Below are 40,581 nucleotides of genomic sequence, written 5' to 3'. Positions count from 1 at the left end.
TTTCGCTGCATTCGTCGCCTTGCCCTGAACAACGGCAACACTCGCGCAGAGCCGTGCAGGATTAAATAGATGCCCCCATAAGCCATGGCATGGTGGCCGCTGCTGACTGGCATTCTATTCTTCTGCTGCATGGGAGAAGAGTACACTGACGGTATTAAGGCTGCTGAGAATAAGGTGCGGCTTGTCGATTGAATCAATCGAAAGAAATAACGCCGCAGTGACTCATTAAACCGCGGTTTGTACCTGCACCTGGTCATCCAGCCCTTTGACAATCGCGCGCTGCAGTTGCTGGCACAGGGCGGGATCGGAAAACGGTTCACCGCTTTGATCCAGAATGTAGAAAATATCCGATACCCGTTCCCCTTCCGTCAGAATCTTGGCTCCCTGCATCTGGGCGCCAAATTCCGAGAGAATGGCTCCAACGCGGGCAAGTAACCCTGGCCGGTCAGCCGCGACCACTTCCAGTATTGTGCGCTGCATATGCGGGTCGTTACTCATGGTCACCTGGGTTTCTACCGGAAACTGCTTCAGCAGTCGTGGGGTACGACGCTGGATAATGGTGGAGTATTCTTCCGGGTTGGCGAGGGCGGTGATCAGTGCCTGGCGAATATCGTCAAGGCGTTGTGGGTCGTCGATCAGCCGGTTGTTTTCATCCAGTACAATATAGGTGTCGACCGCCTTGTCGTCTGACTCTGAAGTCATGATACGGGCGTCCTGGATGTTGAGATTAAGCTGATCCAGGGTTGCGGTCGTGACGGCAAACAGGTCGATATGATCTTTCATGTAAATAAAGATCTGGGTGGCACCTTCGCGATCCTGGTCCGAGGTCTGGTGGATGGATACCAGCGGCGCGCTGCTATTGCCATGACCGGCTATGGAGAGGGTATGCCAAATGATGTTGTCGACGCTTTCGCGAAGAAAATAATCATCCCCGGGTTCTCCCCAGATCGATAACGTCGTTTCCCGGCTCAAACCCAGTGCTTCCAGTTGTAACAGCGATTCTTGCTGGATTTCGCGAATATATTCTTCTTTGTTGAGCGGGTTGGCCAGGCCGCGGCGCAGGGCTTGCTGGGTATTGAAATACAAGGCCCGCATCTGTTCTGCTCGCCAGCTGGTCCAGAGTTTCGGATTGGTGCTGATCATATCGGCGACGGTGATAAGGTACAGCATGTCGAGGTGGTATTGATCGCCGATTTCACGGGCAAACTGATGAATATCATCGGGGTTGTTCAGGTCCAGCCGTTGTGCCGCATGGGACATGGTGAGGTGGTTGGCGACCAGCCAGCAGACCATGTGGGTATCGGTTGGGCGCAGGTTGTGCTGGCTGCAAAACTGCAGGGCAATTACTTCGCCGTTACTGGAATGATCACCTTCCTGTGCCTTGCCGGTGTCGTGTAACAGTGCGGCCAGGTACAGCACTTCGCGGCGCTGGATACGATGAATCAGCTTGGAAGCCAGTGGGTACTGGTTACGCAGGCTGGAAAAACGCAGCTGGCGTAACATCCGAATCATCCGAAAGCTGTGATCGTCGACAGTATGGATATGCAGCAGGTCGTGTTCCATCATGCCGATGATATGGCCAAACTCAGGGATATAACGTCCCAGAATGCCGTAGCGCATCATGCGGGACAGCTCGCGTACTACGTGGTTCTTGTGGCAGATCAGTTCGATAAAGCAGGCATTGTTGTCGGGATGGGTGCGGAATTCATAGTCGATCAGATGTCGATGATCCCGTAATGCCCGAATGGTATCGGAGTGAACGCCTTTCAGATCGGGGGTGTTGGCACACAAGACGAAGACTTTCAGGAGCCAGGCTGGTTCACGCGCAAACAGTTGTGGGTCGGTGAGCTGTAAATAGCCGTTAAACAAAACAAAATGTTCATTGACCGGGACGGGTTTGACCCCTTCGTGGCTTTTCATGAAATCTTCGTTGAAGTGCAGCAACAGCAGGTCGCACAACTCGGTGGTGGAGAGCTGGTTGCGATAAAAGCGGGTCATGAAGCGTTCGACACCGAGGTGCTCGTTGTCGTCTTCAAAACCAAGCAGACTAGCTATTTGCCGTTGCAGGTTAAACAGCAGGCGATCCTCTTCGCGACCAGCCAGCATATGCAGGGCGTAACGTACCTGCCAGAGGAATTTCATGCTGCCTGCCAGGCGTGTGAATTCAAACTTGGTCAGAAATCCCCGGCTCTCCAGTGACTGGAGGCTGCCATCACCAAAATGGCGGGTGGTCACCCAGCTGACGGTCTGGATGTCTCTCAGGGCACCCGGTGAGTTTTTGACATTGGGTTCGAGGTTGTATTCGGAGTCGTTGTGCTTGTCGTGGCGTGCTTCCAGTTCTTGCCATTTTTCTTTGAAAAATGTTGCCGCTGGCCACATATCCGGGCTGTCGACAATGGCTTTCAGATCGGCGAACAGAGAGGGAGCGCCAGAGATGATCCGGCTCTCCAGCATATTGGTAATAATCGTGAGATCATTGGCGGCTTCGTTGCGACAATCTTCCAGTGTTCTGACGCTGTGGCCGACTTCCAGCTTCAGGTCCCAAAGCAGGGTAATAAACCCTTGTAACTGTTCCGAGCTGGTGGTGATGGCGGCTTCATCGCGACAGAGCAACAGCAGGTCGATATCCGAGTAGGGGTGCAGTTCACCACGGCCATAACCACCGACGGCTACCAGAGCCAGGTCGTCATTCTGCAGGCCTGTGTGTTGCCACAGGCAGTCTAGCAGGGCATCCATTTGTGCTGAACGAAACCGTACCGGGGTTTCGGCATCCAGAGTGGCGCGGAAATAGTCATCCGCGTGTTGCTGGGTCTGTTTCAGGATGTTGCGAATAACCGGAATCGGGCTGGGGCTGTCTGCCAGTTGGGCCAGCAGGGCGGGATGGTCTGCGAGCTTCAGCTCAGGTAACTCCGGGCTCATGCGTCAGCCCGGTATTTTTCACCTGTACGTGCCGTCAATACTTCCACTCCGGTAGCGGTGACCAATAATGTGTGCTCCCACTGGGCGGAAGGTTTGCGGTCCTTGGTGACGACTGTCCAGCCATCTTTTAGCTGTTTGTTGAAACGAGTGCCAAGGTTGATCATGGGCTCAATGGTAAAGGTCATGCCTTCCTCCAGTGCCATGCCGGTGCCGGGTTTGCCGTAGTGTAAGACCTGTGGGTCTTCGTGGAAGGTTTGGCCAATGCCGTGGCCGCAGTATTCACGGACAACCGAATAATGATTGGCCTCGGCGTGTTTCTGGATTGCGGCGCCAATATCTCCCAGTTGGACGCCAGGGCGTACCATATCAATACCAAGATAAAGGCATTCCTGGGTGATTTCGACCAGACGCTTGAGGGCCGGTGTTGGCTCACCCACAAAAAACATCTGGCTGGTATCGCCGTGATAGCCGTCTTTGATAACGGTGATATCGAGATTGATGATATCGCCTTTTTTCAGGATTTTGTCATCGGAAGGAATGCCATGACAAATCACCTGGTTGATAGACGTACAGATCGACTTGGGAAAACCATGGTAGTTCAGCGGCGCAGGAATGGCTTGTTGTTCATTGACAATATAGTCATGACAGAGGGTGTCCAGTTTGCCGGTCGAGACGCCGGGGACAACGTGAGGCGCAATCATTTCCAGAACGTCAGCTGCCAGGCGTCCGGCAACACGCATTTTTTCTATTTCTTCAGTCGTTTTAATGGTAACAGTCATGTAGAGGCACAGAATTCCGCTTGTAGATGCTGCCATTGTATCGGTTGTGGCGGCAGTGTTGAACAATCATTAAATGTAATTGTTCGTGACGGAGGACGCCATGGCTCTGGCTTCACAGGTCGCAAAGTGGTATAAAGCGCGCGCTGTAAGCACCGTTGAACAAAGCAAGCAATTGACTTTGGATCAACAACTAAATCACACACGTGCCGCAACGATGTGTCGGGGTGCTGCAAACTTCGGTTATGCAGTCGACTCATTGGGTACGTGGAGGCTTAACCCAACGATATATATAAGGTATTTGAAATGGCACAAGTAAATATGCGTGACCTGCTGAAAGCAGGTGTTCACTTTGGTCACCAGACTCGTTACTGGAATCCAAAAATGGGTCGTTACATTTTTGGTGCACGTAACAAGATTCATATCATCAACCTGGAGCACACGGTTCCGGCGATGAATGCGGCTCTGGCCAAAATCGAAGGCATTGCTGCCCGTAACAACAAGATTCTGTTTGTTGGTACCAAGCGCGCTGCAGGTAAAATCATCAAGGAACAGGCCGAACGCGCCAGCATGCCATTTGTGGCACATCGCTGGTTGGGTGGCATGTTGACCAACTACAAAACCATTCGTCAGTCGATCCGTCGTTTGCGTGACCTCGAAACGCAACAAGCCGATGGTACCTTTGAGCAGCTGACCAAAAAAGAAGCTCTGATGCGTAGCCGTGAAATGGACAAGCTGGAACGTTCCATTGGTGGTATCAAGGAAATGGGCGGCCTGCCTGATATGGTATTTGTGATCGACGTGGATCACGAGCGTATTGCGATTCAAGAAGCCAATAAACTGGGTATCCCGGTTGTTGGTATTGTTGATACCAACTCTAACCCGGACGGTATCGACTTCGTAATCCCTGGCAATGACGATGCTATTCGTGCCATCCAGATTTACGCTTCTGCTGTTGCAGACGCAGTACTGGAAGGCAAGCAGCAAAATAGCCCGGCTGCCAATGAGTTTGTTGAAGTGGCGTCTGAAGAAGCGCCTGCAGCAGAAATACCTGCTGAATAACTGACAGCTCTGGTCGGTAAAAAAGGGGGCGTGCCCCCTTTTTTTTAAGCAAAAAAATTGAAGACAAGTTAACAAAAGAGGATTGGGATTATGGCGAACGTATCGGCCGCTCTGGTTAAAGAACTGCGTGAACGTACTGGTTTGGGCATGATGGAGTGCAAAAAAGCGCTGACTGCCAATGACGGTGATATTGATAAAGCAATTGAAGACCTGCGTAAAAACTCTGGTCTGAAAGCGGCCAAGAAAGCTGACCGTACCGCTGCCGAAGGCAAATTGCGTATTCAGGTTCAAGACGGTGTTGCGTTTGTTGTAGAAGTGAACTCTGAAACTGACTTCGCTGCTGGCGATGCCAATTTTAATGCATTTGCTGATCTGGTTCTTGCCAAGCTGGCAGACACTCGTGAAACCGATGTGGCCAAACTGATGGAAGGCGATCTGGAAGAAGCGCGTATGGCGCTGGTTCAGAAAATCGGTGAAAACATCACTGTTCGTCGCCCGGTCGTGATTGAATCCGGTGTTGTCGGTGCCTACCTGCACTCCAATGGTAAAGTGGGCTGTGTTGTTGCCTTGACCGGTGGTAGCGAAGAAGTCGCCAAAGATATCGCCATGCACGTTACCGCTTCCAACCCACGCGTTATCCGTGGTGACGATATGCCGGCAGACGTATTGGCAAAAGAAGAAGAAATTATCAAGGCTCAGCCAGATATGGCTGGCAAGCCAGACGCAATCGTCGAAAAAATGATGGTTGGTCGTATCAAGAAATTCCTGAAAGAAAACAGCTTGCTGGATCAGCCATTCGTCAAGAACCCTGATCAGACTGTTGGTCAGCTGGCTAAAGAAGCTGGCGCTGAAGTCACCTCTTTCATCCGTATGGAAGTTGGTGAAGGTATCGAAGTCGAAAAAGTAGACTTTGCTGCAGAGGTTGCTGCACAGCTGAAAGGCTGATACAAAACCGGGGCAACACATCAGGGATTGTCCCAACCTGAATATGCCGGGGTCGCCCGGCATATTTGTGTCCAATACACGCTAATGGAGTCGGTCATGGCTAAGCAGCAGAGTCCTAAATACAAACGTATCTTGTTAAAGCTGAGCGGCGAGGCCCTGATGGGTGAGCTAGATTTCGGCATTGATCCCAAAGTGCTTGATCGTATGGCGCTGGAAATAGGGCAGCTGAAAGGTATTGGTGTTCAGGTTGGTCTGGTTATTGGTGGTGGCAACCTGTTCCGTGGCAAGAAGTTGAGCGAATCCGGTCTGGATCGTGTTGCCGGTGATCATATGGGCATGCTGGCGACGGTGATGAATGCACTGGCCATGCGCGATGCACTGGAACGCGCCAATATTACAACACGTGTTATGTCTGCAATCCCGATGAGTGGTGTGGTTGATCATTACGATCGACGCAGTGCTATCCGGGCGCTGGATATCGGCGATGTGGTTATTTTTGCCGCCGGTACAGGCAACCCGTTTTTTACTACGGATTCCGCTGCCTGCTTGCGCGGCATTGAAATCAACGCCGACGTGGTAATGAAAGCCACCAACGTGGATGGCGTGTATACTGCTGATCCGAAGAAAGACCCGAGTGCGGTCAAGTACGATACCCTGACCTATCAGGAAGTGCTTGAGAAACAACTGGGCGTGATGGATCTGACTGCTATATGCCTGGCGCGTGATCACGCGATGCCGCTACGGGTATACGATATGAATGAAGTTGGTGTGCTTGCCCGTCTGGTCACTGGCGGTGATGATGGCACATTGATTGTAAGCGAGGAAAAGTGAACATGATCGAAGAGATTAAGAAAGACGCTGAAGAACGCATGGGTAAAAGTGTGTCTTCGTTGCTGGATGCTTTCAAGCGCGTACGGACTGGCCGTGCCAATCCATCCATTCTCGATAACATTACCGTAGACTATTACGGCACTGATACGCCCATTGCCCAGGCAGCCAACGTCATTGTTGAAGATGGCCGTACCCTGGCGATCAATCCGTGGGAAAAGAACATGGTCAGTGTTATTGAACGGGCCATTCTCAAGTCGGATCTGGGCCTGAACCCCAATACTTCAGGCGACACCATTCGCCTGGCGATGCCAATGCTGACGGAAGAAACCCGTCGGGACTTTATCAAGCAGGCTCGCTCCGAAGCCGAAAAAGGCCGCGTCTCTGTTCGTAATATCCGACGTGATGCCAACGGCAGTATCAAAGAACTGCTGAAAGAAAAAATGATTTCTGAAGACGAAGAGCGCGGCGGCGAAGATCAGATCCAAAAACTGACCGACAAGTATATCGCCGAAGTTGACGCGCATCTGGCGCAGAAAGAAAAAGATCTGATGCAGGTCTGATTACTCTTCATGTCTACCAGTATCGATGATAAAAGCGCGGCCGTTGGCCGCGTTCCCCGTCATGTTGCCATGATTATGGATGGCAATAATCGCTGGGCCAAAGCACGTTATTTACCCGGTATCGCTGGTCACAAGGCGGGGGTTGATGCTGTGCGCCAGGCCGTTGAAGTGTCTGCACGGGCTGGTGTTGAGGTGTTGACTCTATTTGCCTTTTCCAGTGAAAACTGGCGTCGCCCGGCGGTTGAAGTGTCGGCTCTGATGCAGCTTTTTACCGTTGCCCTGGAACGGGAAGTCAAACGCCTGCATCGTAACAAGTTGCGGCTGGTGGTGATGGGGGACAAAAGTGCTTTCTCGGAGCGTATCCAGACCCTGATTGCCAATGCCGAAGCGCTGACCGCTAACAATACCGGCATGGTGGTGGTGATTGCTGCCAACTATGGCGGCCAGTGGGATATTGCCCAGGCCTGCCAGAAAATCGCGATTGAAGTTCAGCAAGGGCGTCTGGACCCGGCGGACATCAACGAAGATACCGTCCACCAGTACACCTGGCTGAGTGACTATCCTGCTCCGGATTTATTGATCCGTACCGGGGGCGAACAACGTATCAGCAATTTTATGTTATGGCAGTGTGCGTACAGCGAACTGTATTTCTCACCGGTGTATTGGCCGGATTTCAAAGAACAAGAATATCGCCAGGCGCTTGCATCCTTTGCAGATCGCACCCGTCGCTTTGGCCGAACCGATGACCAGCTGAAGGAAACCGCCAGCCGTGTTTAAACAGCGTGTAATCACCGCGATGGTGCTTGCTCCCCTGATGATCATCGGCATATTTTTCCTGCCGCTGAAGCAATTCGCCATTTTTATTGCCGCAATTGCGACTCTGGGAGCCTGGGAATGGGCCAATATTGCAGGTTATGAACGCCGTTGGGGGCGGGTCGCTTACGCCTTGATGGTGTTTGTCTGCTTGTACGCCAGTGCTCGTTTGCTCCGGATTCATCCCGATTTGCTGGTGTATTACCTCGCGGTGGGGGCCTTGTGGTGGACGGTTGCCTTTGCTCTGGTGCGTCGCTACCCCGGTGGTACCAGTTGGTGGACATCACGCCCGATACGGGGCGCACTGGGATTGTGTGTACTGGTGCCCATGTGGGTCGGCTTTATGCACCTCAAAGTGCAACCCCACAGCTCGTTATTGATTGTGTTTGTGATGCTGATTGTCTGGGGAGCTGATACCGGTGCCTATTTCTCTGGCAAACGCTGGGGTAACTCCAAGCTGGCGCCTAATGTCAGCCCGGGGAAATCCTGGGCCGGGTTCTGGGGGGGATTGGCGACCTCTGCGATGGTCGCGATTCTGTTTGGTCTGGGGCTGGATTACTGGCTTCGGCCGATGTCCCAGGATGATTACTGGCAACTGATGCTGATCGCCGTGATCACCACCGTTGTCTCGGTACTCGGTGATCTGGTGGAAAGCATGATGAAACGCCACCGGGGAATCAAGGATAGCTCGTCATTACTCCCCGGACACGGCGGTGTACTGGACCGGATCGACAGTATGGCAGCGGCCGTTCCTGTGTTTGCCTTATGCCTCCATGTACTTGATTGGGGATTTGCCTGATGACCCATGCAGTGACGGTATTGGGCGCAACGGGATCAATTGGCTGCAGCACCCTGGACGTAATTGCTCGTCACCCGGAACGTTACCGGGTATTTGCTTTGACGGCCGCCACGCGTGCCGAAAAACTGGCCGAGCAAGTATTACAGCACGTGCCGCAATACGCCGTGATGAAAGATGATGCTGGCGCTGACGCGGTGCGTTGTCTGTTACCGCAAGATCACCCGACAACCGTATTGTCTGGTGCCGAAGCCCTGTCCTGGGTGGCGGCTCACGAAGAGACCGATATGGTGATGGCTGCGATTGTAGGGGCTGCGGGTTTATTGCCATCCCTGGCTGCGGCACAGGCTGGCAAACGGGTACTGTTGGCCAACAAGGAAGCACTGGTCATGGCTGGCCCGCTGTTTATGGACGCTATTCGTGACGGTGGTGCCGAATTACTGCCGATTGATAGTGAACACAATGCGATATTTCAGTCGATGCCGGAACGCTACGACGGCCATTTTGCCCCGCATGGGATCAGCAAAATCCTGTTAACAGCATCCGGCGGCCCGTTCCGGGGCTGGCAGGCGGATCAGCTGGCGGATGTTACACCTGCCGAAGCCGTAGCCCATCCCAACTGGACGATGGGACAAAAAATTTCGGTTGATTCTGCTACCCTGATGAACAAGGGGCTGGAGTTGATTGAGGCCTGTTTCCTGTTTAACTGCCAGCCGGAACAGATACAGGTTGTTGTACATCCCCAAAGCGTGATTCACAGCCTGGTGCAATATTGTGACGGTTCGGTGATCGCGCAGCTCGGCGAACCGGATATGCGCACTCCGATTGCTTACGCTCTGGCCTGGCCTGAACGTATGACATCCGGAGTGGCGCCACTGGATCTGGTCACTATCGGTCGCTTTGATTTTGAAGCCGCCGATGAACACACCTTCCCTTGTTTATCCTTGGCCCGGCGGGCATTTATGGCAGGTGGCACGATGCCGGCTGTCTTGAATGCTGCCAACGAAATAGCGGTTGAGGCCTTCCTTGGGGAACGAATTCCGTTTAATACCATTCCAATGCTCGTACAACAGGTGATGGACGCTCATAAGGTCGAAGCAATGACCAGCCTGGAGAATGTGCTGTTGGCTGATCAATGGGCCCGGTGCCAGGCACACCAGTTGCTGCAAGGTTCTGTAAACGAGGTAGATGCGTGACAATTCTCTGGTTTATTGTCGCTATCAGTTTATTGGTGGTGATTCACGAATATGGACATTTCTGGGCGGCTCGTCGCTGCGGCGTCCGGGTATTGCGGTTTTCAGTCGGTTTTGGAAATCCGTTGTTTTCCGTGCGAGACAAGCAGGGTACCGAATATTCTGTCGCGCCTCTGCCGTTGGGTGGCTACGTCAAAATGCTGGATGAGCGGGAAGGCGATGTTCCCGAGCATTTGAGAGAGCAGAGTTTTAATGCCAAATCGGTCGCCCAGCGCAATTTTATTGCCGCTGCGGGGCCGTTTGCCAATTTCCTGTTTGCCATTCTGGCGTACTGGGTGCTGTTTATGGTGGGCACTACCGGAGTGATTGCTGAGATCGGTCAAGTACAGTCGGCATCGCCAGCGGCGATCGCGGGTATCGAGCCCCGTGACCGGATTGTCGCGGTGGATGGCCACGAAACCACCACCTGGGAAGATGTTAACTGGCGCCTGATCAGTCATCTGGGTGAAAGCGGTCATATTGATCTGACGCTGGAAGACCATAATCGTATCCAGCGCCCGGTACAGATCACTATTGATAACTGGCTCTCCGACAGTGAACAGCCGGACCCGATGGGATCGCTGGGGCTTCAGCCGCGGCAGCTGGATGTGCCGGCCATGATTGGCTCTGTGGTTGAAGGCAGTGCCGCAGAGCAGGCGGGTTTCTTGCCGGGGGATCAGGTAATGACGGTGGACGGTCAGAAGGTTGAAGACTGGTTTGCCTGGGTGGATCTGGTACAGCGACATGCCGGTGTGGCCTTGCAGGTCGATGTGTTGCGTGATGGCAATATGACATTACTGACCCTGGTGCCGGGCAGTCGTACTCTGGATGATGGTCGGACAATGGGTTTTGCCGGAGTTGGTACCATTCAACCGGAAGTGCCGCCGGAATGGCTCAGTACCAGCTCGGCTGACCCGTTGAGTGCGATGGTAAGAGCGGCTGGCAAGACCTGGGATCTGATTACCTTTACCCTCGATTCCATGTGGAAAATGCTGGCAGGGGATCTCTCGGTAAAGAACTTGAGCGGCCCAATTACCATTGCTAAAGTAGCCGGCACTTCGGCTTCGGGAGGGCTGGAATCTTTCGTACAGTTCCTGGCACTGCTCAGTGTGTCATTGGGTGTATTGAATTTATTGCCGGTACCCATGCTGGATGGTGGTCATATTCTGTTTAATAGCGCAGAAAGTGTGATTGGTAAACCATTGCCAGAACGGGTACAGACAGTGGCGATGCAAGTGGGCATTGTGATGCTGTTCAGCCTCATGGCAGTTGCCTTTTATAACGATATCGGTCGACTTTAACTTTGAAAGTCGCGCAATTTTGGATTACTTTTTTCATGCGTTCGCTGCTGTTTTCCCTGTTTGTCGGGCTGTTTTCTTCATTTGCCTATGCTGATGATTCCTTTGTCATTGAAGATATTCGTCTCGAGGGACTGCAACGTGTATCCGCGGGTACCGTGTTTGAGCGGTTGCCGATCAATGCTGGCGACCAGGTTGACAGTAATCGCCTGGCTGAAGTATCGCGTCGCTTGTTTGCGACGGGTTTTTTTAATGACATCCGGGTTTATCGGGACAATCAGGTACTGATTTTCCAACTGGTTGAATTGCCTACCATTACCCAGATCGAGTTGGACGGCAACTCGGCGATTCCGGATGAAATCCTGCTGGATAACCTCAAATTGGCCGGGCTGGCAGAAGGCATGGTGTTCAAGCGTTCCACGCTGGAGCGCATTGCACTCGAACTCGAGCGCCAGTATGTCATGCAAGGTCGCTACGATGCACATATCGAGACCGTGGTGGAAGCGTTGCCACGTAACCGGGTGGCACTGAAAATCAATGTTGAAGAAGGTAATGTCGCCTCGATTGCCCATATCAATATTGTGGGTAATGAGTCCTTTCCGGATGAAGAATTACTGAAACGTTTCAGCCTGCAGGAATCCAATTTCTGGTCCTGGTACGCGGGTGACAATAAATATTCCCGTGAAAAGCTGGCAGCCGATCAGGAAACCCTCAGATCATATTATTACGATCGGGGTTATCTGCGTTTTAACATTGAGTCGACCCAGGTGGCACTGGCGCCGGAGAAAGACGGTGTTTACATCACGGTCAACGTGACGGAAGGCGAGGTCTATACCATCCGGGATATTCGTCTGGCGGGCAATCTGGTGCTGGATGAAGAAGAATTCACCCGTTTTTATAATATTGCCCCCGGAGATGTCTTCTCCCGCAGCAAGGTGCTGGCCAGCAGCGAAGGCATGATTCGTCGTCTGGGTAATGATGGCTATACCTTTGCCAAAGTGGATGGCAGCCCCAAACCGGATGACGAAACACTGGAAGTGGATCTGACCTTTTTTGTCGAGCCAGGACGACGCACCTATGTCCGCAGCGTTAACTTCTCCGGTAATGACAGCACCATGGATGAAGTATTACGCCGTGAAATGTTGCAGATGGAAGGTGGCTGGGCTTCGACTGAAAAAATTGAAGCCGGTAAAAACCGTCTGAACCAACTGGGCTTTTTCAAGACTGTGACGGTGGAAACCCCGGCGGTACCCGGTACTGATGATCTGATCGATGTTGAATACAACGTCGAAGAGCAGATGAACGGCAGTCTGAACTTCAACATCGGTTACGCCGGTGGCAGCGGTATGATTCTGGGTGCCAGTATCAGTCAGAATAACTTTATGGGATCCGGTAACCGTATGAGTCTGGGTCTGCAAAAAACCAATACCGTCAAATCGTACAACTTCTCTTTTTCCGACCCTTACTACACCATTGATGGTGTCAGTCGCGGGTTTAACCTTTATTACCGGGAAACTGACTACGACAGCCTGAGCTCTGTCAGTGATTATCAGACCAATAGTCGAGGGGGCAGCGTTACCTTTGGCTATCCCATCTCCCGCCGTCAACGTTTGTCGATGAGTGCTGGCTACAACAACACCGAGATGTTTGAAGGCTCGACTGTGCCGGCAGAAATTCTGGAATTCCTGGAAGTCAAGGGAGACAACTTCGATGAATATACCCTGGGGTTGAACTGGCGTTACAACGGTCTGAACCGAGGCATGTTCCCGACGGCTGGTATTGAGCAAAAACTGTCGCTTGATGTGGGTGTGCCTGGCAGTGATCTGACGACCTATAAACTGGGTTACACCGCCAACTATTATTTCCCGCTGTTTGAGGACTGGTCGTTCCGGATTCGAACAGAATTGGGCTACGGTAACGGTTACGGCGATGAAGACAGTTTGCCGTTCTACAAAAATTTCCGTTCTGGTGGTCTGGGATCCGTTCGGGGTTATAGCAGCAACAGCCTGGGGCCACGGGGCTTGCCGGAATACACCGCAGTTCCCGTGGTACAAACTGACAGCGATGATAACGTGCTGTATGAACTGGATGAACTGGGCCAGCCTGTGGTGGATTCCTCAGCGCCAACCGTGGTGTATAAAACCGATGATGATGGCGCTGCGGTTGCGGTCAGTAACTCCAGTCAGTACAAACCGATTTATGAAACCGACTCGGATGGCTCGGTTGTGACGGCTCCGGCTTATTCTGAGTCCCCCAGCTCGCTGGGTGGTAATATGCTGGCCGAGGCGTCATTGGAACTGATTTTCCCATTCCCGTTTGTTGAAGATCGCAGCTCATTGCGTAGTGTGCTCTTCCTGGATAGCGGTAACACCTTTACCGATAACTGTTATGTTCCGAATGATGCGGATATTCCAACGTTAACAACGCACCCGTATTGTACTGAGGGCTTTAGTTTTTCCGATTTCCGTATGAGTACCGGTGTTGGCTTGACCTGGGTTACCGCCATTGGCCCGCTGACGTTTGTGTACTCAATCCCACTGAATGACCAGGATGGTGATGATACAGAAGGCTTTGAATTTTCACTTGGTCAGGTTTTTTAATGCTGACATCCAGCACAACTGCAATTTAAAGGAGCATTTGGATGCGTGTTTTTCTGTTTTTGGTCGTTGCCTTACTGTCACCACTGGCGGCTGCGGAGCTGAAGGTTGGTGTCGTGGATATGGAGCGAGCCCTGTTTTTGTCTGACGAAGCCAAGTCTGCGGCGAAAAAGTTTGAACAAGAAAATAGTGATTCCATCGGCAAGGTGCGCGACATTGAAAAATCCATGCTGGCGCTGAAGGAAAAACGCGAAACCGATGGTGCGATCATGAGCCAGGCGGAACTGGCCAAGCTGGTGACTGAATACGAAGCCAAAGCCAAAGAACGCCAGTTCTATCTGGAAAAGCTGCAGCAGCAAGATCAACAGTGGCGTCAGTCGTTTTTCCGTTCAAAACTGCCAGAACTGGAAGAGTTGCTGAAAGCGTTGATTGATGATGGCAAGTACGATCTGGTCTTGCAGGCAGGGGCAGCAGTATACAGCTCACCAGCCATTGACCTGACCAAACCATTACTGGAACGGTTAAACGGTAAGTAATACTTTATCAATACACTAGTAAGGGCATATCGATGGATCTGAGTTTATCCGAGCTGGCCACATATCTTGGTGCAGAGATTCGTGGCGACGGTTCGGCACGAGTTGACGGTGTGGCACCACTGTCGTCGGCAGGCAGCAGCGATGTAACTTTTATTGCAGATCCGGCTTATCGCAAGCAACTTGATTCTACTGCGGCTGCGGCTGTGATTGTTGGTACCAACCTGGCCGATGACGTTGCCAGCGCGGCATTGGTGGTGGAGGATGCCTATCTGGCATTTGCCAAAACGACCCAGTTGTTTGATCGCCGTCCACGTCAGCCTGAAGGCGTTCACCCTCGTGCCATTGTGGAAGACGGTGTGGTACTCGGTGCAGGTGTCAGAATCGGCCCGGGTGCTGTGATTGGCCGTAACACACATATCGGTGATGGTACCGAAGTGGGCGCGGGTTGTGTGATAGGCAGTGACTGCCGGATTGGCAGAGATTGCCTGCTGTTTGCCAACGTTACCCTTTATTATCGGGTAAGCATTGGCGACCGGGTTCGGGTACAATCCGGCGCCGTGATTGGTTCCGACGGTTTTGGATTTGCGCCGAACAAGGGCAAATGGGAACGCATTGCCCAGCTGGGTAATGTTCGTATCGGTAATAATGTCGAGATTGGAGCCAATACCTGTATTGATCGTGGTGCGCTGGAAGACACCGTGATCGAGGATGATGTCATTCTCGATAACCTGATCCAGATTGCGCATAACGTCCATGTCGGGCAGGGAGCTGCCATGGCTGGCTGTGTCGGTATTGCCGGCAGCACGCATATAGGCAAGGGATGTACCCTGGCGGGTGGCGTCGGTATTGCTGGACATCTGACGCTGGCGGATGGTGTACATGCATTGGGAATGACGCTGATTACAAATTCGATTGATGAACCCGGCGTATACGCATCGGGTACATCACATATGCCAGCTAAACAGTGGCGTCGTAGCGCCGCACGATTTAAACAGCTCGATTCGATAGCCAAACGGCTGCAGAAATTAGAGAAAAGCCAAGAAGGTAACGCTTGATGTACCCGCAACCAGTTCAAACGATCCAGGAATTTTTGCCACACCGTTATCCATTCCTGTTGGTTGACCGAATCAATGAGGTTGATCTGGAGTCCGAAGAGGCTCCTGTGATTCGTGCCATCAAGAACGTCACCATCAACGAACCGTTTTTTGGTGGCCATTTTCCAGGTCACCCGGTCATGCCTGGTGTCCTGATTCTGGAAGCCATGGCTCAGTCAGCCGGCTTGCTTGGTATGACCATGATGGGAGAAAAGCGAAATCCCAACATGCTGTACTATTTTGCCGGTGCCGATCATGTACGTTTCAAACGTCCGATTGTGCCGGGAGACCAGGTTGTTCTGGAAGCCCGCTTTACCGGTACCCGCCGTGGTATCTGGAAATTTGACTGCCGGGCGCTGGTGGATGGCGAAGTTGCCTGTTCAGCACTGATTACCTGTGCCGAACGAGAAATGGAGTCCGCATGATCCATCCTACGGCCATCATAGACCCGTCTGCCCAGCTGGCTGATGACGTTGACGTCGGTCCGTACAGCATCATTGGCGCCGACGTAGAGATCGATACCGGTACTGTGATTGGCCCTCATGTTGTGATCAAGGGACCAACACGTATCGGCAAGCACAATCGGGTGTTTCAGTTTGCCACGCTGGGGGAAGACTGCCAGGACAAAAAATACGCCGGTGAACCAACCCGGTTGGTGATTGGCGACCATAATGTCATTCGTGAAAGCTGTACTTTCCATCGCGGCACCGTGCAGGATAATAGCGAGACGCGTATTGGCAGCCATAATCTGTTTATGGTGAATGTGCATGTGGCCCATGATTGCATTGTGGGCGATCATTGTATTCTGGCCAATGATACGAACCTGGCTGGCCACGTTCAGCTGGGCGATTGGGCTATTCTGGGCGGTGCCACCCAGGTACACCAGTTTTGCAAGATCGGAGCCCATGTTATGGCTGGTGCCGGGACTGTGGTATTAAAAGATATTCCTGCTTACGTTATGGCACTGGGGTATCCGGCTGAGCCACATGGTATCAATTCCGAAGGTTTGCGCCGTCGGGGTTATTCTGTCGACGCTATCAGTGCGGTGCGTAATGCCTACAAAACAGTATATCGGCAGGGCCTGACCCTGACAGAAGCGTTGGCCAAGCTGGAACAGGAAGCGGTGACGGAAGCTGCCGTCGGGGTGTTGTTTGATAGTCTGAAAGACTCCAGTCGTGGGATTATTCGTTAGTGAAGCGGATTGCAATCGTCGTTGGTGAAACCTCGGGGGATATGCTCGGCGCAGGTTTGCTGCAAGCACTGCGAGAGCGTTATCCGGATGCGGTTTTTGAAGGTATTGGTGGTCCACTGATGCTGGCTCAGGGGTTTACCAGTCTGTACCCGATGGAACGATTATCGGTGATGGGGCTGGTTGAAGTGCTAGGCCGATTGTTTGAGCTGCTGAAAATACGCGCCTCCCTGATCAAGCACTGGAGCAACAACCCGCCGGATGTTTTTATCGGTATCGACGCGCCCGACTTCAACCTGACGCTGGAAGAAAAGCTCAAGGCCAAAGGAATCAAAACCGTGCATTATGTCAGTCCCTCTGTTTGGGCCTGGCGTCAGAAACGGGTGCTAAAAGTGGGGCGGGCTGTTGACCTGATGCTCACTCTGTTTCCGTTTGAAGCGCGTTTTTACGAAGAACACCAGATTCCGGTGCACTTTGTAGGCCATCACCTGGCCGATAAAATCCCCTTTGAAACGCCCAAAACCCCGGCACGCGAAAACCTGGAGCTGGACGTCAGCAAACCTCTGATATGTTTGATGCCCGGTAGTCGAGGAGGGGAAGTCGAGCGTCTGGGTCCGTTGTTTTTTGAGACTGCCCAGCGAATGTTGCAATTACGGGCAGACCTGCAATTTGTGATTCCGGCAGCCAGCATCGAGCGCCGTAACCAGCTGGAAGCGCAGCTGTCGGAGCTATCACTGACACTGCCGGTGACGATTGTTCTCGGGCAATCCCATATCTGCATGGCGGCAGCGGATGTCATTCTACTGGCATCCGGTACAGCAACACTGGAAGCCATGCTGCTGAAGCGGCCGATGGTGGTAAGTTACAAGGTCAATAAAATCACCGCATTTCTGTTACGGCGCATGCTGAAACAGCCTTTTATATCCCTGCCCAACCTGTTGGCCGGGCGTGAGCTGGTACCTGAAATCCTGCAAGAGCAAGCGACTCCGATACATTTGGCGGAGGCGTTGGTGCGTTGTCTGGAAGACCAGAATATCCGCCACCAACTGCATGAAACCTTCCAGTTTATTCATCGGCAATTGCGACGAAATGCTAATCAGGAAGCCGCCAAAGCGATTATTGAATTACTGGAACCAGAGCAAGCTGCCGCTAACGAACGTTTGCGGAACGGACTCACTCACTGAATTACTTATCCCATGATTGATATTGAACAGTCTCTGCTGGCACAGGGACGCGTCTACTGTGGCATTGATGAAGCTGGCGCCGGGCCTTTGTGTGGCGATGTGTTGGCCGCTGCCGTGGTACTGGACCCGGCCAAACCCATTCCTGGGCTGGATGATTCCAAAAAACTGACGGAAAAACGTCGCGAAGCACTTTACGAGCTGATTATGGAATCCGCCGTAGACTTCGCCATTGCCCGGGCAACGGTGGCCGAAATTGACGACATCAATATTCTGAATGCCCGCTTGCTGGCGATGTCTCGGGCAGTGGCCGGTTTATCGGGGGATGTTGAATATGCCTTGGTGGATGGCAACCGCTTGCCCAAACTGGATATCGCTGCCACGGCGGTGATCAAGGGCGATAGCCTGGTGCAATCCATTGCTGCGGCTTCTGTGTTGGCCAAAGTCAGCCGTGATCGGGAAATGGTGGCACTCGATCGTGTGTATCCCGGTTATGGCTTTGCCAAACACAAAGGGTATGGCACCCAGGCGCATCTGCAAGCGTTACAAGAGCTGGGGCCGTGTGCCATTCACCGGCGCAGTTACGCGCCGGTCAAGGCCTTGCTGGGCTGCTGAGGTTATCCGCCAGATTGACTCAACGCCGGGTCGCCGCTGTCTGACATATCTCGTGCTGGCTATAGGTGCGCTGGCGCAAAAAATCCCGCAGGGCTTCATCAGTTTCGCAAGCCGCAATTTGTGCGGGGGTAATGGCTTCGCCAATGCCGAGATAAATTGTGGAGCGACGTTTTTTAAGAAATTCTGCGGGAATGCGCAGAGTTCGCAAGGCTGGATGGATTTTGCCAAGAAGATGGAAACTGGCACTGTTGCGGCCGTGAAAATACACCGGAATAACCGGTACGTTGGCTTTACGAATCAGCCGCATGCTGGCAATGGGCCAGGTTTTATCGCTGATGCCGCGTTGACCCTTGTACCAGGTGGATACTTCACCGGCAGGAAACAGGCCCAGCCCATTCCCCTGTTTTAGTTGCGTCAAGGATTTGCGCATGCCTCCCATACCTTTGGGGCCGCGGTTTTCAAATGGATTGACGGTGATAAACAGGTTGGCGATAGGGGCAAAATAACTCAGCAGGTAATTCGCCACAACGCGGAAATCCGGGCGAATACGGCACACCAGCAGCAACAGAATCACGCCATCGAGAAAACCGAAAGGATGGTTGGATACCGTAATAAAAGGCCCGTTGGCAGGAATTGCCTGCTGTAATGCCTTTTCGTCGTAATCCAGCTCGATATGCAGGTGGTGAAGCGTCTCTTCGATCATATCGATGCCTTGCCTGGCCGTCAGCTTGTTGTAAATACGGGTCAGCGTGGGCGCTTTTAGCAAGCGTAGCAATAGATCCAGTTTGCGCGGGGAGAGTTTGGTCGCTTCCAGTAAACCCTTGCGATCAAATAACTCCATAGTGTAATTCCCGTGGTCTGTAATGAATCGATCGCATAATACCAGTCAATGCCTTGGCGGCAAGCGCTTGTTGGGCTGGTTAATATTTGGATAAATAAATGAAAAATCACACAAATGTCATCATTATCGGGGCCGGTGCTGCCGGGCTGATGTGTGCTGCTCAAGCGGCGGCCGGCGGCTGTTCTGTACGGCTATTGGATCATGCCAACAAAGCCGGTAAAAAGATTCTGATGTCGGGTGGCGGTCGTTGTAATTTTACCAATTACGATATCCAGCCCGACCGTTATCTCAGCCACAATCCTCACTTCTGCAAATCTGCCCTGAGCCGTTATACCCAATGGGATTTTATTGCTCTGGTTGATAAACACGGCGTGGCCTGGCACGAGAAAAAGGATGGCCAGCTGTTTTGCGACCATAAAGCGAGTGACATTCTTAATCTGCTGCTGGATGAATGCGAGCAAGGAGGGGTCACGATCCAGCTGGATACCGGCATTCATGCGGTAACGGCCAATACATCGGGGGGGTATCTGGTGCAGGCGGGTGACCAGTCCTACCAGTGTGATGCGTTGGTGGTTGCGACCGGAGGACCATCGATCCCTACCTTGGGTGCCAGTGGGTTTGGGTATCAGCTGGCTCGCCAGTTTGGTCTGGCGGTATATGAACCGGTGGCGGCTCTGGTGCCGTTTACCCTGACCAGCCAACTCAAGCAACTGAGCAGCGAGCTGGCAGGGAATGCCTGTCACGTCGACGTGAGCTGCCGTGGCCAGTCTTTTCAGGACGATATGCTGTTTACCCACCGCGGCTTAAGTGGCCCGGCGATGTTGCAGATTTCCAGCTACTGGCAACCAGGCGATAGCCTGACGATCAATCTGTTACCCACAATGGATGCCGCTGCAGCCCTGCGGGCGTCCCAGCACAGTAGCCCGAAGCAGCTGCTAAAAACCTGGTTGGGGCAGCGGCTGACCCAAAAAATTGCGGAATGCTGGCTGACGGCAACTGGAAGTTTGGCGGATCAACCCTTGTCTGCCCTTAATGGAGCGCAAATGGATGCCTTGGCGCACCAGCTTCATCACTGGCAAGTCAAACCGGCGGGTACGGAAGGCTATCGTACCGCTGAGGTCGCGCTGGGAGGCGTGGATACCGATGCCTTGTCGTCTCGCACCATGGCCAGCAAACAGCACACGGGTTTGTACTTTATTGGGGAGGTGGTGGATGTCACCGGCCACCTGGGAGGCTTCAATTTTCAATGGGCCTGGTCCAGCGCGGCGGCGGCGGCTACGCACCTGATAGCAGAATATGCTTGATTACTGGGTTGTGGCTGAGTCAGCAACCGTGATGAGTTGAGGAGTGGAGCAAAGGTCAGTGCTGGAATCAGCAGGGTCTGATACTTGAGTAGCGCCGTCTAATACCTTGGTTCTATATTTCCTTGGTGAATAGCAAGAATACATCCTATTGATTTCAATTATGGTTCCGATGTCCATAGTATTCATTGGCAAGCGGCGATGAGCATCCGGCAACAGACCAGGAGCCATCTGCTGACTACCCAAAAATGCATATGACAAAGGACGAACCCATGTCTGCTTACCAAAACGATATCAAAGCTGTTGCTGCCCTTAAAGAAGCCGCCGGTGCTGCTTGGTCAGGTATCTCTGAAGAGTCTGTTGCACGTATGCGTGCCCAGAACAAATTCAAGACTGGTCTGGATATTGCGAAGTACACTGCCAAAATCATGCGTGAAGACATGGCTGCCTATGATGCAGACAGCTCCAAGTACACTCAGTCACTGGGTTGCTGGCACGGTTTTATTGGTCAGCAGAAGATGATTTCTATCAAGAAACACTTCGGTAACACCAATCGTCGCTATTTGTACCTGTCTGGCTGGATGGTTGCCGCTCTGCGTTCACAATTCGGTCCTCTGCCTGACCAGTCCATGCATGAAAAAACAGTGGTTGCCAGCCTGATTGAAGAGCTGTACACCTTCCTGCGTCAAGCGGATGCTCGCGAACTGGACCTGCTGTTCCGTGCTCTGGATGCTGCCAACGAAGCGGGCGACACCGCCAAAGCTGCTGACATCCAAGCGCAGATCGACAACTACGAAACACACGTTGTGCCTATCATTGCCGACATCGATGCCGGTTTTGGTAACGAAGAAGCCACTTACCTGATGGCTAAACAAATGATCGAAGCCGGTGCTTGCTGCTTGCAGATCGAAAACCAGGTAGCTGACGAGAAACAATGTGGTCACCAGGACGGTAAAGTGACCGTTCCCCATGCTGACTTCCACTCCAAACTGCGCGCTTTGCGTTATGCCTTCCTGGAGCTGGGTGTTGATGATGGTGTCATCGTTGCCCGTACTGACTCCCAGGGTGCTGGTCTGACCAAACAGATCGCCGTTGTGAAAGAACCAGGTGATTCTGGTGACATCTACAACAGCTTCCTGGATTGCGAAGAAATCACCGTTGAAGATATGCAGCAAGGCGATGTGGTTATCAAGCGTGGTGATAAAATCCTGCGTCCAAAACGCCTGCCATCCGGTCTGTTCCAGTTCCGTCGTGGTACTGGTGAAGAACGTTGTGTCTTCGACTGTATCGAAGCCCTGAAAGCCGGTGCGGATCTGTTGTGGATCGAAACTGAAAAACCACACGTTGGCCAGATCAAAGCGATGATGGACGAAATTCGCAAAGAAACGCCTAACGCAAAACTGGTTTACAACAACAGCCCGTCATTCAACTGGACGCTGAACTTCCGTCAACAAGTATTTGATGCCTGGGCTGAAGAAGGCAAAGACGTATCGGCTTACAACCGCGATGCTCTGATGTCTGCTGAATACGACGAAACCGATCTGTCTATTGAAGCCGATCGTCGTATCCAGAGCTTCCAGGCGGATGCATCCCGTGAAGCAGGTATTTTCCACCACCTGATCACCCTGCCGACTTACCACACTGCTGCGCTGTCTACTGACAACCTGGCGAAAGAATACTTCGGTGAAAAAGGTATGCTGGGCTACGTTGAAGGCGTACAGCGTAAAGAAATCCGTCAAGGAATTGCCTGTGTTAAACACCAGAACATGTCTGGTTCTGATATGGGTGATGCACACAAAGAATACTTCTCAGGCGACAACGCACTGAAAGCTTCTGGTAAAGACAACACCATGAACCAGTTCAGCTAAGAGCTGGTACACCCCCTCGGGTGTTGTATCCAGGGCGGCCTTCGGGCCGCCTTTTTTGTGCCTGATTACAAATGGCCCGGTTCTTCTTCACTCGCTGCTATTACAGGAGTGGGAGAGGGGCGTTGAGAGACAGACAGGCAAGGCAAGGAACACCATCCCCCTGAACTGGCTTCAGGAGAATGGCGAAAGTCGTGATAAGAGAAGCCGGTAAACCGATGCTGGACTGCTGGAGAGACGTGGTTATTGCTTACTCAGCACTTGCTGGATACGCAACTGGGTTTCCTGGGTGTGCAGCAGTTCGGCAAATCGCTGCATTTCGATATCAACGGCCCGGTCGACCCGTTCGACGTGACCTTCTTCTCTGGCCAGCTGCTTGATGGCCCGAATCGACCCCTGAGAGTTTTTGCTGATGGTATGTGCCATGGCCATCGCCTGTTCCTGTGCCTGACCATCTTCCGTAACCTGGTTGAGCAAGCCCCATTGCTGCGCTTCTGCAGCACTGAAGAAACGTCCACTCAATAACAGTTCGGCGGCGATCTTTGGCCCAACCGTTTCAGCCAGTAATACCGAGCAAGCTCCTTCGGACGTCACGCCGATTTTGGCGAAAGGCAAGGAATAACGGGTACTTTTACCGGCATAAGCAAGATCGGCATGGAGTAAAAGATTAGCGCCAATACCAATGGCGACACCTTCCTGGGCAATGATCAACGGTTTGCACAGGGCCGCCAGAGTATGAAAAATACCCGCAACACCTTCTTTTACATCCAGCAGGTTGCCGCCGGGCAGCAAATCACTGAGATCGTTACCAGCCGAGAATGTAGTGGCAGAACCACTGAGAACAATAACGTTCACCTGGTCATCCTGGTCGGCCAGTGTCAAGGCGGCAATCAGGTCACGGTAGGTTTGTACACGAATGGCATTCAGTACCTGGGGCCGATTCAGCTGCAGTAAGGCAACGCCCTGACTCTGGCGATAGAGAAGATCCTCAAACATCGATGTGATTCCTTTATTTGTGAACAACAAGATATTCACTGTTTATTTTTATTCACATTTATTGTGCCCGATCCTGGCATTCCCAGCAAGGTTCGGTGAGGTCTAACAGGTGGACAGATTAAACAACCTGGCATCCAGACCGACCAATCCGGTAGTCCCTGTGCCGATATCACTCTCGACATACACCCAGGCACTTTCAGGTACAGAGTGGCCATTGATATCGAGGTTGAATACCCAGCAATTTCCCAACGTTGGGCAGTTGAAAATCTTGCCTGAGGGCAGCAGTGCATCAGGGGGAAGAAAATCAATCAGCGGCAAATACCAGGCGGATAACGGCGAGTCCGACTGGCCGGTGTCAGTACTGGTGCTCGGGTGATGTGCAAGAAACAGACTCTGGCTTCTGGCAATGGGGATGTTTGAACCATGGGGAGTAATCTGGAAATTATCCTGCAGACGCTGAAGAGGCGTAAAAGGAGGTCGTTGCCAGATCGTATTGGGCTGAACGGGCCTGGTATCTTCTGGAGTCGTCATAATTAGCATCCGTGTCGTGTGAAGCGCGACAGTTAAACGGAAATAGCGCTGTTGCCGAATGGCCTAGGTCAAGATATCGCAAGATTTTAGCGCAGACGCACAACAGCAGTGCCGAAGCTGCCATGGTGGAGAGTACTACTCCCAAAGGAGTAAAGAATTGGCACGGTTGGATCGATATGTCTGTACGGTCGTGGGCATACTATGGTGAATACTGTCAGAACCTGGGACTAGCCCCTGGTTTGGGCAAGGATGGTCAATAACCAGTGACTTATCCAGCAGCCCGTCCATATGACGGGTACGAGAAGGTATAAAGTATAAAGCCGGGACGCATAATAAAAACAAGAGGACACCAGATGAACCATGAATCTGTCGAACAGCTGATGGGGGTCGTCTCTCCCTGGATTATTCACGATATCCGCATTAATCAGAATCACCGTCGCGTTGAAGTCTGTATTGGCCAGGCACGTTCTGGCTGGTTTGGCTCACGCCGGGCGATCCAGCATTTTGGTCATCATAAAACATGGCGACACACCAACCTGGGTGTCTTGAAGTGCACCATACGTATCGACTACCCGGAAGGAGATGAATTGCCGAATGCTCCCTGGAGTGGTGATGCCCGTGCTCCTTTCAGCAATGCACTGGGTCAGCAAGTGATTGCCATGCTCACCGAAGGCATGTCATTAGGCACCATTGCACGCCTGCTGGAACTGGATGCTGACATGTTGTGGCAATTCAAGCATGGCCTGGATACTGGCAAGTTAGGGTCGAACCTCAACCAGACTGCCAGCCCGGACATATCGCCAGATATGATGTCGGTGCTGACTCGTGATCAACAAAAATCAGCACTGCCTGCAGCAGACATTGCCATATGGCGAGAGTTGCTCACGGGGGAACGGGATCTGGACATGCGTAATCTGGGGTTACGTCTGTTGCTGATGCGTTTGCGGCAGCAATATGCCATGGCTCACGATGAAGAAGTACGCATGCTGAAAATACAGCAATTACGCCGTTACTTCGAAAAGAATCCGGCGACCGCTGGCCGGGAGATTGAACAGATCCGGGAGGCAGTACAATGAATCTGGCCATATCCAACCATCCGGATAGCCGACCCGGTAGCGGGAATGTTCCAGGCCACCTGATGACCGTTGCGGCAGCCGCCCGGATTATCCAGAGCGGGCGGGGAGTCAGCATCGCGGGTGATGAAGCGGCATTACGCCAACTGCCAAAAGGCTTCTGGATTGGTGGCACCATTCCGTACTTTATGAGCGAAGACGGGGGGCTGTGTAGCCGGGAGCTGGTGTTCGTAAATGAACTGCCAGCGGCCAGCGGTGCGCCGGATCTTTGTACTTACGACGAGCGCAGTATCGAAGGGGTTTGCAATGATGCACCTGATAACGGCTTTACGGTTCTGATTGTTCCTGCGTTTTCTGAAGTGCACCAACGTTTTGCCAAGGATGCCCCGGAATTTGACAATATGTACTTGCAACCGTTGGTTGGCTGGGTCGCGGGTATACACCTGGATGACCTGAACAGCGATAAGGTTAGCCCCAAAGTTGTGTTTGGCCCGACTGGCGAATTTCACGACAACCTTGCCGTAGCGATGCATGTTGCGATCGATGGTGATAAGGCCGCCGGGATTGAAATCATCAACCTGTTCCAACCCGGCAACGGCCCGGTTATCCGCTTCCCTGAATCCGGTTTGAGTGCCACGGAAGTTGATATCGACGGTGTAAGTACTAATCTGGCCAATTACCTGCATTCCAGTGGAGCGGACACCCGCTTGCCATTGGTGGCTGACTATTGTGGTGCTTATATCAATGTCAGTTTTCAGAATGTGAATGCCACAACCGGAGAAGTCACCTTTTACGCTCCGGTATACGCTGGACAAGCATATCGCCTGGCGGGCGCGATCCCGCCGTATGCTGAAGCGTTTGCGCAACAAGTGCCTCACGATGACGGGGAAATCGCTTTCTGCTGCAATTGTATTCTCAATTATCTGTATGGTGAGCTGGAAGGGAAAAAAACCGATCGCATGCATGGCCCCATCACCTTTGGCGAAATAGCCTACCAACTGGTCAACCAGACCATGGTGTACCTACGAGTGAGCTAATGTGTTGGGGACAGCCAGGGAAGGCGTTCCTGCCTTTGCACACAAGACAAGGTCGCTGGTCGGCGTTATTCTGGATTTACTCATCCGCGTTAGTCTGAATGGGATTCAGAACCTGGCGGCTCTTGTCGCTATTACGAGTGAAACGCCGGTTGCAATTAAAACTGATAATCTTATCATCTCCGCCAATTCAGTCTCCCAGCAACAGACCGGGCAGAGCCGATGGCGGCCTCGGATTACTGGCTGAGAATGCTTCCCGCCCATGTCGTTTAAGGCAATGAGCCAGTTTATTGGTGGTCATTTATTGATCACCACTCAGCTACCTGGCACAGGTGTTAGAAACAGCGATTGCGCTTTGTCAGTTTTTGTCATAACAAGCCAGTAGTCAATGCAGCGCTAATGTCTTATTTATCGCATTAATTGACGAATCTGATGTTTGGCGGTAGCGAGGAATATTATTGTCCATGTATGCTTTGCGCACACCCGGATAGTGTAACGATCAGCGATCAAACAAAGATACCTAACAATGACAATAGCTCTAGATATTCAGTTTGGGGGCTTTTCCGCAGCAGGTGGAAAAGAAGATAACCAGGATGCATTTGCGGTATATCGACCAGATCCTGAGGTCGTTCGATTCAAGGGAATTGGAGCCTGTGTCGCCGATGGGGCCAGCAGCAGTGCCAATGCCCAACAGGCCAGCTCGACCAGTGTCACCGACTTTCTCAACGACTATTACAGCACACCGGACAGTTGGGACGTCAAGCGTTCCGCCGGCAAGGTTCTCACCTCTCTGAACAGCTGGTTGTACCATCATGGCAAGCAGGCTTCTTCCCATAACAACGGATTGGTAACAACTTTCAGTTGTGCTGTGGTGCATGGTTCTACGGCCCACTTTTTTCATGTTGGTGACAGCCGGGTATATTTGTGGAGTGCCAATAGCCTGGAACAAGTCACCCGTGATCATGTACATGAAGGTGGCGGCAATACCTATTTGTCCCGATCACTGGGTATGGACAGCCATATCGAGGTGGATTATTTCCAGCGTGATGTACAGCAGGGCGATATTTTTCTGCTGACGACCGATGGTGTTCACGCCTTTGTATCCCGCAAGAACATGGTGGATGCCATGAATGCGGTAACGTCAGAAAGCAGTCAGGCCGAGATTGAGGCGGTGTGCTCAACCCTGGTCAAGCAGGCGATAGAAGCCGGCAGTGACGGTAATGGTACGTGTGTGATCTTGCAGGTCCGGCAAGTACCGGATGAAAGCCTGCAGGAATCTGGCCCGCAAGTGTCCGAGCGTCAGGTGCCCGCGGTTTTGTCTGCTGGTGACAGCATCGATCATTACCAGATCAACCACATTATCGAGTCCAGTATTTCCAGTATTACCTATCAGGTGGTGAACAAGCGTAATGGGCGTCTTTATCTGCTGAAGGCTCCGGCGATTGGGTTACAGGAAAATCGGGATTATCTGGAATGTTTTGCCCGTGAGCAGTGGGTGGCAGAACGCATCAATCACCGTAATGTCATCAGTGCGGTGCCACAGGAAGACTCGCGTTATAACTATCATGTGTTTGAATGGATCGACGGGGTGTCGTTGCGCCAGTGGATATTCGATAATCCGGATGCCGAGGTTAACCAGGTACGCTTTATTGTTGAGCAGATTATTCATGGTTTACGAGCCTTGCAACGGGCCGGCTTGACCTACCGTAACCTGACTCCGGACAACGTGATCATTGTTCAGGGTGGGGGCGTCAAACTGGTGGATCTGGGGACTGTCATTGGACGAGACATTCCAGCGCTAAAAGAGTGGCCTGTGATTGATTCCATGGACTATCAGGCCCCGGAAGCGATACTGAAGCAGGAATATGGCGCCCAGAGTGATCTGTTTGCTCTGGGGGTGGTGATTTATGAAATGCTGGCTGGAAGTCCTCCTTTCCCGCTGGAGCGCATACAGGAACGTGGAGCGCGCTCGGACTCTGAGTGGCGTTACCAGAGCATTCGGATGTATCGCTCCGATATCCCCCTGTGGCTGGATCTGGTGCTGAAAAAGGCTACTGCTCCAAACCCTGATGACCGTTATCAGGCATTTTCAGAGCTGCGGGAAGATTTGTATAGGCCAAATGAACAGCTGGTCAGGGTGCACCGGGGACGTTCTTGGCTGGCTCGTGACCCGGTGGGCTTCTGGCGCTGGAGTGCTGTGGCCTTGGCCGCGGTGGCCATTATTGAAGCCCTGGCTTTGTTATTGAACGACTGACACTCGTTAGTGCCTGGTATTCTCCGGGCATCAATGGATCGACCCTGCAACCAGTACGCGTCGATGGCGTGTGCTGGTTGCTTGTTTGAAACCCCGGTCGTTCATGCTGGCCACCCTGTGATCAGTTTCTCTCTCCCGTTATTAACCACACTGGTCAGGCTGGCGGCTGGAATGTTGGCTGGGGCAATGGCCAGGGAATACATATCTTCCATGCCCTGTTTGTCTTTCCTTACCTCTCTTTGTCTCTGTTCTTTCTCTAATACCCGTTCAAATCACCACTCTGGTACCTACTACTCCCGTATCGGGACTGCTACCAAGGCACTAGGAAATCACGCCTCTGGTCGGATTGGATGATGCTCTGCCAAAACCAACAATGGTGTTGTATCTGGGCATGCGTGCCAGTGCATCCTGTGGCTGCTGTCCACCCTGAGCGGACACAGAGGCTCCTACACGAATAAGAAAATCCTTTTAGGGAGAGAACACAATGAAAACAACTTCTATCGGCTTGAAGGGACTGGCGTTATCGACTCTGGTAGCCGCCGTCTCTTTGGCCAGCTCTGTTCAGGCTGGTGTGACGGATAACGATATTCTCAACGACCAGGCAACGACTGGTGACGTCGTCAGCTATGGTATGGGTTTGCGTGGTCAGCGTTACAGTCCTTTATCCAAAGTGAATTCCCAATCAGTACAGGACCTGACCCCGGTGTGGGGCTTCTCGTTTGGCGGTGAAAAGCAACGGGGTCAAGAATCCCAGCCAATGATCAAAGACGGCGTTATGTACGTCACCGCCTCTTATTCACGGGTATTTGCGATTGATATCGCTACCGGTGATGAGCTGTGGCAATACGATGCCCGCTTGCCAGAAAACATCATGCCTTGCTGTGACGTGATCAACCGGGGCGTGGCACTGTTCGATAACCTGGTGATCTTCGGAACGCTGGATGCCAAGCTGGTGGCGCTGGATAAAGACACCGGCAAAACCGTCTGGAAGAAAAAAGTAGCAGACTACAAAGGCGGTTATTCCATCTCTGCGGCGCCTATCGTGGTCAAGGGCAAGGTCATTACCGGTGTCTCTGGTGGTGAGTTCGGTATCGTCGGTAAAGTGGAAGCGTACGACGCCAAGACCGGTGAAGTGGTCTGGACCCGTCCGACCGTTGAAGGTCATATGGGTTACCTGAAAGGCAAGGAAAACGGCATTACCGGTGGCAAAGCGGGTAAAACCTGGCCTGGGGATTTGTGGAAATCAGGCGGTGCTGCAACCTGGCTGGGTGGTACTTACGATCCCGATGTTGACCTGCTGTTTTTTGGTACCGGTAACCCGGCACCCTGGAACTCGCACTTGCGTCCCGGGGACAACCTGTACTCTTCCTCCCGTTTGGCTATCGACCCGGATACCGGTGAAATCAAGTGGCACTTCCAGACCACGCCACACGATGGCTGGGATTACGATGGTGTGAACGAGCTGATTTCTTTTGACTATAAGGATGGCAAGAAAACCGTCAAGGCAGCTGCAACAGCAGACCGTAACGGTTTTTTCTATGTCTTGAATCGTGAAAACGGCGACTTCATCAAAGGCTTCCCGTTTGTCGACAAGATTTCCTGGGCCAAGGGGCTGGATAAAAACGGTCGTCCGATCTTTAACGATGCTTTCCGTCCTGGTAATCCATCCGAAAGCGCCGATGGCCATAAAGGCAGTTCCGTCGTCGCCTCTCCTGCGTTCCTGGGGGGCAAAAACTGGATGCCAATGGCGTACTCCCAGGATACCGGCCTGTTTTATGTTCCCTCTAACGAGTGGGAGATGGATATCTGGAACGAGCCAACGGCCTATAAAAAAGGCGCTGCTTACCTGGGTGCAGGCTTCACCATCAAGCCGATCAACGAAGAATATATTGGTGTTCTGCGTGCCATCGATCCTAAAACCGGAAAAGAAGTCTGGCGTTATGAAAACAACGCGCCGCTCTGGGGTGGTGTGATGACAACCGCTGGTGGCCTGGTATTTACCGGCAATCCGGAAGGTTATCTGATGGCGTTTGATGCCAAAACTGGCGAGATGGTTTACAAGTTCAACACCGGTTCCGGTATTGTCGGTACTCCGGTGACCTGGGAGCAAGATGGCGAGCAGTACATCGCGGTTGTTTCCGGCTGGGGTGGTGCGGTTCCATTGTGGGGCGGTGAAGTGGCCAAACGTGTGAAAAACCTGAACCAGGGTGGTTCGGTCTGGACCTTCAAACTGCCAAAACGTCATGAAGTTGCAGCTCGCTGAAGACGACTGAACGACGGTTATAAAATCAACGGCCAATAGCCAGACTATTGGTCTGGTTTTTAAGACTGCTACCTGCTCCAGGTGGCGGTCTTTTTTATGGATAGTGCCCGATGATGATGAATTCCTCCTTCTTAAGTCGCGATCGCTTTTAGCCGTACGAGTGCTGCTCAGGTTCAATACTTTACTGGTCAGGCCAGCCGTTAAGCTACAGGTCTGTTAAATTGATCAGGAGTAGGCAGATGAACATCCTGGTAGTGGATGATCATGGCATTGTGCGTCAGGGATGTGCTGCACTGCTTTCCCAGCATTTTCGCCAGGCCGAGATTGTCGAAGTCGATAGTGGTGAAGCTGCGTGTCAGGCGTGTCGTAAACAACATTTTGATCTGGTTGTTGTTGATTATTGTCTGCCGGGGATTTCCGGTATCGAGACTTGTCGCCGCTTGCTGCAACATGATGACTCTCTGCGGATTCTGTTTTTTTCCATGTTCCGGGAAGCGGAAGTGGTGCGTCAGGCCATCAGTGTTGGCGCGTTGGGTTATGTCTGCAAAAGCAGCAGTTCCTCGTTGCTGGTGGATGCCGCTCGCTCGGTCATGCTTGGACGACCCTTTGTCGAGCACGAACTGTCGATCAACCTGGTGTTCCGTGGTACCAATCTGAACCCCTCCATCTATGATGTGATGACCCCCAGAGAATTTGAGGTGCTGGTAATGATGGCAGCTGGCAAGCGGGTGCAAGACGTTGCCGTCAGCCTGAGCCTGAGCAGCAAAACGATTTCCAATTACGTGACTGCTATCAAGTCGAAGCTGGGGGTTCGTACCGATGCCGAGCTGGTGCACAAGGCCATCGAACTGGGCGTTATCCGTATTGCCGCATCCTTGCCGGCGTAGGCTGGTATTACCAATCAAGTGGGCAGCCCTGACAGTCTTCCATATTGATATCAAGAAAATTGGCGTAATGCTTGCGCGTCTGGCTAAGGTTGGTTCTGACCATATTACTGCCAGACAGCTTGGCTTCCTGCAGATTGGCGCCGGTAAGATCGGCCTCTTCCAGATTGATCTTGGTTGCCCAACTCATTTCCAGATTGACCGCAGTCATCGTGGTACCGACAAACCGGGCCTTGCTGATACGGGAAAATTCCATATTGGCGGCGGTCATATTGGCACCGGAAAAATCAGCCGTCTGAGCAAACGTGGTGTAGAGATTGGCTCCGGTCAGGTTGGCATTGACTAACCGGGCACCACGCAAATTGGCGTGGCGCAAATCGGCGCGCAACATCATGGCATCGCTGAAGTTGGCTTTTTCCAGATTGGTATCATTGAAGCGGGTGTGATTCAGCTGTGCGCCACTGAAGTTGGCCCCTTTCAGGTTGGCGTGACTGAGGTCCTGATTGGAAAGATCCTGGCCGGAGAAATCAGCACCGGGGCATTGGGTTTCCGGTTTGATCACACAGCCGTTGATGGTCAGATAATCCAGTTCATCGCTGAAGTCGTTGCTGTTGGCGGCGGCACTGGTATTGATCAACAGGCTGCTGGCCAGTAGCCAGAGTGTCGGTTGGTTGAGAGTAAGCTTCATAACAAAATCCTTGGTGGCATCAGATATGGGGTTGCGCTGAATGCTGACAGGATGTCCTGGGCGCATGGCAGCCCAGGCATCCAGGGCTGCCAATTGGATGGCAGCCTGAGGGGCATTATTTCTTGTCAGCCCATGATGGCAGCTTGAAGGCCCAGAACGACCCACCTTGTGGTACTGGTTTGGTCAGCACCGCCATATCGCCACCCCAGAGTGGTACCGCACCGCCATAACCAGAGGTGATGCCGACGTATTGCTCGCCGTCCATTTCCCAGGTAATCGGCGGTGCAATGATTCCGGAGCCAGTCTGGAACTGCCACAGCACCTTGCCAGTGTCGGCATCAAAGGCCTTCAGGTAACCATCGCCGGTGCCGGTGAAAATCAGCCCGCCCTTGGTGGCCAGTACTCCGGCCCAGAGTGGTAATTTTTCCTTGTGTTCCCAGGCGATTTTGCCGTTTTTGGGGTCAATGGCGCGGAGAATACCGACATGGTCGTCATACATCTGCTTGATGCGGAAACCCATGCCGAGGTACGCCGAACCTTTTTTGTAGATTGGATGTTCGGCCCAGTAATCTTCTTTCCAGTGGTTGCCTGGAACGTAGAACAAACCGGTGTCCTGGCTGTAAGCCATCGGGTTCCAGTTTTTGCCACCGAGGAACGGCGGTGATACTTCTACGCTCTCACCGCGATTTTCACCTTCCTTGGGTTTGGGAGGCCGTTGGCCTTCGACCTCAATCGGGCGACCGCTTTTCGGGTCGATTCCCTTGGCCCAGGTGATGTTGTCAACAAAAGGGAAAGCACGAATGAACTTGCCGTTTTCCCGGTTAACCACGTAGAAAAAACCGTTACGGTCGGCGTGACCGGTAGCCTTGACGGTTTTGCCTTTGTCCTTGTATTCGAACAGTACCAGCTCGTTGTTGCCGGAAAAATCCCAGGCATCGTTAGGGGTGTGCTGATAGAACCATTTCACCTCACCGGTCGTTGGGTCTACGCCAACCTGGCCAGAGGTATACAGGCTGTCGTATTTTTCCGGTTTGCCATCTTTGCCGGTACGTGCCCAGCCATTCCAAGGGGCCGGGTTACCGGCACCAACGATAATGGTGTTGGTTTCGGTATCAAAGCTGGCGCTTTGCCACGGTGCACCACCGCCATGACTCCAGGCTTCCACTTTACCGGTAGGGGAGTTGGGATCGTCCGGCCAGGATGGTGCCTTGACATCACCGGTCGGCGTGCTTTTCTTGCCATTCAGACGGCCATAATGACCTTCGACAAAGGGCCGCATCCAGATTTCTTCACCGGTGTCCGGGTCACGGGCAAACAGTTTGCCGACGATACCAAATTCGTCACCGGAGGAACCATGAATCAAGAGTACCTTGCCGGTTTTCTTGTCTTTAATAAAGGTCGGTGCACCGGTCATGGTGTAGCCTGCTTCGTAGTCACCAAAACGTTTTTTCCAGGCCAGCTTGCCGGTGTCTTTGTTTAAGGCAACCACCTGGGCATCCAGGGTACCGAAATAAATCTTGTCGCCGTAGATGGCAGCACCACGGTTGACGACGTCACAGCAAGGACGAATCCCTTCTGGCAGTCGAGCGGTGTAGCTCCACTTCTTTTTGCCGGTACGGGCATCAATGGCAAATACACGGGAATACGACCCGGTAACGTAAATCGTGCCATCGTGCATCAGCGCCTGGCTTTCCTGGCCGCGCTGTTTTTCATCACCAAAAGAAAACGACCAGGCGGGTGTGAGCTTGTGGACGTTGTCTTTGTTGAGGTCTGTCAGAGGGCTGTAACGCTGCGCTTTGGGGCCAATACCATAAGCCAGTACGTCTTTTGGGGTGTTGGCATCATTGGCGATGTCTTCCCAGCTGACGTTGCTGCTGGCAACCGCAGCAGGGGTGGCCAGAATAGCCGCAGTGACCAGAGCGGAGTGGATGAGCGAACGCTTGAGGGGCCGAAAGCCGTTGGGCAAGGAGATTGATCGCTGTTTCATGTCTGCATCCTGATTGTTGTTGTAGATGGATGATCAGCAAAGGCTGAGGACACTATTCTGTCTGTTTGCCGGGTTAACGGAATACAGCGGATTTCCTGATGAATATAGGAAAACTGATGGAAGGAAACGGGAAAATTTCCTGCCGTGGGCGGGAATCGATCAGCAGGACTGACAAAGAGACTGGAGGTTAGGGGGAATGGTTATCTGCTGGTGCGATTGAGTGGTGGACGAGATGTCTGGAGAGTCTGTCCGGGGTGTCTGGAAAGAGGCAAGTGGTTACGGGGTTTACGAGTATGTCGATGACAACCCCAGCAGCAAAGCATGATGCTGTTAGGGGTTGTCGTCGCCATGGTCAGTTACTAACGCGCGGCATGCTGTTGCTGAAGCTGGGTCAGGTCGAGCAGAATATGTCCGGATTCCGTCAGCAGGGCATCATCTTCTTTCTGGTCGTGTGTGGCTGATGGTGCTTCTTCTTCGGACTCGACGGTTACTATTTCCTCGGGCTCAGGCTCATCTTCCAGCTGGGTCAGCAGTTCCATCCCCTTGGCCTTGCGGCGTTTGTTTTCCAGGTCCAGGCGTTTCTGGTCATTGGCTTTACGTTCTGCAGTACGGATTTTTTCGTTCAGGGAAATATCGTTCTGCTGGCGCATTTCCTCGATCAGCTGCTTTTGTTCGCGCAGGAAAATAAAGTCGGGATCGGTCTTGGCACGTTGCTGATGTTTTTTCCGCAACAGGGCAACGCTGTTGTGGATTTGGGAATCGGCAGCGTATTTGGCCGGGCGGATTTCATCCCATGGCAGGGCTTCATCCAGGGCGCTTTCACCAATTTTGTCGGTATCAAATAACGACGGGTACAGCACGTCGGGAATCACTCCCTGATGCTGGGTACTTTGCCCAGAGACGCGGTAAAATTTTGCCTGGGTGATTTTTAGCTGGCCATGACGCAAAGGACGTAATGACTGTACTGTGCCCTTGCCGAAGGTTTGTCCACCAACCACTACGCCACGGCCATAATCCTGGATGGCACCCGCAAAAATTTCCGAGGCTGAGGCGCTGAGGCGATTGACGAGTACAACCAGTGGGCCGTCATACAGAACGGTTGGGTCATCATCCGGCAAGACTTCGACATTACCGCGAGTACTGCGCACCTGTACAACCGGGCCTTGGGGAATAAACAGGCCGGTCAGGCTGATGGATTCTTCCAGCGAGCCGCCACCGTTATTACGCAAGTCGATGATCAGGCCTTCGATGCCTTCCTGGCGCAATTCCTTGATCAGGCGTGCCACGTCGCGGGTGGTGCTTTTGTAATCCGGGCGTTTTTCCATCCGGCCCTGGAAATCGATGTAGAAGGTCGGAATCTCAATCACCCCGATACGATGTTCCTTGTTGTCATCCCCCTTGATGGTCAGCAAGTCTTTTTGTGCGGATTGCTCTTCCAGCTTCACTTCGTCGCGGACAATGGAAATGATCTTGGTTTCGTTGCCAACACTGTTGGAAGGAATGATTTCCAGGCGCACCGTGGTGCCTTTGGGGCCCCGGATCAGATCAACCACTTCATCCAGCCGCCAGCCGATGACATCGGTGATGGCGCCTTTGGGGTCTTGGCCAACACCAACGATTTTGTCGGCAGGATGGAGATTCTTGGCTTTGTCGGCAGGGCCTGCAGGTACCAGGCGCACCACCTTGGTGTATTCGTCTTCCCCTTGGAGTACCGCACCAATGCCTTGTAATGACAGGCTCATATTGATGTTGAAGTTTTCGCTATTACGCGGGGAAAAGTATTGGGTGTGAGGGTCAAATGCCCGTGTGACAGCATTCATGACAGTTTGATAGGCGTCTTCAGGCTTGCTCTGGTGAATCCGGTTGAGTTGGTTCTGGTAACGCTTGTGGAGTAACTCGATGGCAGCCTGATGATCCTTGCCACTCATGGTCAGGCTCAGGATGGAGTTCTTCAGACGTTTGCGCCAGAGGTTGTCCAGTTCGACATTGTTGGTGGCCCACGGCGTATTGTCACGATCGATTTTCAGGCGCTCGTCGGTGTCGAAAGTATAGTCCGGGGCCCGCTCTTCCAGCTCTGCCAGCATAAAGGTCAGGCGCTCGTTGACCCGTTGTTGCAAGCGGTTGTAGATAAAAAAGGGAATGGTCAGGTCGCCACGCATCAAGGCGTCATCGAACTGTTTGCGATATCGTTCGAAAGACTGGACATCACTGGCCAACAGGTAACTTCGGGTGCTGTCGAGATCGTCGAGGTACAGGTCAAAAATCTTGCTCGACAAGCGGTCATCAAGACGCTGGAGCTCATAATGGCCACGCAGCAGGTTATTGAGAATCTGCTGGGTCGTGACAGCCTGTTCCCGAGTCGGTTCCAGCGGTGTAAAAGGCGTGCCGGGACGGATATCCTTGATGGCTGCCAGGGCTGCGGTTGAAGTGAAGATTACTGTTAGCAACAGTAATGACGAAAGCGCTTTTGATAGTCTCAAATACATAGTTACAGCCAGGCGTCTACTCGTTGAGTCAAATTTGTACAACCACGGGGCATGGGATGATGATCGCCGCCGTTTGGCCGCTACTGTGATACCAAGGCACCATAATTCAGGCCGATATGGATGCCAAGTTATCCATTATAGACTGCCTTTCGGGCCGTTTGGCGCATAAATGGTGCCAGAGACCATATTTGATAACAAAGAACAAAAATAATTCCTTGCTGCTGGTGCTTAATCAGAGGGAATAAACTTCCGACGGCCAATCACGGCCAATGATGTTATTCGCAGTACGTTTTATCCTGACATTAATAGACAAAATACAGGAGCCAATATGGCCAGAGTCACGCTTGCATTGCCATCGACGATCGATTTTTCGGTTGATCTTGATGTCCGGATTTCAGAAATCAACTATGGCAACCATCTGGGCAATGACCGGATGGTGACGCTGCTGCACGAGGCGCGGCTGCGTTATTTGCGTTCTCTGGACTTTTCGGAACTGGATATTGATGGCCTGGGGATTATGGTCGCCGACCTGGTGGTTAGTTTCCGGGCCGAAGCCTTTATTGGCGAAGTATTGACCTTTGCCGTCGGGGTGATGGATTTTAACAAATACGGTTGTGATGTGATTTACCGGGTCAGTAACCAGTCCAGCGGTAAACTGGTGGCGGAAGCCAAGACCGGCATTGTATTTTTTGATTATACGGAACGTAAACTGGCGCGGGTGCCGGAGATATTCAGACAGCGTTGCCAGGGGAAAAGTGCAGACTGAGCAACGCTTGAGCCACGAAGGATCAAGCCGCTGTCAGAGGGGAGGCGGAGCCTTGTCTTGTGGTATCAGCTGTCGTCGCTGTTAATGCCAAGGTCGTCGAAATATTCGCTGATAAAGTCGAGAAACGCCCGGCTTTTGGTGGCCAGGTAGCGATTTTGTGGGAATACCACCTTGATCGTACGAACCGGGATCTCAACGTTACTGAACAAGCGCACAAGCTCGCCATTCTGCAAGTGATGATCGGCAATATATGTCGGGATGGCCGTGATACCCATACCGGCCAGACAGGCTTCATAGACCATATCGATGTCGTTGACAGACAGCTTGCGTTCGACGCTGGACAAGGTGAAGCCGTGATCTTTTTCAAACTGGCGCAGCCAGTTAATACGGGCAAACTCGGCGTTGGTGACCATCAGAATACGGTGCTTGTCGAGGTCTTCCAGTGATGTTGGGGTGCCCCAGGTCTTGAGGTACTGAGGCGAGGCACAAATCACAATATTCTGGCGCGCTACCGGTTTGGCAATCAGTCGGGAATCTTCCAGAGTGCCAATGCGGAGCGCAAAATCGTAGCCTTCCTTGACGATGTCCAGCGGCCGATCCGAAATATGCAGGTCGAAGCTGATATCCGGGTACTTCTCGGAAAAATCATTGAACATCCGCGCAAGTTCGCGGCGGCCAAAATTGGACATGGCAGTGATGCGCAAACGTCCGCGCGGCGTCACATCAAAATCGGTGACCAGTTTTTCGGCTTCGGAAATGGACTCGAGGATGTTTTCACAGTGCTGGTAAAACATCTGCCCCGCTTCCGTCGGACTGACCGAGCGGGTCGTGCGGTTCAACAATCTCACTCCCAGACGCTCTTCCAGACCACTGATTTGTTTGCTGACCGCGGATGGCGTAACGCCTAGCGAATCAGCAGCAGAAGTGAAGTTGCGTGCGCGTACAACAGAAACAAATGTTTGCAGGGTGTCTATACGGGACATGGGTACGATTCTTGCCGAAAACAGGTTAGTGCCGGAGTATAATTAATCCTGAGGAAATAATCAGCTTACATTCGATGCCTTTTACGCCGAAATGGCGTGGATTCAATGCCCTTTGGCCCGTATTGGGCTAATTGTCAGTAAAGTCGTGATATCCGTTGGCGCATGGTCATCGGCTGTTGTCTGTCGCCGTCGTCGCGCTGGTGGCCGTGGCAGTCGTGGCGTCTGGAGTGCCACGGCTACGAGGCTGCCACAGATTAACGATACCGGCGAGAATAATCAGCACTGCTCCGGCAATGGTGGTCCAGCCCGGGATTTCATCCCAGAACCACCAACCCATCAAGGCGCCATAAATAACCGCGCTGTAAACGTAGACGCCGACCTTGCCGGTCGGTGCGGTGCGATACGCTTTGGTTAATGCCAGCTGGCCGACTGTTGCCACCAGGCCCATCGCTGCGAGCCACCACCAGGCATCATCCGGAACCGGTCGCCAGTTCATCAGGGCGGCGGGAAAAGAGACCAGGCTGGCAATCAGGCCAAAGTAAAATACAATACACTGGCTGGATTCCGTCACCGACATACGCCGGATGGTGACCTTGGCCAGAGCTGCCAGGGCAGCCCCGAGCAAACCGATCAAGGCTGCGAGGGTAAAGGTGCTATCGGTTCCGGGGCGCAGAATAATCGCGACACCTGAAAATCCGATCAGCAGGGCCAGGCCACTGAACTTGCCCGTGGGTTCTTTTAGCCACCACCAGGCCAGTAACGGCATAAAGAAAGGACTCGACAGCTTGACCAGAAAGGCTTCGGTCAGTGGCATATTGCCAAGCGCCCAGAAATAACAGTACATCGCTGCAACCCCTACCAGTCCACGCATGAGGTGCCAATGCCAGACGCTGGTTTTGAGGCTGCCAATGCCACTGTTCATGATCAGGGGGGCCAGTACGATCAGCCCAAGGATATTGCGGAAAAACACCACTTGCTCTGTCGACAGATCGTCTGACAAATGTTTGATCAGGGCGCCCATGATGGCTAATAGCGCTTCTCCCAACATCAGGTATAACGCCCCGATACGCAGTTCGCGACTCACAGTGGTGTAATTCCTCTGGTCTTTAAATTCATTGAAATGACTCAATATCAGCAGTGTTGTGTCGGCGTAGTATTGACGGTGTCGGCTGATTTGCTGGTTTGGGCATCAGTATACGGATGGATGATGAATATTGCTCAGGATCAATAAACAACTATTAGATTTTCTTGTTTTTGATGTTTTTTACTTGAAAATTATTCATCAAGTCTCCATTTACCATTAAGGCAGTCACTGTTTAGCACAACTTCAGTTTGCCCGACTTTATTTTGTACAACGCTGCGAGTACCGGCCTTCCTTGGCTGGTGTTTGCCGGTATTACCAGAGGAGAAGCTCTGTATGCGTATGGATCGTTTAACCACCAGTTTGCAAAACGCCCTGGCCGAAAGCCAAAGCCTGGCCTTGAGCCAGGATCACAATCAGATTGATACCGTCCATTTGTTATTGGCGTTGTTACAGCAGGCCAATAGTTCAGTCAAAGATGTAATTCGTCGTATTGGCAGCAATGTGCCGCAGCTGGAGCAAGCCCTGCAGAAGGTACTGCAAGATCAACCTCGGGTCAGTAACCCTGATGGGCAAATCCAGGTGTCGGCGGAGCTGGGACGGTTATTGAACCTCACCGAAAAAGCGGCCAAACAGCAGGGCGATCAATACGTTTCCAGCGAGATTTTTCTACTGGTGGCACTGGAAGACAAAGGGGCTGCAGGCCAGGCGCTAAAAGCGGCCGGTCTTGATGCCACCAAAGTGAAACAGGCGATAGAGGATATGCGTGGTGGTGAAACTGTGAGCGATGCCAATGCGGAAGACAGCCGCCAGGGGCTGGAAAAATACTGTATCGACCTGACCGAACGGGCCGAAGCGGGCAAGCTGGATCCAGTGATTGGTCGAGATGATGAAATCCGCCGCACGATTCAGGTACTGCAACGCCGAACCAAAAACAACCCGGTTCTGATTGGTGCTCCCGGGGTGGGTAAAACCGCAGTCGTAGAAGGTCTGGCCCAGCGTATCGTCAATGGTGAAGTGCCGGATACCCTCAAGGACAAACGTATTCTGTCGCTGGATATGGGCTCGCTGGTGGCCGGTGCCAAATATCGGGGTGAGTTTGAA

The 40,581-nt window shown here is 52.5% G+C and carries 34 protein-coding genes (1 of these 34 cut by a window edge); 24 read left to right on the top strand and 10 right to left on the bottom strand.

The annotated features are described in order from the left end of the window. Positions 1–225 precede the first annotated feature (225 nt). Both glnD and map read right to left on the bottom strand, forming a co-directional pair. Positions 226–2,919, bottom strand: a complete 2,694-nt coding sequence (gene glnD / locus Q4551_RS11045) for a [protein-PII] uridylyltransferase (protein ID WP_303433843.1) — start codon at positions 2,917–2,919, stop codon at positions 226–228. Beyond that, positions 2,916–3,698, bottom strand: a complete 783-nt coding sequence (map, locus tag Q4551_RS11040) for a type I methionyl aminopeptidase (protein WP_303433842.1) — start codon at positions 3,696–3,698, stop codon at positions 2,916–2,918. Before map ends, glnD begins: the two co-directional genes overlap by 4 nt. A gap of 303 nt (positions 3,699–4,001) precedes the next feature. Between map and rpsB the strand changes: the two genes are divergently transcribed. The 15 genes from rpsB to rnhB all read left to right on the top strand — a co-directional run bounded on the left by rpsB (position 4,002) and on the right by rnhB (position 18,444). Next, positions 4,002–4,757 carry a 30S ribosomal protein S2 gene (gene rpsB / locus Q4551_RS11035; RefSeq protein ID WP_303433840.1) on the top strand — a complete coding sequence of 252 codons (756 nt, stop codon included), beginning with the start codon at positions 4,002–4,004 and terminating at the stop codon, positions 4,755–4,757. 90 nt (positions 4,758–4,847) lie between these two features. After that, the gene (gene tsf / locus Q4551_RS11030; RefSeq protein ID WP_303433838.1) at positions 4,848–5,702 is read left to right on the top strand and encodes a translation elongation factor Ts; all 855 of its coding nucleotides are present in this window, start codon (positions 4,848–4,850) and stop codon (positions 5,700–5,702) included. Positions 5,703–5,798: 96 nt separating this feature from the next. Further along, complete coding sequence (gene pyrH / locus Q4551_RS11025) at positions 5,799–6,533, top strand: UMP kinase (RefSeq protein ID WP_303433836.1); 735 nt, start codon at positions 5,799–5,801, stop codon at positions 6,531–6,533. A 2-nt stretch (positions 6,534–6,535) separates the two neighbouring features. Continuing rightward, positions 6,536–7,093, top strand: a complete 558-nt coding sequence (gene frr, locus Q4551_RS11020) for a ribosome recycling factor (protein ID WP_303433834.1) — start codon at positions 6,536–6,538, stop codon at positions 7,091–7,093. 9 nt (positions 7,094–7,102) lie between these two features. Then, positions 7,103–7,870, top strand: coding sequence for a polyprenyl diphosphate synthase (gene uppS, locus Q4551_RS11015; RefSeq protein WP_303433832.1), 768 nt, complete (start codon positions 7,103–7,105; stop codon positions 7,868–7,870). After that, the gene (locus tag Q4551_RS11010) at positions 7,863–8,705 is read left to right on the top strand and encodes a phosphatidate cytidylyltransferase (protein ID WP_303433830.1); all 843 of its coding nucleotides are present in this window, start codon (positions 7,863–7,865) and stop codon (positions 8,703–8,705) included. The genes uppS and Q4551_RS11010 overlap by 8 nt, the downstream gene beginning before the upstream one ends. Beyond that, positions 8,705–9,898 (top strand): 1-deoxy-D-xylulose-5-phosphate reductoisomerase, encoded by a 1,194-nt coding sequence (gene ispC / locus Q4551_RS11005; RefSeq protein WP_303433828.1) that lies wholly within the window; start codon positions 8,705–8,707, stop codon positions 9,896–9,898. Before Q4551_RS11010 ends, ispC begins: the two co-directional genes overlap by 1 nt. Beyond that, positions 9,895–11,235 (top strand): RIP metalloprotease RseP, encoded by a 1,341-nt coding sequence (rseP, locus tag Q4551_RS11000; RefSeq protein ID WP_303433826.1) that lies wholly within the window; start codon positions 9,895–9,897, stop codon positions 11,233–11,235. The genes ispC and rseP overlap by 4 nt, the downstream gene beginning before the upstream one ends. A gap of 35 nt (positions 11,236–11,270) precedes the next feature. Further along, a complete protein-coding gene (gene bamA, locus Q4551_RS10995) occupies positions 11,271–13,832 on the top strand; it encodes an outer membrane protein assembly factor BamA (RefSeq protein ID WP_303433824.1) in 2,562 nt (853 codons plus the stop codon). A 41-nt stretch (positions 13,833–13,873) separates the two neighbouring features. Continuing rightward, the gene (locus Q4551_RS10990; protein ID WP_303433822.1) at positions 13,874–14,365 is read left to right on the top strand and encodes an OmpH family outer membrane protein; all 492 of its coding nucleotides are present in this window, start codon (positions 13,874–13,876) and stop codon (positions 14,363–14,365) included. A 32-nt stretch (positions 14,366–14,397) separates the two neighbouring features. Then, complete coding sequence (gene lpxD / locus Q4551_RS10985) at positions 14,398–15,420, top strand: UDP-3-O-(3-hydroxymyristoyl)glucosamine N-acyltransferase (protein WP_303433820.1); 1,023 nt, start codon at positions 14,398–14,400, stop codon at positions 15,418–15,420. Further along, on the top strand, positions 15,420–15,884 hold the full coding sequence (fabZ, locus tag Q4551_RS10980) for a 3-hydroxyacyl-ACP dehydratase FabZ (RefSeq protein WP_303433818.1): 465 nt from the start codon (positions 15,420–15,422) through the stop codon (positions 15,882–15,884). Before lpxD ends, fabZ begins: the two co-directional genes overlap by 1 nt. Further along, positions 15,881–16,651, top strand: coding sequence for an acyl-ACP--UDP-N-acetylglucosamine O-acyltransferase (lpxA, locus tag Q4551_RS10975; protein ID WP_303433816.1), 771 nt, complete (start codon positions 15,881–15,883; stop codon positions 16,649–16,651). The genes fabZ and lpxA overlap by 4 nt, the downstream gene beginning before the upstream one ends. Continuing rightward, the gene (gene lpxB, locus Q4551_RS10970) at positions 16,651–17,832 is read left to right on the top strand and encodes a lipid-A-disaccharide synthase (protein WP_303433815.1); all 1,182 of its coding nucleotides are present in this window, start codon (positions 16,651–16,653) and stop codon (positions 17,830–17,832) included. The genes lpxA and lpxB overlap by 1 nt, the downstream gene beginning before the upstream one ends. A 12-nt stretch (positions 17,833–17,844) precedes the next feature. Further along, entirely contained in the window at positions 17,845–18,444 is a 600-nt protein-coding gene (gene rnhB, locus Q4551_RS10965) for a ribonuclease HII (protein ID WP_303433814.1), read from the top strand. Between the two features lie 19 nt (positions 18,445–18,463). Here the strand turns inward: rnhB and Q4551_RS10960 are convergent, their stop codons facing one another. After that, a complete protein-coding gene (locus tag Q4551_RS10960) occupies positions 18,464–19,285 on the bottom strand; it encodes a lysophospholipid acyltransferase family protein (RefSeq protein ID WP_303433812.1) in 822 nt (273 codons plus the stop codon). A gap of 98 nt (positions 19,286–19,383) precedes the next feature. Between Q4551_RS10960 and Q4551_RS10955 the strand changes: the two genes are divergently transcribed. Beyond that, positions 19,384–20,589 (top strand): NAD(P)/FAD-dependent oxidoreductase, encoded by a 1,206-nt coding sequence (locus Q4551_RS10955; RefSeq protein ID WP_303433810.1) that lies wholly within the window; start codon positions 19,384–19,386, stop codon positions 20,587–20,589. A 269-nt stretch (positions 20,590–20,858) separates the two neighbouring features. Further along, complete coding sequence (locus Q4551_RS10950; protein WP_303433808.1) at positions 20,859–22,454, top strand: isocitrate lyase; 1,596 nt, start codon at positions 20,859–20,861, stop codon at positions 22,452–22,454. A gap of 240 nt (positions 22,455–22,694) precedes the next feature. Here Q4551_RS10950 and Q4551_RS10945 read toward each other — a convergent pair whose 3' ends face one another. Continuing rightward, positions 22,695–23,447 carry an enoyl-CoA hydratase/isomerase family protein gene (locus Q4551_RS10945; protein ID WP_303433806.1) on the bottom strand — a complete coding sequence of 251 codons (753 nt, stop codon included), beginning with the start codon at positions 23,445–23,447 and terminating at the stop codon, positions 22,695–22,697. A 102-nt stretch (positions 23,448–23,549) separates the two neighbouring features. Next, complete coding sequence (locus Q4551_RS10940) at positions 23,550–23,978, bottom strand: hypothetical protein (RefSeq protein WP_303433804.1); 429 nt, start codon at positions 23,976–23,978, stop codon at positions 23,550–23,552. Positions 23,979–24,331: 353 nt separating this feature from the next. Here Q4551_RS10940 and Q4551_RS10935 point away from each other — a divergent pair, with 353 nt between their 5' ends. From Q4551_RS10935 to Q4551_RS10915, 5 genes are all read left to right on the top strand, one after another. Next, a complete protein-coding gene (locus Q4551_RS10935; RefSeq protein ID WP_303433802.1) occupies positions 24,332–25,054 on the top strand; it encodes a hypothetical protein in 723 nt (240 codons plus the stop codon). Further along, entirely contained in the window at positions 25,051–26,088 is a 1,038-nt protein-coding gene (locus tag Q4551_RS10930) for a hypothetical protein (protein ID WP_303433801.1), read from the top strand. Before Q4551_RS10935 ends, Q4551_RS10930 begins: the two co-directional genes overlap by 4 nt. 523 nt (positions 26,089–26,611) lie before the next feature. Beyond that, complete coding sequence (locus Q4551_RS10925) at positions 26,612–28,339, top strand: bifunctional protein-serine/threonine kinase/phosphatase (protein WP_303433799.1); 1,728 nt, start codon at positions 26,612–26,614, stop codon at positions 28,337–28,339. A gap of 484 nt (positions 28,340–28,823) precedes the next feature. Next, a complete protein-coding gene (locus Q4551_RS10920; protein ID WP_303433797.1) occupies positions 28,824–30,602 on the top strand; it encodes a PQQ-dependent methanol/ethanol family dehydrogenase in 1,779 nt (592 codons plus the stop codon). Between the two features lie 239 nt (positions 30,603–30,841). Then, on the top strand, positions 30,842–31,489 hold the full coding sequence (locus tag Q4551_RS10915; RefSeq protein WP_303433796.1) for a response regulator transcription factor: 648 nt from the start codon (positions 30,842–30,844) through the stop codon (positions 31,487–31,489). Between the two features lie 7 nt (positions 31,490–31,496). Here the strand turns inward: Q4551_RS10915 and Q4551_RS10910 are convergent, their stop codons facing one another. The 3 genes from Q4551_RS10910 to Q4551_RS10900 all read right to left on the bottom strand — a co-directional run bounded on the left by Q4551_RS10910 (position 31,497) and on the right by Q4551_RS10900 (position 36,608). Then, entirely contained in the window at positions 31,497–32,174 is a 678-nt protein-coding gene (locus Q4551_RS10910; RefSeq protein ID WP_303433794.1) for a pentapeptide repeat-containing protein, read from the bottom strand. Positions 32,175–32,289: 115 nt separating this feature from the next. Continuing rightward, positions 32,290–34,161, bottom strand: a complete 1,872-nt coding sequence (locus Q4551_RS10905) for a methanol/ethanol family PQQ-dependent dehydrogenase (protein WP_303433792.1) — start codon at positions 34,159–34,161, stop codon at positions 32,290–32,292. 359 nt (positions 34,162–34,520) lie between these two features. After that, positions 34,521–36,608, bottom strand: coding sequence for a carboxy terminal-processing peptidase (locus Q4551_RS10900; RefSeq protein ID WP_303433790.1), 2,088 nt, complete (start codon positions 36,606–36,608; stop codon positions 34,521–34,523). A 367-nt stretch (positions 36,609–36,975) separates the two neighbouring features. Between Q4551_RS10900 and Q4551_RS10895 the strand changes: the two genes are divergently transcribed. Then, positions 36,976–37,413 (top strand): thioesterase family protein, encoded by a 438-nt coding sequence (locus Q4551_RS10895; protein WP_303433788.1) that lies wholly within the window; start codon positions 36,976–36,978, stop codon positions 37,411–37,413. A 65-nt stretch (positions 37,414–37,478) separates the two neighbouring features. On the opposite strand, the gene Q4551_RS10890 is transcribed toward Q4551_RS10895, so the two are convergent. Together Q4551_RS10890 and Q4551_RS10885 are read right to left on the bottom strand one after the other, a co-directional pair. Beyond that, complete coding sequence (locus tag Q4551_RS10890; protein WP_303433786.1) at positions 37,479–38,396, bottom strand: LysR family transcriptional regulator; 918 nt, start codon at positions 38,394–38,396, stop codon at positions 37,479–37,481. A 166-nt stretch (positions 38,397–38,562) separates the two neighbouring features. Further along, positions 38,563–39,480: a DMT family transporter gene (locus Q4551_RS10885; RefSeq protein ID WP_303433785.1), complete on the bottom strand. Its 918-nt coding sequence runs from the start codon at positions 39,478–39,480 to the stop codon at positions 38,563–38,565. 333 nt (positions 39,481–39,813) lie between these two features. Here Q4551_RS10885 and clpB point away from each other — a divergent pair, with 333 nt between their 5' ends. Further along, positions 39,814–40,581: the 5' portion of an ATP-dependent chaperone ClpB gene (gene clpB / locus Q4551_RS10880; RefSeq protein WP_303433783.1), read on the top strand. Its footprint extends 1,851 nt past the window's final position; 768 of the gene's 2,619 nt are visible here — the first part of the coding sequence; its start codon is at positions 39,814–39,816; its stop codon lies beyond the right edge, outside the window.

The organism is Oceanobacter sp. 5_MG-2023 (genome assembly GCF_030548165.1).
In the GTDB taxonomy this organism is placed as follows: domain Bacteria; phylum Pseudomonadota; class Gammaproteobacteria; order Pseudomonadales; family Oceanobacteraceae; genus Oceanobacter.
This window is presented reverse-complemented; position numbering and strand designations above follow the sequence as displayed.

Bases quoted from the DNA above. Each gene is read 5' to 3' on its own strand.
- Q4551_RS10960 (WP_303433812.1), bottom strand. From the start codon at position 19,285: ATGGAGTTATTTGATCGCAAGGGTTTACTGGAAGCGACCAAACTCTCC.
- Q4551_RS10910 (WP_303433794.1), bottom strand. From the start codon at position 32,174: ATGAAGCTTACTCTCAACCAACCGACACTCTGGCTACTGGCCAGCAGC.
- uppS (WP_303433832.1), top strand. From the start codon at position 7,103: ATGTCTACCAGTATCGATGATAAAAGCGCGGCCGTTGGCCGCGTTCCC.
- Q4551_RS10940 (WP_303433804.1), bottom strand. From the start codon at position 23,978: ATGACGACTCCAGAAGATACCAGGCCCGTTCAGCCCAATACGATCTGG.
- Q4551_RS10895 (WP_303433788.1), top strand. From the start codon at position 36,976: ATGGCCAGAGTCACGCTTGCATTGCCATCGACGATCGATTTTTCGGTT.
- Q4551_RS10915 (WP_303433796.1), top strand. From the start codon at position 30,842: ATGAACATCCTGGTAGTGGATGATCATGGCATTGTGCGTCAGGGATGT.
- pyrH (WP_303433836.1), top strand. From the start codon at position 5,799: ATGGCTAAGCAGCAGAGTCCTAAATACAAACGTATCTTGTTAAAGCTG.
- bamA (WP_303433824.1), top strand. From the start codon at position 11,271: ATGCGTTCGCTGCTGTTTTCCCTGTTTGTCGGGCTGTTTTCTTCATTT.
- Q4551_RS10920 (WP_303433797.1), top strand. From the start codon at position 28,824: ATGAAAACAACTTCTATCGGCTTGAAGGGACTGGCGTTATCGACTCTG.
- map (WP_303433842.1), bottom strand. From the start codon at position 3,698: ATGACTGTTACCATTAAAACGACTGAAGAAATAGAAAAAATGCGTGTT.
- Q4551_RS10925 (WP_303433799.1), top strand. From the start codon at position 26,612: ATGACAATAGCTCTAGATATTCAGTTTGGGGGCTTTTCCGCAGCAGGT.
- Q4551_RS10990 (WP_303433822.1), top strand. From the start codon at position 13,874: ATGCGTGTTTTTCTGTTTTTGGTCGTTGCCTTACTGTCACCACTGGCG.
- glnD (WP_303433843.1), bottom strand. From the start codon at position 2,919: ATGAGCCCGGAGTTACCTGAGCTGAAGCTCGCAGACCATCCCGCCCTG.
- rpsB (WP_303433840.1), top strand. From the start codon at position 4,002: ATGGCACAAGTAAATATGCGTGACCTGCTGAAAGCAGGTGTTCACTTT.
- Q4551_RS10935 (WP_303433802.1), top strand. From the start codon at position 24,332: ATGAACCATGAATCTGTCGAACAGCTGATGGGGGTCGTCTCTCCCTGG.
- frr (WP_303433834.1), top strand. From the start codon at position 6,536: ATGATCGAAGAGATTAAGAAAGACGCTGAAGAACGCATGGGTAAAAGT.
- lpxA (WP_303433816.1), top strand. From the start codon at position 15,881: ATGATCCATCCTACGGCCATCATAGACCCGTCTGCCCAGCTGGCTGAT.
- rnhB (WP_303433814.1), top strand. From the start codon at position 17,845: ATGATTGATATTGAACAGTCTCTGCTGGCACAGGGACGCGTCTACTGT.
- Q4551_RS10950 (WP_303433808.1), top strand. From the start codon at position 20,859: ATGTCTGCTTACCAAAACGATATCAAAGCTGTTGCTGCCCTTAAAGAA.
- fabZ (WP_303433818.1), top strand. From the start codon at position 15,420: ATGTACCCGCAACCAGTTCAAACGATCCAGGAATTTTTGCCACACCGT.
- Q4551_RS10905 (WP_303433792.1), bottom strand. From the start codon at position 34,161: ATGAAACAGCGATCAATCTCCTTGCCCAACGGCTTTCGGCCCCTCAAG.
- Q4551_RS10955 (WP_303433810.1), top strand. From the start codon at position 19,384: ATGAAAAATCACACAAATGTCATCATTATCGGGGCCGGTGCTGCCGGG.
- Q4551_RS10945 (WP_303433806.1), bottom strand. From the start codon at position 23,447: ATGTTTGAGGATCTTCTCTATCGCCAGAGTCAGGGCGTTGCCTTACTG.
- tsf (WP_303433838.1), top strand. From the start codon at position 4,848: ATGGCGAACGTATCGGCCGCTCTGGTTAAAGAACTGCGTGAACGTACT.
- lpxD (WP_303433820.1), top strand. From the start codon at position 14,398: ATGGATCTGAGTTTATCCGAGCTGGCCACATATCTTGGTGCAGAGATT.
- Q4551_RS10890 (WP_303433786.1), bottom strand. From the start codon at position 38,396: ATGTCCCGTATAGACACCCTGCAAACATTTGTTTCTGTTGTACGCGCA.
- Q4551_RS10930 (WP_303433801.1), top strand. From the start codon at position 25,051: ATGAATCTGGCCATATCCAACCATCCGGATAGCCGACCCGGTAGCGGG.
- ispC (WP_303433828.1), top strand. From the start codon at position 8,705: ATGACCCATGCAGTGACGGTATTGGGCGCAACGGGATCAATTGGCTGC.